At 29.8% G+C, this 57671-nt stretch carries 66 protein-coding genes (1 of these 66 running past the window's edge); 35 read left to right on the top strand and 31 right to left on the bottom strand.

The window, feature by feature from the left end; all coding sequences use genetic code 11:
- The 13 genes from CQA75_RS05680 to trxB form a co-directional block, all read left to right on the top strand.
- Window positions 1–246, top strand: partial view of a cytochrome c family protein gene (locus CQA75_RS05680; RefSeq protein WP_137624067.1) — the 3' portion only. 180 nt of this gene lie to the left of the window's left edge; only the last 246 of its 426 coding nucleotides appear in the window; its start codon lies off the left edge, out of view; it ends in the stop codon at window positions 244–246.
- A gap of 2 nt (window positions 247–248) precedes the next feature.
- Window positions 249–656: a hypothetical protein gene (locus CQA75_RS05675; RefSeq protein WP_137624066.1), complete on the top strand. Its 408-nt coding sequence runs from the start codon at window positions 249–251 to the stop codon at window positions 654–656.
- Between the two features lies 1 nt (window position 657).
- Window positions 658–1314 carry a 16S rRNA (uracil(1498)-N(3))-methyltransferase gene (locus CQA75_RS05670; protein WP_137624065.1) on the top strand — a complete coding sequence of 219 codons (657 nt, stop codon included), beginning with the start codon at window positions 658–660 and terminating at the stop codon, window positions 1312–1314.
- A gap of 78 nt (window positions 1315–1392) precedes the next feature.
- A complete protein-coding gene (gene rpmE / locus CQA75_RS05665; protein ID WP_137624064.1) occupies window positions 1393–1593 on the top strand; it encodes a 50S ribosomal protein L31 in 201 nt (66 codons plus the stop codon).
- Between the two features lie 2 nt (window positions 1594–1595).
- Complete coding sequence (rsmI, locus tag CQA75_RS05660) at window positions 1596–2420, top strand: 16S rRNA (cytidine(1402)-2'-O)-methyltransferase (RefSeq protein WP_137624063.1); 825 nt, start codon at window positions 1596–1598, stop codon at window positions 2418–2420.
- A gap of 14 nt (window positions 2421–2434) precedes the next feature.
- Entirely contained in the window at window positions 2435–3118 is a 684-nt protein-coding gene (rlmB, locus tag CQA75_RS05655; RefSeq protein ID WP_137624062.1) for a 23S rRNA (guanosine(2251)-2'-O)-methyltransferase RlmB, read from the top strand.
- Complete coding sequence (locus CQA75_RS05650) at window positions 3111–4061, top strand: hypothetical protein (protein WP_137624061.1); 951 nt, start codon at window positions 3111–3113, stop codon at window positions 4059–4061. The genes rlmB and CQA75_RS05650 overlap by 8 nt, the downstream gene beginning before the upstream one ends.
- A complete protein-coding gene (locus CQA75_RS05645) occupies window positions 4055–4861 on the top strand; it encodes a hypothetical protein (protein WP_137624060.1) in 807 nt (268 codons plus the stop codon). Before CQA75_RS05650 ends, CQA75_RS05645 begins: the two co-directional genes overlap by 7 nt.
- Before the next feature lie 9 nt (window positions 4862–4870).
- Entirely contained in the window at window positions 4871–6073 is a 1203-nt protein-coding gene (locus tag CQA75_RS05640; protein ID WP_137624059.1) for an LL-diaminopimelate aminotransferase, read from the top strand.
- Window positions 6074–6076: 3 nt separating this feature from the next.
- Complete coding sequence (locus CQA75_RS05635; RefSeq protein ID WP_137624058.1) at window positions 6077–7324, top strand: homoserine dehydrogenase; 1248 nt, start codon at window positions 6077–6079, stop codon at window positions 7322–7324.
- Complete coding sequence (locus CQA75_RS05630) at window positions 7325–7663, top strand: YraN family protein (RefSeq protein ID WP_137624057.1); 339 nt, start codon at window positions 7325–7327, stop codon at window positions 7661–7663.
- A gap of 53 nt (window positions 7664–7716) precedes the next feature.
- Entirely contained in the window at window positions 7717–8031 is a 315-nt protein-coding gene (gene trxA, locus CQA75_RS05625) for a thioredoxin (RefSeq protein ID WP_137624056.1), read from the top strand.
- Between the two features lie 130 nt (window positions 8032–8161).
- Window positions 8162–9100, top strand: coding sequence for a thioredoxin-disulfide reductase (gene trxB / locus CQA75_RS05620; protein ID WP_137624055.1), 939 nt, complete (start codon window positions 8162–8164; stop codon window positions 9098–9100).
- A 95-nt stretch (window positions 9101–9195) separates the two neighbouring features.
- Here trxB and CQA75_RS05615 read toward each other — a convergent pair whose 3' ends face one another.
- From CQA75_RS05615 to fmt, 25 genes are all read right to left on the bottom strand, one after another.
- A complete protein-coding gene (locus CQA75_RS05615; protein ID WP_137624054.1) occupies window positions 9196–10653 on the bottom strand; it encodes a DASS family sodium-coupled anion symporter in 1458 nt (485 codons plus the stop codon).
- A gap of 106 nt (window positions 10654–10759) precedes the next feature.
- Entirely contained in the window at window positions 10760–11164 is a 405-nt protein-coding gene (gene ybeY, locus CQA75_RS05610) for an rRNA maturation RNase YbeY (RefSeq protein ID WP_137624053.1), read from the bottom strand.
- Entirely contained in the window at window positions 11161–11775 is a 615-nt protein-coding gene (recO, locus tag CQA75_RS05605; RefSeq protein WP_137624052.1) for a recombination protein RecO, read from the bottom strand. The genes ybeY and recO overlap by 4 nt, the downstream gene beginning before the upstream one ends.
- Window positions 11776–11799: 24 nt before the next feature.
- Window positions 11800–12321: an isochorismatase family cysteine hydrolase gene (locus CQA75_RS05600; protein WP_137624051.1), complete on the bottom strand. Its 522-nt coding sequence runs from the start codon at window positions 12319–12321 to the stop codon at window positions 11800–11802.
- A 7-nt stretch (window positions 12322–12328) separates the two neighbouring features.
- Window positions 12329–13084 carry an ATP-binding protein gene (locus CQA75_RS05595; RefSeq protein ID WP_137624050.1) on the bottom strand — a complete coding sequence of 252 codons (756 nt, stop codon included), beginning with the start codon at window positions 13082–13084 and terminating at the stop codon, window positions 12329–12331.
- On the bottom strand, window positions 13081–13767 hold the full coding sequence (locus CQA75_RS05590; RefSeq protein WP_137624049.1) for a 5'-methylthioadenosine/adenosylhomocysteine nucleosidase: 687 nt from the start codon (window positions 13765–13767) through the stop codon (window positions 13081–13083). Before CQA75_RS05590 ends, CQA75_RS05595 begins: the two co-directional genes overlap by 4 nt.
- Window positions 13764–14687 carry an ACP S-malonyltransferase gene (gene fabD / locus CQA75_RS05585; protein ID WP_137624048.1) on the bottom strand — a complete coding sequence of 308 codons (924 nt, stop codon included), beginning with the start codon at window positions 14685–14687 and terminating at the stop codon, window positions 13764–13766. Before fabD ends, CQA75_RS05590 begins: the two co-directional genes overlap by 4 nt.
- On the bottom strand, window positions 14687–15247 hold the full coding sequence (locus CQA75_RS05580; RefSeq protein ID WP_137624047.1) for an FKBP-type peptidyl-prolyl cis-trans isomerase: 561 nt from the start codon (window positions 15245–15247) through the stop codon (window positions 14687–14689). The genes fabD and CQA75_RS05580 overlap by 1 nt, the downstream gene beginning before the upstream one ends.
- A 12-nt stretch (window positions 15248–15259) precedes the next feature.
- Window positions 15260–16219 carry a tetratricopeptide repeat protein gene (locus tag CQA75_RS05575; protein WP_137624046.1) on the bottom strand — a complete coding sequence of 320 codons (960 nt, stop codon included), beginning with the start codon at window positions 16217–16219 and terminating at the stop codon, window positions 15260–15262.
- Window positions 16220–16222: 3 nt separating this feature from the next.
- Window positions 16223–16720, bottom strand: coding sequence for a peptidoglycan-associated lipoprotein Pal (pal, locus tag CQA75_RS05570; RefSeq protein WP_137624045.1), 498 nt, complete (start codon window positions 16718–16720; stop codon window positions 16223–16225).
- Between the two features lie 78 nt (window positions 16721–16798).
- The gene (gene tolB, locus CQA75_RS05565; protein WP_137624044.1) at window positions 16799–18010 is read right to left on the bottom strand and encodes a Tol-Pal system protein TolB; all 1212 of its coding nucleotides are present in this window, start codon (window positions 18008–18010) and stop codon (window positions 16799–16801) included.
- A 13-nt stretch (window positions 18011–18023) separates the two neighbouring features.
- Window positions 18024–18800, bottom strand: coding sequence for a TonB C-terminal domain-containing protein (locus tag CQA75_RS05560; RefSeq protein ID WP_137624043.1), 777 nt, complete (start codon window positions 18798–18800; stop codon window positions 18024–18026).
- 4 nt (window positions 18801–18804) lie between these two features.
- On the bottom strand, window positions 18805–19194 hold the full coding sequence (locus CQA75_RS05555; RefSeq protein ID WP_137624042.1) for an ExbD/TolR family protein: 390 nt from the start codon (window positions 19192–19194) through the stop codon (window positions 18805–18807).
- 9 nt (window positions 19195–19203) lie between these two features.
- Window positions 19204–19758 carry a MotA/TolQ/ExbB proton channel family protein gene (locus tag CQA75_RS05550; protein ID WP_137624041.1) on the bottom strand — a complete coding sequence of 185 codons (555 nt, stop codon included), beginning with the start codon at window positions 19756–19758 and terminating at the stop codon, window positions 19204–19206.
- A 3-nt stretch (window positions 19759–19761) separates the two neighbouring features.
- Complete coding sequence (atpC, locus tag CQA75_RS05545; RefSeq protein WP_137624040.1) at window positions 19762–20148, bottom strand: ATP synthase F1 subunit epsilon; 387 nt, start codon at window positions 20146–20148, stop codon at window positions 19762–19764.
- Between the two features lie 2 nt (window positions 20149–20150).
- Window positions 20151–21548: a F0F1 ATP synthase subunit beta gene (gene atpD / locus CQA75_RS05540; protein WP_137624039.1), complete on the bottom strand. Its 1398-nt coding sequence runs from the start codon at window positions 21546–21548 to the stop codon at window positions 20151–20153.
- Window positions 21549–21573: 25 nt separating this feature from the next.
- Complete coding sequence (gene atpG / locus CQA75_RS05535; RefSeq protein WP_137624038.1) at window positions 21574–22458, bottom strand: ATP synthase F1 subunit gamma; 885 nt, start codon at window positions 22456–22458, stop codon at window positions 21574–21576.
- A gap of 8 nt (window positions 22459–22466) precedes the next feature.
- Window positions 22467–23972: a F0F1 ATP synthase subunit alpha gene (gene atpA / locus CQA75_RS05530; RefSeq protein ID WP_137624037.1), complete on the bottom strand. Its 1506-nt coding sequence runs from the start codon at window positions 23970–23972 to the stop codon at window positions 22467–22469.
- An 11-nt stretch (window positions 23973–23983) separates the two neighbouring features.
- Window positions 23984–24505 carry a F0F1 ATP synthase subunit delta gene (locus CQA75_RS05525; RefSeq protein WP_137624036.1) on the bottom strand — a complete coding sequence of 174 codons (522 nt, stop codon included), beginning with the start codon at window positions 24503–24505 and terminating at the stop codon, window positions 23984–23986.
- Between the two features lies 1 nt (window position 24506).
- Window positions 24507–25007 (bottom strand): F0F1 ATP synthase subunit B, encoded by a 501-nt coding sequence (locus tag CQA75_RS05520; protein WP_137624035.1) that lies wholly within the window; start codon window positions 25005–25007, stop codon window positions 24507–24509.
- Window positions 25004–25441 (bottom strand): FoF1 ATP synthase subunit B', encoded by a 438-nt coding sequence (locus CQA75_RS05515; RefSeq protein ID WP_137624034.1) that lies wholly within the window; start codon window positions 25439–25441, stop codon window positions 25004–25006. Before CQA75_RS05515 ends, CQA75_RS05520 begins: the two co-directional genes overlap by 4 nt.
- A gap of 76 nt (window positions 25442–25517) precedes the next feature.
- Complete coding sequence (locus CQA75_RS05510; RefSeq protein ID WP_137624033.1) at window positions 25518–26357, bottom strand: ParB/RepB/Spo0J family partition protein; 840 nt, start codon at window positions 26355–26357, stop codon at window positions 25518–25520.
- 3 nt (window positions 26358–26360) lie between these two features.
- On the bottom strand, window positions 26361–27146 hold the full coding sequence (locus CQA75_RS05505; protein ID WP_137624032.1) for a ParA family protein: 786 nt from the start codon (window positions 27144–27146) through the stop codon (window positions 26361–26363).
- Complete coding sequence (locus CQA75_RS05500; protein ID WP_137624031.1) at window positions 27143–27778, bottom strand: biotin--[acetyl-CoA-carboxylase] ligase; 636 nt, start codon at window positions 27776–27778, stop codon at window positions 27143–27145. Before CQA75_RS05500 ends, CQA75_RS05505 begins: the two co-directional genes overlap by 4 nt.
- Window positions 27759–28676 carry a methionyl-tRNA formyltransferase gene (fmt, locus tag CQA75_RS05495; RefSeq protein WP_137624030.1) on the bottom strand — a complete coding sequence of 306 codons (918 nt, stop codon included), beginning with the start codon at window positions 28674–28676 and terminating at the stop codon, window positions 27759–27761. Before fmt ends, CQA75_RS05500 begins: the two co-directional genes overlap by 20 nt.
- Window positions 28677–28803: 127 nt before the next feature.
- On the opposite strand from fmt, the gene CQA75_RS05490 reads away from it, so the two are divergent.
- Window positions 28804–30438, top strand: coding sequence for a multidrug ABC transporter permease/ATP-binding protein (locus CQA75_RS05490; protein WP_137624029.1), 1635 nt, complete (start codon window positions 28804–28806; stop codon window positions 30436–30438).
- Between the two features lie 273 nt (window positions 30439–30711).
- Here CQA75_RS05490 and cgb read toward each other — a convergent pair whose 3' ends face one another.
- The 6 genes from cgb to CQA75_RS09480 form a co-directional block, all read right to left on the bottom strand.
- Window positions 30712–31131: a single-domain globin Cgb gene (cgb, locus tag CQA75_RS05485; RefSeq protein ID WP_137624028.1), complete on the bottom strand. Its 420-nt coding sequence runs from the start codon at window positions 31129–31131 to the stop codon at window positions 30712–30714.
- A 72-nt stretch (window positions 31132–31203) separates the two neighbouring features.
- Window positions 31204–31755 carry a TorD/DmsD family molecular chaperone gene (locus CQA75_RS05480; RefSeq protein WP_137624027.1) on the bottom strand — a complete coding sequence of 184 codons (552 nt, stop codon included), beginning with the start codon at window positions 31753–31755 and terminating at the stop codon, window positions 31204–31206.
- The gene (locus CQA75_RS05475) at window positions 31755–32621 is read right to left on the bottom strand and encodes a dimethyl sulfoxide reductase anchor subunit family protein (RefSeq protein WP_137624026.1); all 867 of its coding nucleotides are present in this window, start codon (window positions 32619–32621) and stop codon (window positions 31755–31757) included. The genes CQA75_RS05480 and CQA75_RS05475 overlap by 1 nt, the downstream gene beginning before the upstream one ends.
- On the bottom strand, window positions 32608–33267 hold the full coding sequence (locus CQA75_RS05470; protein WP_137622435.1) for a DMSO/selenate family reductase complex B subunit: 660 nt from the start codon (window positions 33265–33267) through the stop codon (window positions 32608–32610). Before CQA75_RS05470 ends, CQA75_RS05475 begins: the two co-directional genes overlap by 14 nt.
- A gap of 10 nt (window positions 33268–33277) precedes the next feature.
- A complete protein-coding gene (locus CQA75_RS05465; protein WP_281276528.1) occupies window positions 33278–35191 on the bottom strand; it encodes a DMSO/selenate family reductase complex A subunit in 1914 nt (637 codons plus the stop codon).
- Window positions 35143–35685 carry a molybdopterin-dependent oxidoreductase gene (locus CQA75_RS09480; protein WP_281276527.1) on the bottom strand — a complete coding sequence of 181 codons (543 nt, stop codon included), beginning with the start codon at window positions 35683–35685 and terminating at the stop codon, window positions 35143–35145. The genes CQA75_RS05465 and CQA75_RS09480 overlap by 49 nt, the downstream gene beginning before the upstream one ends.
- Window positions 35686–35915: 230 nt before the next feature.
- Between CQA75_RS09480 and CQA75_RS05460 the strand changes: the two genes are divergently transcribed.
- The 21 genes from CQA75_RS05460 to CQA75_RS05360 form a co-directional block, all read left to right on the top strand.
- Window positions 35916–37454 (top strand): ABC transporter substrate-binding protein, encoded by a 1539-nt coding sequence (locus tag CQA75_RS05460; RefSeq protein ID WP_137624025.1) that lies wholly within the window; start codon window positions 35916–35918, stop codon window positions 37452–37454.
- Window positions 37454–38389 carry an ABC transporter permease gene (locus CQA75_RS05455; RefSeq protein WP_137624024.1) on the top strand — a complete coding sequence of 312 codons (936 nt, stop codon included), beginning with the start codon at window positions 37454–37456 and terminating at the stop codon, window positions 38387–38389. The genes CQA75_RS05460 and CQA75_RS05455 overlap by 1 nt, the downstream gene beginning before the upstream one ends.
- The gene (locus CQA75_RS05450; protein WP_137624023.1) at window positions 38382–39170 is read left to right on the top strand and encodes an ABC transporter permease; all 789 of its coding nucleotides are present in this window, start codon (window positions 38382–38384) and stop codon (window positions 39168–39170) included. The genes CQA75_RS05455 and CQA75_RS05450 overlap by 8 nt, the downstream gene beginning before the upstream one ends.
- Window positions 39167–39877 (top strand): ATP-binding cassette domain-containing protein, encoded by a 711-nt coding sequence (locus tag CQA75_RS05445; RefSeq protein WP_137624022.1) that lies wholly within the window; start codon window positions 39167–39169, stop codon window positions 39875–39877. Before CQA75_RS05450 ends, CQA75_RS05445 begins: the two co-directional genes overlap by 4 nt.
- Window positions 39870–40535: an ATP-binding cassette domain-containing protein gene (locus CQA75_RS05440; RefSeq protein ID WP_137624021.1), complete on the top strand. Its 666-nt coding sequence runs from the start codon at window positions 39870–39872 to the stop codon at window positions 40533–40535. The genes CQA75_RS05445 and CQA75_RS05440 overlap by 8 nt, the downstream gene beginning before the upstream one ends.
- A gap of 129 nt (window positions 40536–40664) precedes the next feature.
- Complete coding sequence (locus CQA75_RS05435) at window positions 40665–41054, top strand: NAD(P)H-quinone oxidoreductase subunit 3 (RefSeq protein ID WP_137624020.1); 390 nt, start codon at window positions 40665–40667, stop codon at window positions 41052–41054.
- Window positions 41036–41539 (top strand): NuoB/complex I 20 kDa subunit family protein, encoded by a 504-nt coding sequence (locus CQA75_RS05430; RefSeq protein WP_137624019.1) that lies wholly within the window; start codon window positions 41036–41038, stop codon window positions 41537–41539. Before CQA75_RS05435 ends, CQA75_RS05430 begins: the two co-directional genes overlap by 19 nt.
- 2 nt (window positions 41540–41541) lie before the next feature.
- Window positions 41542–42333 (top strand): NADH-quinone oxidoreductase subunit C, encoded by a 792-nt coding sequence (locus tag CQA75_RS05425; protein WP_137624018.1) that lies wholly within the window; start codon window positions 41542–41544, stop codon window positions 42331–42333.
- A 1-nt stretch (window position 42334) separates the two neighbouring features.
- Complete coding sequence (gene nuoD / locus CQA75_RS05420; RefSeq protein ID WP_137624017.1) at window positions 42335–43561, top strand: NADH dehydrogenase (quinone) subunit D; 1227 nt, start codon at window positions 42335–42337, stop codon at window positions 43559–43561.
- Complete coding sequence (locus CQA75_RS05415; protein WP_137624016.1) at window positions 43558–43785, top strand: NADH-ubiquinone oxidoreductase subunit E family protein; 228 nt, start codon at window positions 43558–43560, stop codon at window positions 43783–43785. Before nuoD ends, CQA75_RS05415 begins: the two co-directional genes overlap by 4 nt.
- Window positions 43782–44474, top strand: a complete 693-nt coding sequence (locus CQA75_RS05410) for a hypothetical protein (RefSeq protein ID WP_137624015.1) — start codon at window positions 43782–43784, stop codon at window positions 44472–44474. The genes CQA75_RS05415 and CQA75_RS05410 overlap by 4 nt, the downstream gene beginning before the upstream one ends.
- A complete protein-coding gene (locus tag CQA75_RS05405) occupies window positions 44471–46933 on the top strand; it encodes an NADH-quinone oxidoreductase subunit G (protein ID WP_137624014.1) in 2463 nt (820 codons plus the stop codon). Before CQA75_RS05410 ends, CQA75_RS05405 begins: the two co-directional genes overlap by 4 nt.
- Window positions 46926–47924 carry an NADH-quinone oxidoreductase subunit NuoH gene (gene nuoH, locus CQA75_RS05400; RefSeq protein ID WP_137624013.1) on the top strand — a complete coding sequence of 333 codons (999 nt, stop codon included), beginning with the start codon at window positions 46926–46928 and terminating at the stop codon, window positions 47922–47924. Before CQA75_RS05405 ends, nuoH begins: the two co-directional genes overlap by 8 nt.
- Window positions 47925–47932: 8 nt before the next feature.
- Complete coding sequence (gene nuoI, locus CQA75_RS05395; RefSeq protein ID WP_137624012.1) at window positions 47933–48574, top strand: NADH-quinone oxidoreductase subunit NuoI; 642 nt, start codon at window positions 47933–47935, stop codon at window positions 48572–48574.
- A complete protein-coding gene (locus tag CQA75_RS05390; RefSeq protein ID WP_137624011.1) occupies window positions 48571–49089 on the top strand; it encodes an NADH-quinone oxidoreductase subunit J in 519 nt (172 codons plus the stop codon). Before nuoI ends, CQA75_RS05390 begins: the two co-directional genes overlap by 4 nt.
- Complete coding sequence (gene nuoK, locus CQA75_RS05385; RefSeq protein ID WP_137624010.1) at window positions 49086–49379, top strand: NADH-quinone oxidoreductase subunit NuoK; 294 nt, start codon at window positions 49086–49088, stop codon at window positions 49377–49379. Before CQA75_RS05390 ends, nuoK begins: the two co-directional genes overlap by 4 nt.
- A gap of 1 nt (window position 49380) precedes the next feature.
- Complete coding sequence (gene nuoL / locus CQA75_RS05380; protein ID WP_137624009.1) at window positions 49381–51171, top strand: NADH-quinone oxidoreductase subunit L; 1791 nt, start codon at window positions 49381–49383, stop codon at window positions 51169–51171.
- 1 nt (window position 51172) lies between these two features.
- Window positions 51173–52669 carry an NADH-quinone oxidoreductase subunit M gene (locus tag CQA75_RS05375; protein ID WP_137624008.1) on the top strand — a complete coding sequence of 499 codons (1497 nt, stop codon included), beginning with the start codon at window positions 51173–51175 and terminating at the stop codon, window positions 52667–52669.
- Complete coding sequence (locus CQA75_RS05370) at window positions 52653–54029, top strand: NADH-quinone oxidoreductase subunit N (protein ID WP_137624007.1); 1377 nt, start codon at window positions 52653–52655, stop codon at window positions 54027–54029. The genes CQA75_RS05375 and CQA75_RS05370 overlap by 17 nt, the downstream gene beginning before the upstream one ends.
- A 12-nt stretch (window positions 54030–54041) precedes the next feature.
- Window positions 54042–56402, top strand: a complete 2361-nt coding sequence (locus CQA75_RS05365; RefSeq protein WP_137624006.1) for a DUF7494 domain-containing protein — start codon at window positions 54042–54044, stop codon at window positions 56400–56402.
- A 219-nt stretch (window positions 56403–56621) separates the two neighbouring features.
- Window positions 56622–57671: cache domain-containing protein (locus tag CQA75_RS05360; protein ID WP_171000084.1), on the top strand; the 1050-nt coding region annotated here is incomplete at its 3' end.

Raw genomic sequence — 57671 nt, 5'->3', positions numbered from 1 at the left:
GAATCAGATAATTTTAATACATCTTATAATGCAAATTCTAGTGTTATAGGTTCTTTGTATAAACAAAAATGTGCTAGTTGCCATGGAGAAAAAGGAGAATTAAGGCCTAAAAAAAGCGTAGCTATTAGAAATTTAAGTTTTGAGAATTGGACTTTGAAAATTCAAAAATTAAAAGATGATTCTCATGCTTTTTTAACAAAAGAACAAAGCGATAATTTAGCAAAATATATCATTAAGGTAAAATAATCATGGAACAGAGTTATCATTTTTTTCTAGCCTTACATCTTTATAGTCTATATGCGAGTGGTTTTTTGATGTTTTTTTACTTGATTTTAACTCAAGGCAATTTTAAAACAGAATTCATTTTTATCCGTAGAATTAGATTATTTTTACCTATATATAATACTTTTTTAGCTTTTATGCTTTTTACAGGCCTTTTGCTTTTAGCTATGAAAAAATTTCAAATGAATTTACATTTTTGGCTAATGATTGCATCTTGGATTTTAATTTTGGCTTTGGCAATTTTTCATTTTGTGCAGTTTAAAAAAGCTCGTAAAATAAGGCGTTATATTGCCTTTAGATGGGTAAGTTTTTTGATTTTATTTTGTGAAATGTTATTGTTATTTTTACCTTTTGTTTTAAAGAAATATTTATAAAATGCAATTTTTATATCATCAAAAAGCTGGTGAGGAAATTTTAAAATTAAAGGGCGAAGAATTTTCTCATCTGAAAGCAAGAAGGGTTAAAGAAAATGAAATATTAACTCTAAGAAATTTGGAGGATGAATTTGTATATGTTTATAAAATTTCTAATCTAGAGCGTCATTCTTGCGAGTTGCATTTTTTAAATAAGGAAAATAAAACAACGCACAAAAAATCCACTTTAAATTTAGCTTTAGCTGTGATAGATATTAAAATTTTAGAAAAAACCCTTCCTTTTTTAAATGAACTTGGGGTTGAAACTTTACATCTTGTTTTCACTGATTTTTCGCAAAGAAATTTTAAAATAGATTTAAGTCGTTTTGAAAAAATCATCGTTTCATCTTGTGAGCAATGCGGAAGAGAAAGTAAAATGAAAATACAAATTTATAATCATATAAAAGATTTTTATGAAAGATTTCCAGAAGCGGTTTTGGTTGATTTTGAAGGGGAAGTGAAGGAATTTGATTTGAATAAAATTTATTTTGTAGGCCCTGAAGGAGGATTTAGTCAAAGTGAAAAACAAATTTTTAAAGAAAAAATTGGATTAAAAGCTCCAAATATTCTTAAAAGTCAAACCGCCATTATATCAATTGCCTCAAAAATACTTCTTTAAAATTTACTTAAATTAATCTATTTTTTATATTATATTTACTATAATCACCGTTTATTGTTTTATTTTTAAGGAAAAGTTATGAAAAAAGAAATTCACCCAGAATATGTAGAATGTAAAGTTAGTTGTGCTTGTGGCAATACTTTTGTAACTAAGTCTAATAAAAATGAATTAAGAGTGGATATTTGTTCAAGTTGTCATCCTTTTTTTACAGGAAGTGAAAAAATAGTTGATGCTGCGGGTCGTGTAGAGAAATTTAAGAAAAAATACGCAATGCAATAATTATGCTCTATTTTATTCCTACCCCGATAGGAAATTTAGGCGATATATCTTTTCGTGCTTTAGAGCTTTTAAAGACTTGTGAAATTTTTTTCTGTGAAGATACAAGAGTAAGCAAGTCTTTACTTTTATCACTTTCTCATAAATTTCAAATTGATTTTAAAACTAAAAAAATGATCGCTTTTCATACTCACAATGAAAGGGAAATTTTAAAAAATCTAAATCCAGAAATTTTCTCCAAAAATGTAGCTTTTTTAAGTGATGCAGGTATGCCAGGTATTAGTGATCCAGGATATACTTTGGTTGATTTTGCTTTAAAAAATGGTATTGAATTCGAAGTTTTGCCAGGTGCAAATGCAGCTTTAGTCGCCCTTGTAAGTTCAGCTTTAAGCGAAAAAGAATTTGTTTTTATGGGTTTTTTGTCCAATAAAGGCAAAGAGCGTATAAAAGATATCCAAAGGGCTTTAAATCATCCTTATGCGAGCATCGTTTATGAATCGCCTAAGCGAATTTTATCTTTAGTGGAGCAAATTTCACTTATAGATGAAAATCGTGAAATTTTTGTAATAAAAGAAATTTCTAAAAAATTTGAAACTAAATTTAAAGGCAAGGCTAAAGAAGTTTTTGATAAATTAAAACAAGCAAATTTAAATGGAGAATGGGTGCTTGTCATCTCAAAAAATCATCAAAATTTAAATCATAATTCTTTATTGGAAAGTGATATTTTAGAACTTGATATTCCTTTAAAAGTCAAAAGCAAACTTCTAGCAAAAATTAATGGAAAAAATCCAAAAGAAATTTATGCAAAACTGCTTTTAAGTCAAAATTAGATAGAATCAAATTCATGATAGTTTATGGAAAACAAATATTTTTTTACATTTTAGAGCATCATAAGGATTTGATTAAAGAACTTTATTTGGCTAAAGAATGTGATAAAGAAATTTTTAAAAAGATTGCAAATTTTGGATTTAAAATTAAAAAACTTGATTTTAAAACAGCTCAAGCTTATGCTAGAGGCGGAAATCATCAAGGTTTTTTGCTTGATATCGAAGAATATCAATTTAAAGAATTAAATTCCTTAAAAAAAAGCGATTTTATAGCCATACTCTGTGGTATTAGCGATGTTGGAAATATAGGATCTATAGCAAGAACTGCATATGCTTTAGGTGTTGGTGGAATTGTTTTTATCGGAGAAAGATTAAATATGGAAGGAGTGATACGCACAAGCAGCGGTGCGGCTTTAGATCTTGATATCGCTTTAAATGGTGATATTTTATCGGTTATAAATGAGTTAAAGCAGGTGGGATTTAAAATTTTTGCCAGTGCAAATGGGGGAAAAGAAATTCATGACTTTAAATTTGAAAAAAACAAAAAAGCTCTCATTTTAGGAAGCGAGGGTTTAGGATTGAGTCAAAAAATAATAAATAAATGCGATGAATGCGTGGGTATAGAGATGAAACATGATTTTGATAGTCTTAATGTCAGTGCAGCTTTTGCAATACTTTGTGATAGGATGATAAATGCTTAATTGGAAAAAAATTGAAGATTTGAATTTAAAAGAAGTTGTGGATAAAACACAAATTGAACTTGATTTTTTAAATGCCTTAATTAAAAAAGATTTTTCAACTTTACATCGTTTTAATGTAAAAGGTTTTATAAAAATTTTGAGTCGAGAATATGATCTTGATTTTACTGATTTTAATGAAGAGTATGAAGCTTATTTAAATGAAAATAATTTAAATACGATTAAAAACAATAATATAAAAATTGCAACCCCAAAGCTTGATGCTTATCATCAAAAATCAACCAATTTTGGTGTTTTGATTGTGCTTTGCATTGTGGCTATTATTCTAGCTTTAGGGATTTATTATTTTGATGCGATTAAAGTTTTTTTTAAAAATGAACAAAATAATTCTAGTCCAGCAGTTGTAGATATCATAGGACAAGCACAAAACAATTTAAAATCTTTAGAAAGTAATGTCGTTGTAATCGATAACAAGGCTAAAGAAAAATCAGATGAAAACACAAGTTCTGAAATTGTATCTAATGAACAAGATATTCAAGAGCAAGAACAAAATATAACTCAAAATATAACTCAAGAAACAGATGAAAATACAACGATAGAAAATAATACAACTGTCGAGGATGTCAAACCTGAAGAACAAAATACCCCGATAGAAAGTGTTAATAAAAATGCTTATTTTAAAATTTCTACTAAAACTTGGATTGGTGTTATTGAGTTACAAAAATATAAAAAAACAAGTTTTGTAAAAAGTCAAGATTTTACTCTTCCTTTGGATACTGATCAGTTGATTTTAACAGGTCCTTCTGCTTTAAGTGTTATTGATGAAAATAATAAAGAACATCAATTCCCAATAGGTAATCCTAAGCGTTTTTTGATTAAAGATGGTAAAATCAAAAGTATTTCTTTGAGTGAATTTATGAAGCTTAACAAAGGTAGAGAATGGTAAGAATAGTTTTTCTTTTTTTATTTTTTATACAGACAGCTTTTGCGGTTTCAAGTTTGGAATTGGCTCAAAATTTAGTCAATGATGCCAGTAAAAATTCTCAACTTAAGCTTTTGTTTGCAAATTCTTCTTATTTAGATAATAAGGGAAATTTGGATATTGCCAAAATTTCAAGAGTTTTAAAAATTAACTCTTTGCTTAATTTAAATTTATCCAATTCTCAAACTTTAAAATTAAATTTTAGAGCTAAAGCTGATTCGGTTGTTTTTTTTAAAATTTTATCCGATGCTTTGATTGAAGGTGGATATGTTTATTTTATTCCTACGGAATTAATTTTACATGAGGGAAATATCGATTATACAGTGCAAGTTGATTCTCAATATATATTAGATCCAGGAACTTTGTACAGATTATTGAAAAAAAATTCAGTTTATATAGATAATATCAAACAAATAGGACCTTATTTTTATCAATATGATTTAAATTTTGATAATGCAAAATTAGACACTAATGTTAATATCGCTTTAAATTCTTTAACTGTTTTGGAAAGACCTCTTAAGGATTATATTTTCACAACCAAAAATGCTTCTAAACTAATTATAGATGCAAATGATGCTGATTTTTGGTTCCCTAAAGTATTATTTTTGGATAAAAATCTTAATTTGATTAAAAGCATAAAAAATAATGAACAAAATAACCATTTTGAAGAATTCATTCCAAGTGGATCGGTTTATGTTATAGTGAGTGATATGTATAGTTTAGATAATATCCGCAGAGGTTTAAAAGTACTTTTGAAAAAATAAAGGAAAAAAATGTTTGATGAAATTCGTTTTAACACTATAGAAAGATTACCTAATTATGTTTTTGCTGAAGTTAATGCGATAAAAATGAATGCAAGGCGTTTAGGGAAAGATATCATTGATTTTTCTATGGGAAACCCAGATGGAAAAACTCCGCAGCATATTATTGATAAATTATGCGAAAGTGCCAACAAAGATAAAACCTCAGGATATTCTGCTTCGATTGGAATTTTTAAATTAAGATTAGCAATTTGTGATTGGTATAAAAGAAAATATAATGTTAGTCTTGATCCTGAAAGTGAAGTTGTTGCTACTATGGGTTCTAAAGAAGGATTTGTTAATCTTGCTAGAGCGGTGATTAATCCAGGTGATGTGGCTATAGTCCCAACTCCTGCTTATCCTATACACACTCAAGCTTTTATAATAGCTGGGGGCAATATGGTTAAAATGCCTTTAGCTTATAATGATCAATTTGAATTAGATGAGGATAAATTCTTTCAAATTTTAAACACAACCTTGCAAGAAAGCGTTCCAAGACCTAAATATTTAGTTGTTAATTTTCCACATAATCCTACAACAGTTACTTGTGAAAAAAGTTTTTATGAAAGATTAGTTCAAATTGCAAAAAAAGAAAGATTTTATATTATTTCAGATATCGCCTATGCTGATTTAACATACAATTCCTACAAAACTCCTTCAATTTTAGAAATTGATGGTGCTAAGGATGTAGCTGTGGAAACTTATACTCTTTCAAAATCTTACAATATGGCCGGTTGGAGAGTTGGATTTGTTGTAGGAAATAAGCGTTTAATCAGTGCTTTGAAAAAAATTAAGTCTTGGTTTGATTATGGGATGTACACTCCTATACAAGTAGCAGCAACGGTTGCATTAAATTCCGATCAAAGCTGTGTTGAAAATATCAGATTAAATTATGAAAAAAGAATGCAGGTTTTAATCGAATCTTTTTCTAATATAGGTTGGAATTTATTTAAACCTAATGCAAGTATGTTTGTTTGGGCTAAACTTCCACCTCAAAAAGCTCATTTAAAAAGTTTAGAATTTTCAAAGCAACTTTTACAAGAAGCCAATGTGGCTGTTAGTCCAGGGGTTGGCTTTGGAGAAGCGGGTGATGATTATGTGCGTATCGCTTTAATTGAAAATGAAAATCGCATACGACAAGCTGCGAGAAATATAAAAAAATATCTTAAAGAATAATTAATGAAAGTAGCGATTTTAGGTTATGGAACTGTAGGCAGTGCAGTTGTTAAAACTTTATTGGAAAATCAAAAAATCATTAAGGCAAGATGTGGGCAGGATATTATTCCTGTAATTGCTTTGGCAAAAACTCCAAAAAATAATGTTTTAATTCCAGTAACAACGGATTTTAATGAAATTTTAAACCGAGATGATATCGATGTTTTTGTTGAAGTCATGGGCGGAATTGATAAACCTTTTGAACTTATAAGCGAAATTTTAAAAAAAGGAAAAAGCGTTGTAACGGCTAATAAAGCTTTATTAGCTTATCATCGTTACGAGCTTGAAAATTTGGCTAAAAATTTAGCTTTTGGATATGAAGCTAGTGTGGCTGGCGGTATTCCGATTATTAAAGTTTTAAAAGAGGGCTTGAGCGCTAATAATATAATAGGCATAAAAGGTATTTTAAATGGAACTTGCAATTATATTTTAACTTGTATGCAGCAAGGAATGGATTTTAACAATGCCTTAAAAAAAGCCCAAGAGTTAGGTTATGCTGAATCAGATCCAAGTTTTGATATACAAGGTAAAGATGCAGCCCATAAACTTTTAATCTTGGCCAGTATTGCTTATCATCTTGATGCTAAACCTGAAGATATTTTAATCGAGGGTATTGAAAATATAGGATCTGAAGATATGTATTTTGCTAAAGAGTTTGATTTTACAATTAAGCTTTTAGGCATTGCTAAGTTAAAAAATTCTTGCGTGGAATTAAGAATTCATCCTACCATGATCAGCAAAGATAAAATCCTTTCAAAAGTAGATGGAGTGATGAATGCGGTTTCTATCGAAGGAGATTTGCTAGGAGAGAGCTTGTATTATGGAGCTGGTGCCGGAGGAATGGCAACTGCAAGTGCGGTTATTTCAGATCTTATTGATATTGCAAAAGAAAATCTTAAATCACCTATGTTAGGTTTTAGAAAAAATATCGAATTTAAACTTTTAAAACAAGAGGAAATTTATACAAAATATTATTTAAGAATTAAAGTTGAAGATAGAATAGGTGTATTGTCTGAAATTACACAGCTTATGTCTAAAAATTTAATTTCAATAGATAGTTTTTTACAAAAATCTAAAAAAAATGAAAATCATGCTACTTTATTCTTTACTACGCATTTTACCTATGAAAAAAGTATCAAAGCTTTGCTTGAAATATTGGAAAAACAAGACTTCATTAAAGATAAACCTTTTATGATGCGTATAGAAGAATAAATGGGATTAAAAGCTTATCTTGATGGCATCAAAGGAGAAGATAAGGCTTGTATTTTTTTAAAAAAGCATAATTTTACTATTTTAGAAAGAAATTTTCACTCCAAATTTGGCGAAATTGATATTATTGCTATAAAAGATGATATATTGCATTTTATAGAAGTTAAATTCACTCAAAATAATTATGATGTTTATGAACGTTTTGATTATAATAAATATCAAAAAATCATCAAAACTATTGAAGTTTATCTTTTAAAAAAAAGATTAAATCATGATTTTCAAGTTGATCTAATTTGCATTAAGGATAATATAATAGAATTTATTCAAAATATTAGTTTTTAAGCTGATATTTAAAAAAATAAATTAAAATTAGATAAAACTACGAAAGGAAAAAAATGGGAAAGTATATAGAATTAACTTCTGAAAATTTTTCACAAGTAAAAGAAGGTGTTGCTTTAGTTGACTTTTGGGCTCCTTGGTGTGGGCCTTGCAGAATGCTTGCTCCTGTGATTGATGAACTTGCAAATGATTTTGATGGAAAGGCAAAAATTTGCAAAATCAATACAGATGAGCAAGGTGATTTAGCAGCAGAATACGGAGTAAGATCAATTCCTACTTTGATATTTTTTAAAAATGGAGAGGTTGTAGATCAACTTGTAGGCGCACAGTCAAAACAAGCTATTACTGATAAACTTAATTCTCTACTTTAATCTTAAAAAGCTGGCATATGCTAGCTTTTTTCAAATTTCAAATTTATACTAAATAATAATTTTTATTATCTACTATTAAGAATAATTTTTATATTATTACTGATAAAAAATAAAAATAAAAGGAAATTATATGTTAGATTTAGCAATTATAGGTGGAGGCCCTGCCGGTCTTAGTGCCGGTCTTTACGCGACTCGTGGCGGCTTAAAAAATGTAGTGATGTTTGAAAAAGGTATGCCAGGGGGGCAAATTACTTCAAGTTCCGAAATTGAAAATTATCCAGGTGTGGCACAAGTTATGGATGGGATTTCTTTTATGGCTCCTTGGAATGAACAATGTATGCGTTTTGGACTTAAACATGAAATGGTTGGTGTAGAACAAATTTTGCAAAATGATGATAAAACTTTTACGATTAAATTAGAAGGCGGAAAAACACAAACAGCAAAAGCTGTAATTGTTTGCACAGGATCAGCTCCTAAAAGAGCTGGTTTTAAGGGAGAAGATGAATTTTTTGGAAAAGGAGTGAGTACTTGTGCAACATGTGATGGATTTTTCTACAAAAATAAAGAAGTTGCAGTTTTAGGTGGCGGTGATACGGCATTAGAGGAATCTTTATATCTTGCTAATATCTGCTCTAAAGTCTATCTTATCCATCGTAGAGATGAATTTAGAGCTGCTCCTTCAACAGTTGAAAAAGTTAAGAAAAATGGGAAAATTGAATTGATTACTAGTGCAAGTATTGATGAGGTTTATGGCGATAAAATGGGAGTGAGTGGAGTAAAAGTAAAATTAAAAGATGGCAATATTAGAGATTTAAAAGTTCCAGGAATTTTTACTTTTGTTGGTTTAAATGTAAGAAATGAAATTTTAAAGCAAGACAACGGTCAATTTTTATGTGCTATGGAAGAAGGCGGTCAAGTAAGTGTTGATCTTAAAATGCAAACAAATATCTCAGGACTTTTTGCTGCAGGGGATTTGAGAAAAGATGCTCCTAAGCAAGTCATTTGTGCTGCAGGGGATGGTGCTATAGCTGCACTTAGTGCTATGGCTTATATAGAAAGCTTGCATTAATTTTTTAGGTTAGAAAATTTCTAACTTAATTTTGAAATCTTTAAAATATTTCTTAAGAGATCAATTTTTCTCCAACAAAGGAGAAAAATTAATTTTTAATGAAAGTTAAGATGAGGTATTATAAATCCGATCCAAGGAATTCCTACAAGAAAATAAATTGCCATGTAAATTACAGCAAATATTCCACCCAGTAAGAAAAATTGAGGTCCTTTGATGTAATTACTTCCAAACCATAAAGGAGAGGAGCCTGTTCCATAAGGAGTGATAATACCCATAAAGCCCATCGGTAATGTAAGTATTAGCATAACTTCTGCCGGATTTACACCTTTAATAGAGCTAGCTAAAGATACAAAAACAGCGATGATAGCTGTAACATAAGCAGTTCCTGAAGCGAAGAAATATCTAAGCCAAGAAAATAACATCAAAAGTAAAATAGTGGCAATGAACGGTTCAAAACCTGAAAGTCTATGTCCTAAAGAATTAGCCAAATAATCCAAAAATCCGACATTTTTAAGCCCACCTGCCATTGTAACAAGGGTTGCGAACCATACAAGAGTATTCCAAGCTGGTTTATTGCCTAAAAAATCTTGCCAAGTAATTATTTTACAAGCTATCATTAAAATGATCATGATTAAAGCTGTAGTTGTGGCATTGATTTTAAAAAAGCTTGATCCAACCCAAAGCACTAATCCAATAAGGGCAATAAGAAGCATAAAAATTTGAGAAGTTGGCATCTTTCCTAGAGCTTGATATTTTTCATTTGCCCAAATAGCTATTTCTTTTGATCCTTTAACTTCTGGTGGGTATATAAAATATCCCAAAATCGGAGTAATAACAAAAAGTATTAAACCTACTGGTAAAAAGGCTAAAAACCAACTAAGCCAATCTACAACCATAACTCCATTTTTAGAGATCAAAGAGAGGGCAAGTGGGTTTGGAGCTTGACCTGTAAGAAAAATAGAACTAGTAAGACAAGAACTTGCTAGACCCATCCATACAAGATAAGCACCGATTTTTCTAGGATTTTTATCCGCATAACTTTCAAACATAGGAGAGATATTGCTGACTATAGGATAAACTGTTCCTCCACTTCTTGCAGCATTACTAGGAATGAAAGGAGCTAAAATCAAATCCACTATAGCAATAGCATAACCTAAACCCAAGGTAGATTTTCCAAGTTTTGAAACGAGATAAAGGGCTAATCTCTCACCTAGCCCTGTTTTTGAAAAACCAAGTCCTATGGTAAAAGCAGCAAAAATAAGCCAAACTACAGAATCAGAAAATCCTGATAATCCCCATTTTATTGCAACAGAATCTTTAATAATGGTTTCTATGTTATTAGAACCAACAGGTCCAACTTTAAATAAAACAGCTAGAGTGACAGCTATAATTCCGATTAATGCTGGAGCAATCGGTTCTAAAATCAAACCAATAATAAGGCCTATAAAAATACTAAAATAAAGCCAAGCATTAGAATTTAAACCTTCTGGAATTGGAATAAAATAAATAATTAATCCAACTATAAAAGGTGTCAAAAGTTTTACATAAAACATAATTATCCTTTTTAGAATATAAAAGCTAAATTATACCTTAAAAATCTTATAATTAAATTTTAAATTAATAGAATATTTATAAATAATTAAATTAAAAAATAAATTTTCAATCCATAGTTCTAATAATCAAACTCTTAGGCAATTTAAAATATTTTATAAGTTCTTCTTCTTTTTTTCGCATTTCTCCATTATCTTTTTCATGATCAAAACCTAATAAATGAAGCATGGCGTGAATAAATAACAAACTTATTTCTTCTTCATAGCTGTGTCCAAATTCTTTTGCTTTTTCTTTAGCTAGTTCTGTATTGATGACTATGGAGCCTAGAGGGATATTTTCATCTATATTTTCAAGAGGGAAAGATAAAACATCAGTTGTTTTATTTTGATTTCTTTGACTTAGATTGATTTCTTGCATTTCCTGACTATCAACAAAAACAAGTTCAACATCTTTTGGGCTTAAAAAATTCGCTATTTTTTCTAAAAATTCATATTTTTCATCACTGAGTATCATAAACCTTCCTTGATTAAATTGTATAAATTTTGTATTTCCCTATCGTCAAAAATTCGACAATTTTTATTTTTATAAAAATATTTAATTTTTTCTTCTTTAAATTCATATCCTAGGGCACAATGACTATGTGAAGGCAAAAAAGCTCTTATAAGGGTGATTTGATCTTGAATTTTTTCTTCACAAGAAAAACAAATAAAATCTTGGCGCAGCCGACCTTCAAATTCTAAAATTTTAAGATAAGCATCCACTATGACTCTTTTAGGATTTTGCCTTTCAAAGCGCTTAACACATTCTTCCAAAAGTAAAAAATAAAACTCTTCAATCGTTTCTGTATCTTTTAAATGGTTAAATAAAAGACGAATAAATTCCTGCCAAATAAACATTTTTTCTCTGTCTAAAATCCAAGAAAAATTTAAATGCAATACATCTTTAAGTCTTGGCAAAAAACTTGGATGCTCATCTAAGGAAAAGTCGATTTTATATCCATTTAAAATGCTAGAATGTCTGAGTCCATAAAAACGATAAGTTTTTATGAATTTCTTTGGGCTTAAAATGGAAACAATCAAATCCTCATCTTTTACCTTTTGAGTATGAAGTATAAAACCTTGCATTTATCAACCAAATAAGAAATTAATTTATATTATTTTAACCCCATAGGCCTTAAGTAGGCAAAAGGCTGAATGTTCTAAATCATTATCAAAGCTGGCTGTAGAATTTTGATATAAGACAATCTTAGAATTAGGATTTGCACTAAAAGCTAAGATAATGTTAAAAAATACACAAATATGTGAAACAAGGCCGCAAAAATAAATTTCTTTATATGGATTTTGGTTGATAAAATTAGCAAATTCTAAACTACCAAAAGCATTTTTATAAAAAATTTTATGAGCTTTTTTTAAAAATGGATCAAATTCATCAGGCATTTTCCAACCAAAAGTATCTTTAATACAATGTTTTATAGGGAGGTTTAACCCTTCTTTGCTTTTTAAATAATTTTGATCATGTGTATCACAAGTGATGAGTAAATGTGTGGTATTAAAATCGATTTGATTTAGGTGATTAAGAATATTTTCTTTGATTTCTAAAGCTTTTTTAAAACCTAAGCTTCCGTTGATAAAATCATTTTGATAATCAACTATGACAAAAGCTTTTTCCATAGAGTTTTTATACTTGATTCATCCAAAAAGTTTCTGTATGTAAGTTAGAAAAGGCGGTTTTTAAGCTCGTAAAAAGTTTAGGATGTTCTTTTTCTAAATTTGCTAAAAGCTGTTTGGATTCTTCTCTTGCATGTGGAAATTTAACATTTTTTTCACTGAGTTTCATACCAGGACAAAACTCATTTCCTATAACCTGGAGTTCATTTTGTATTGCATTGTCTCTAAGTTGTCTTTCTCTAACAAAAATCAAAGGGCGTATCACTGTTATACCACGTTTGCTTTTATAGATTGGAGCTAGGGTTCTTAAGGATCCATTGTGGATGAAATTCATAAAAAAACTCTCCGCTGCATCATCTAAATGATGGCCAATAGCAAGTTTATTAAAACCTTTTTCAAGAGCATAAGTATATAAAGCTCCGCGTCGCATTCTTGAAAAATAGCTACAAAAACTAGAATTTTCCCTTATGGTGTCGCCAGATACCTCGTAGATATTAGAGTCAAGAATGCTATGTTTAATACCATGTTCTTCACAATGTGCATGTAATTGAGAATAATCTTCACCCATACCATAACTTAAAGTAACAGTTTCAAGATCAAATTTGAAAGGGGCGTGAGCTTGCATACGATTTAAAAGATGTGCTAAAGCTAAAGAATCTTTGCCCCCACTTAAGCCTAAAAGAACGCGATCACCATCCTTAATAAGCCCAAATTGAGCGTTTGCTTGAGCAACTTGTCGTATAAGCTTTTTGCTGAGGTTTATCATAATTTCTCACACATTTTAAGAACAAAATTAGCCGAAATCTTCGCAGAATTAATCACAAATTCATCAAAATCGAATTCAGCTTTTTCTCCAGCTTTATCACTCATAGCTCTTAAAATAAAACAAGGTATTTTTAAAGCATCACAAACTAAAGCAACACTAGCACCTTCCATTTCACAAGCATCGGCGTTAAAAATTTCTCTTATTTTTGCTTTTTTTGCTTCATCGCAGATAAATTCATCTCCAGTTGCAATGATTCCTGATTTTAGTTTGATATTTAATTCTTTTGCAACTTCTAAAGCAAGATTATTTAACTTCTCATCTGTTTTTATAAAAATTTCATTCCCAGGAACAAAACCAAGTGGATGTCCAAAAGCGGTTATATCAAGATCATATTGAGCTAATTGCGTAGCGTAGAGTAAGTCACCTATTTCTAATTCTGGATTAAAAGCACCTGCCACACCTGTAAAAAGTAAAATTTCAGCCCCAAATTTTTCAATCATTATGCTTGCACTTAAAGTTGAATTGACTTTTCCTATTTTAGAATAAGCTAAAATAAGTTCATGATTTTTATAATTTGCTAGATAATAAGTATTGTTTGCGTATTCAATACTTTTGTATTCTTTTAAAATTTCAAGTAAAGGGGTTATTTCCTCTGGCATTGCGCCTAAAATTGCTATTTTCATTTTATAACCTTTAAAAATTCATCAATATCGCTAAAATTAGTCAAAGAATAAGTTTCCTTAGAGCTTATTTTTTTGTTTAAACCTTTAAGAATGCTTGCACCAAATTCTATAAAGTAATCGATTTCATTTTCATAATTTTTAATACTTTGCTTATAAAGAACAGGAGAAATGAGTTGAGATTTGAGTAGTTTTAACGCTTGTTCTTTATCGGTATAAATTTTTGCATTTGCATTTGAAACTACAGCTTTAAAATTTGGTTTGAGTGTTTTTTCAAGCTCAATGCAAAGTTTTGATGAAGCATTTTCAAGTAAAGGACAATGACTTGCAACACTCATGTTTAAAAGCATTGCTCTTTTTGCCCCAGCTTTTTTAAATTCATTTTCGTAACTTATAAGATCAGGTTTTAAACCTGCTACAACAATTTGACCATCGCAGTTATAGTTTGCTGCAAATATTTTTTTATTTTCTTCTTGGGCTTTTTTGCAAATTTCTTCTACGATTTGATCATCCAATCCTAAAACAACCATCATTCCTGCTTCAATTTTAGAACAATCTTCTTGCATGAAAAATCCTCTTTTATTAACCAAAGTAAGAGTTTGCAAAAATTCTAAAGCTCCATTTACGGCCAAAGCTGAAAATTCTCCTAAAGAATGACCTAGAGAAAATACAGCTTGTAAGTCTGGTTTTTGTTCGATTAAGGCTGTATAAGCCATCAAAGAATTTAATACAATAGCAGGTTGGGTAAATTCGCTCTTATTTAACTGATCATTTTCTTCAAAAAGCAAATGTTTAAAATCAATCTTACAAAAATCACTTGCACTTTCAAGGAGTTCTTTTGCATTTTTAGAATTTTCGTAAAAGCTTTTTCCCATTCCAGCGACTTGAGATCCTTGTCCTGGAAATATAAAGGCAATATTCATTAGTGACAACCACAACCTCCGCCACCGCAGCAGCCACCACCTCCGTGATGATGATCGTGATCATGGTGTCCCCCGCCACATCCACAACTATGACTTCCTGCAATAATGCCTGTTAAAATTTCATCTTCGCTAGCTGGTCTAACATCTACAATGTTAAGTGAAAAGAGTAAATCTCTTCCAGCATAAGGATGATTATAATCAACAACAACATCGTTTTCATTAATTTCTTTAACACTTACGCGAACGGTTTCACCATTTTCACCTTCACCAAAAAGTTCCATACCTATTTTCAAATCAATTCCGGCAAATTGCTCTTTAGGTAATGTTTGAATAGCGTTAGCATCGTATTCACCCAAACCCTTTTCTTTTTTAATTAAAACATCACTATTGCTTGGACAATCAAGCTTCATAATTTCTTCTTCTAAGCTTTCTAAAATCTGTCCTTTTCCGACTATAAAAGAAATAGGTTGAGCGTATAAATTTGATTCTAAAACTTCTTGAGTATTGGCATCTTTGAGTTCATAAAACATTGAAACAACATTATTTTTTTCTATTGACATTTTTTTCCTTTTTTATTTTCTATTTGGCGAAGCTTTTGCTTCAGGTGTATTTGGATAATTTTTCTTTAAAGCCTTGTAAAATCCATTGGCTGTTTTTGTATTACCTACTTTATCTAGTGAAATTGCAGTGTGGTATAAAAGCTTTGGAAAATAATCCCCCTTAGAGCTGATAGCAGAACTTTTTTTGTAAAAAGCAATGGCATTGTTATAATTTTTTTGTTTATATTCTACCTCTCCTAGCCAAAAATTTGCTCTTGCCGGTTTATATTTTTGTGCTATAAGATGGTTTAATTTGGTTTTGCATTCTTCATATAAATCTTTATGGAGATCTTGTATCGCTAAATCTAAAATTTCATTATTTTTCTTCTTTTTCCATGAATCATCTATAGTTTTATTTGCATCCTGAATTTGTATATTAGTTGTGATATTATCATCTTTTTTTTCATTTAAAGTATTATCAGTGTTTTTATGTGAAGTGTTTGATGAAATGTTATTTATGCTTAAATTTATATCTTTAAGTTCTTCTTTTGATACATAATTTGCATTAATAGAATCGACTAAAGAACTAAGTTCTGTTAAGATTTTTTTAAATTGCTTATTATTAGCTTCTTGAATTTTTCTACTTTCTTCAACATATTTTTTTAAATTTTGAATTTCTATGGTTAAGTTATTTTCTAGACTATCATTATTTGCTTCCAATTGGGTTAATCTAGAATTAGATTTAGCATATTGAGAATTAATACCTTCCAAAGTGCTTTGCAAACCTTCAATTCTTTCTTGCATTTCGTCAATTCTTGCGTTTGCTTGAGAATTGCTATTGCTTAAAGAATCAAGCTTTTCTTTGAGTAATCTTTCGCTTGAGCTTAGACCATAGGCACTATTGCTAGTTATATCTCCTGCACCAAAAGCCGAGTTTTCAGCATGAAGTAAAGTAGCTCCCATAAGAAGAGCTACTGAAAGTATTTTTTTCATAGATTATTTTGATAGTTTAAATTCAGCACGTCTGTTTTGTGCGTCGCAAGCTTTTGTTTTTTCTGTACAAACTGGATTTGTTTCACCATAGCTTTTAATAGAAATTCTATCTGAATTTACTCCTTGAGCCACTAAAGCTTCTTTAACAGCTTTTGCTCTTTTTAAACCTAAAGCTTGATTATATTCATCAGTTCCCCATTCATCGCAATTACCTTCAACTGTGATATTAACTCCACTTACTTCGGTATTAAAGATATTTGCGTTGTTATTGATAACATTTTGCATATCTGGGCGAATATTAAATTTATCAAAATCAAAATATACTTTATTTAAAGTATCATTAAGTTGAGAAATTCTTGAATCAATATCCCAATTATCTCTTCCGTTTGAACCTCTGTTAGAATCTACACTAGTATCGCTACTTACGCTAGTGCTTTTTGTGCTACATCCACTAATGATCACTGCAAATGCGGCAATCGAACTAAAAAGAATTTTTTTCATTTCCGACCTTTCCAATATGAATAGATTTGAGCGTATTATATCTAAATTTTTTATTAATTGCAACTCATAATGCTAACTTCACCAATCAATAGATTGAATTTTTCCAAGCTTTAAAGGAAAATAAAAAGTTTTGTTTGCATTGACTCTTATAACACCTAAAGCACTTTGTGCACCGAGGTATTTAATAAAAACTATACTGCCTCCATCACTAGAAAATCTAGGGAATAAATTTTTTCCATTAGCTGTAAGCTGTCTTACGTCATTGCCATTAATTGATGTTAAATAAATATTAAAAACTCCATATTGATTAGCTTCCCTACTAGAATACACTAAGAAATCCTTATAAGTAGAAACCGCTGAGTTATTTTTTCCATGAAAAACAGCTTGTTCAGCACCACTAGAACTATCTAAATTTTGTAAGAATATATTTGGATAGCCTAAACGATCGCTAACAAAAACCATCTTATCATCATTACTTCCTATAAAATTACCATTAACATCGATACCAGAATAATTTGTAAGTTGGGTTAATTTTTTACTGTTTAGATCATATAGATAAATATCAGGTTGATCTTTTGGAGCCATGGTAATAAGTAGTTTATTTCCATCTGAACTTACATCGCTAGCCACAACCATACCACCACTGGATAGAATTTTATAGGCTTTATTGGAATTTAAATTGTAGCGATAAAGTGTAGGCATATTGTTATCATAAGCTGTGTAATAAAATATAGTTTGTTCTTTATTGCCCCATTTTGGAAATAAATTTAAACCACCATCAATAAGAACTTTTTGGTACGTTAAAGTATAATCAGCCATGATAATTTGACTTCTTTTAGAACTTGAATTTCTAGCTATTAAAATTTTATGATCCATCCATTCAACAGGAGGTAAGCCTAAAGCACTAACAGAAGCTTTGATACTCTTATGTGCTAGAAAAGGATATTGTTCAATACTATTTAAAGTATAAGTTTGATTTGATTTTTCAATTCCTCCGGCTTTAATTTTAACATTTAAATTTAAGCTATTTCCATTTTGACTTAGAGTATATTCAAAAACATAATTACTTTTTTCAGCAGCATCACTTACAACATCAAAATTTGAACTCACTTTTAAATCATTGACGATTATATTATAAAAACTACGTTTTAAAGCGATATCGCTTATATTAGAATTATCTTTAACGATAATTTTTGGTAAAACTACGCCTGAATTAACAACTGTAATCGTTGGATCTTCAGCCCAAAGGACACCCAAAAAGAGCAAGAAAATGGTAAAAATTTTTTTCATTTTTTCTCCTAAATTATTGTTGATTTTTTATTTCGTCTTTTAAATTCATAATTATACTTATGCTTTTATTTTGTGGAGGATAAGTTATAAATTTCCCTTTTTGACTTTCTAAAAATTCCGCCACTTTAGCATCGTATAAAGAATCACCACTTTTTTCCACTGAAGTATAACCAAATTTCCCATTTTCATCAATAAAGATTTTTACCTTTACACTGATTTCTTTATTATTAGGATAGTATTGTTTCCATCTTTGGGTAATAACACGCACAACTTTGCCTAAAAATTCATCATAAACACCCATTTTTTGAGTTTTAGTACTTTCACCTTGAGTGAGATTTTCTTCTTCTATCAAGCTATCATTAAGTTTTTTGATAAGTTCTGAAGCTTGAGGTTTAGGAGTTGTTGAACTTGCTGATTGAGCGTTCGCTTGTATTTTTGTTGTTTTTGCATCTTGTATTTCTTCTATATTGCCAAAAAGTTCATTAAAATTATTTGCTTGTTGATCTATATCTTCGGTTTTAACACTTTGGTTTGTTGTTTGTGCAAAAAGTTTATTGACATCAACTTGATCATTTGGTTTTTGTAAATTTTTTGGAGTATTTGGATTAACGGTTGTTTGTTTAGAAGGCTCTGAAAGTTCAATATCAATAAAACTATCTTTTAAATCTGTGTATTGTATGGCAGGGGCAACTTGAGTTACAAGTCTAAAAAAAACAAAAGCAATAACAATTAAATAAACCGCTAAAGCCAATAAGAAAGAATTTAAATTACTTAAGCCGTATTTTTTCATATTTTTATTCTGTTTGTAATGCAACTTTAGTAAAACCTAGGTTTTTAATACTTTTTAAGACATAAATAACATCATCATATTTTAAATTTTTATCAGCTCTGATAAAAACAGGTTCATCGGTATTAAATTGTGATTTTTTTTGTGCTAAATTATCAGCGAAACTTACAAAATTATATTTTTCTTGATTTAAGAAAATTTCTTTTTTAGAATTGATGCTTACAATTAAGCTTTTTACAGTCGGAGCACTTGTGGATTTTTGACTTCCTTGTGGAAGATTTATCTTTTCTTCATAGGTGATGCTTGGAGCTGTAACCATCAATATGGCAAGTAAAACAAGCATAATATCCACTAGAGGCGTAATATTAAGTTCTGGTTTGTGTTCTTCAAATAGCATTGTAAAGCCTTAGTGATTATTGGATAAAACTTTAATTTCACTATCAATAATGCTTAAAAGTTCAAAAGCTCTAGCTTTAATAATAAGATGAAAAGTATAAGCAGGAATAGCAACTAAAATTCCACAACCTGTTGCAACCAAAGCCTCGCTAATTTGTGGTGCAATAATGCTTAAAGAATTTTGATTTCCAAGACCTCCAAAGGTTTCTAATATAGAAATAACCGTCCCAAAAAGACCTATAAAAGGAGAAGTTGAAGCAACAATACTAAGCCAAGTCAAGCCACCTGAAGCGCGACGAGTGGCTAAATTTTTATAAATTTCTAAGTGATTAAGACTTGTGTCGGTGCATTTTCTTAAAATAGAATCTGTACGACTTAAATCTTTTTCTCCTAAAAGTAAAGTTTCTAAACTTTCTTTTTCTTTATTTTTCCAAGTTGCTATATAGCTGATTCTTGAAAAAAAAATAGAAAATGAAAGAATGAAATACAAAGAAAGCCAAATAAGAACTACATAGGTAATAATACTCGAATTACCAAAAAAATTAAATATTGCTTCAAAATTCATTTATTAACCTTTTAGATTATCTATTTTAGAAAAAGTGGCAGCTAAAGCAATGCTATCTGAACTCATTGATTTGATCAACTCTTTAGCTTTAGAAAGGTTTTTTTCTATTTCACTTTCATTAGATCCTGAAATCCAAACCGCCCCTTTTGCCAAAACACTAGTTTTATCTTCATCTACTTTAACATGCCCTGCATCAATTGCAATTAATTCATGGCTTAAATCTTCTTTTTCTATATCAATAATGCCTGATCTTAATGAAGAAACTAAAGCCGCATGATTTTTTAATACGCCAAATTCTCCTTCACTTCCTGGCAAAGTGACTGATTTTATATCACCTTCGTAAATTACACCCATAGGTGTGATAATTTCAATTTTAAATAAATTATCCATTATTAACCTTTGATTTTATCAGCCTTTGCAATTGCTTCTTCAATATTACCAACCATATAGAAAGCATTTTCTGGTAAATGATCATATTTACCTTCTAAAATTCCTTCAAAACCTGCTATGGTTTCTTCAAGAGAAATGTATTTTCCTGGGCTGCCAGTAAAGACTTCAGCAACGAAGAAAGGTTGAGATAAGAATTTTTCTATTTTTCTTGCTCTTTCAACGATAAGTTTATCTTCTTCACTAAGTTCATCCATGCCTAAAATAGCAATAATGTCTTGCAAATCTTTATATTTTTGAAGAACAGATTGTACTCCACGTGCTACTTTATAGTGTTTTTCTCCAATAATATTTGGATCAAGCATTCTTGAAGTAGAATCCAATGGATCAACCGCTGGATAAATTCCTTTTTCAGCAATAGCTCTATTTAAAACAGTTGTTGCATCTAAGTGAGCAAACACAGTAGCAGGAGCTGGATCGGTTAGGTCATCAGCTGGAACATATACAGCCTGTACTGAAGTAATAGAGCCTTTTTTGGTTGAAGTGATTCTTTCTTGAAATTTACCCATTTCACTTGCTAAGGTTGGTTGATAACCAACAGCTGAAGGAATTCTTCCTAAAAGAGCTGACATTTCAGAACCTGATTGAGAAAATCTAAAGATATTATCAATAAACATTAATACATCAAGTCCCATTTCATCTCTAAAATATTCTGCCATTGTAAGACCTGTTAAAGCGATACGATTTCTTGCCCCTGGTGGTTCATTCATTTGTCCGTAACACAAGGCAACTTTATCTAAAACGTTACTTTCTTTCATTTCGTTATAGAGATCGTTTCCTTCACGAGTTCTTTCACCAACACCAGCAAAAACTGAATATCCGCTATGTTTAAAGGCAACATTGTGGATAAGTTCCATAATAATAACTGTTTTACCAACACCAGCACCGCCAAAAAGTCCTACTTTACCACCTTTTGCATAAGGAGCTAATAAATCAACAACTTTAATACCCGTTTCAAAAATTTCACTTTTAGTGCTTTGATCTTCAAAAGCTGGTGGATCTCTGTGAATTGCCCATTTTTTATCAAAAGCAACTTCTTCACCTTCGTCTATCAAATCACCTGTAACATTGAAAATTCTTCCTAAAACTTTTTCACCAACAGGTACGCTAATAGGAGTTCCTAAAGCTTGAGCTTCCATTCCTCTAACTAAACCATCTGTCATATCCATAGCGATGGTTCTAACTCTGTTATCTCCTAAATGTGCAGCTACTTCTAAAACAAGTTTATGTTTTTTTCCTTCGCTTTCAAAATTAACGACAATGGCTTCATTGATTTGAGGTAAATAGTTATTAAAATCTACATCAACAACCGGACCTAATATCTGTGAAATAAATCCTTGCATTATTAATACTCTCCTTAAAAATTTACTATTTCATTGATTCAACACCACTGATAATTTCTATAAGTTCAGTGGTAATGGATTCTTGTCTTGCCTTGTTGTAAGCAAGATTAAGCTGTTTTACTCTAGCTTTGGCATTATTGGTTGCATTATCCATCGCTTGCATTCTAGCACTATGTTCAGCTGCTAAAGAATCAATTAATGCATAATATATATTATATTCTAAATAAGTTTTCATTAAATCTTCTAGCAAACCAACATTATCCGGTTCAAGTTCTAAAAGAGAACTTGGTTCTGTTTCAATTTTTTCAGGTTCAACTGGAATAAGATGAGAAACTTTTAACTCTTGAGTGATCATATTTTTATATCCATTATGGATTAAGATAACTTCATCTGTAATTCCATCAACATAATCATTAACAGAAGAATGGATAATCGAACAAGCTTTTTCATAATTTGGCGTAGAGCTTAATCCAATATGTTTTTCAAATAATTCTATTCTTTGGAAACTAAAATATTCAATACCTGTTTTACCTATGGCTTTTAGACGCACATTAATGTTTTTTGCTTTATAGTCTTTTAATAATTCATTGACAGCTTTTAAAGTTTTGATATTAAATCCGCCACATAATCCTTTATCCGCTGTAATAAAAATTAAATCAACATTTTGAATTTTATTTCTTTTATGAAATAAAGCAAATCTTGAATCATCTTCATTGTAAATGATTTTATTGATTTGAAATGAAATTTCACTTAGCATTTCATCAATTTTTTCAGCGTATATTTTTGATTTTCTAGCTGCTTCTTCAGCTTTTTTTAGTTTAGCTGTAGAAACAAGCTTCATAGCATTAGTCGTTTTTTGTGTGTTATAAACGCTTTTTATTTTTCTTTTAATTTCTTTTAAATTAGACATAAAAGACCTTATAGCTGATTTGATTTAAACTCATTAATGGCTTTAGTTAATTTTTCTTCTAATTCTGCATCTAGAGCTTTTTTGGAACGAATTTGTTCAAAAATATCTGGATATTTTGTTTCAATAAATGAATAAATTCCACTTTCAAATTCTTGAATTTTTGAAACAGGTATGTTGTCTAAATGTCCTTTAGCGCCAGCAAAAATTGAAACGATTTGTTTTTCTATGCTGATTGGTGCATAAGGAGGTTGTTTTAAAAGCTCTACCATTCTTTGACCGCGTTCAAGTTGTTTTCTACTTGCTTCATCAAGATCGCTAGCAAATTGGGCAAAAGCTTGGAGTTCTCTATATTGTGCAAGATCCAATCTTAGAGTTCCCGATACTTGTTTAGTTGCTTTAATTTGTGCAGCACCGCCAACCCTAGAAACTGATAAACCAACATTGATTGCAGGACGAATGCCAGAGTTAAATAAATCTGTTTCTAAGAAAATTTGTCCATCGGTAATGGAAATAACGTTGGTTGGAATATAAGCTGAAACGTCTCCCGCTTGTGTTTCTATAATCGGTAAAGCAGTAAGAGAGCCTGCGCCCAACTCATCACTTAATTTACTTGCTCTTTCTAAAAGTCTTGAGTGAAGATAAAATACATCACCAGGATAAGCTTCACGACCAGGAGGACGACGTAAAATCAAAGACATTTCACGATAAGCTACGGCATGTTTGCTTAGATCATCATAAACAATTAAAGCGTGTTTAGCATTGTCTCTAAAAAATTCTCCCATGGTAACACCGGTATAAGGTGCGATATATTGAAGAGATGCTGGATCACTTGCACCAGCATTAACTACTATAGTATAATCCATTGCCCCATGCTCCTCAAGTTTTTTTACAACTTGAGCAACTGTACTTTGTTTTTGTCCAATGGCAACATAAATACAAATAACATCTTGTCCTTTTTGAGCTATAATAGTATCAATAGCTACAGTAGTTTTTCCTGTTTGTCTATCACCGATAATAAGCTCTCTTTGACCGCGACCAATTGGAACAAGAGCGTCTATCGCTTTAATTCCGGTTTGTAAAGGTTCATGAACGCTTTTTCTTGCCATAATACCTTTAGCTTTTTCTTCTACGCAACGAAATTCATTGCTATCAATAGGACCTTTAGCGTCAATTGGTTCTCCTAGGGCATTAACGACTCTTCCAATTAAAGCATTACCTACTGGAACTTTAAGAAGTTTTTTTAAGCGTTTTACTGAAGAGCCTTCTTTTAAACCTTCACCTTTTCCAAGTATGATAATACCTACGCTACTTTCTTCAAGATTAAGAGCCATACCTTTATCGCCGTTTTCAAATTCGACCATTTCTCCGGCCATAATATTTTTCAATCCATAAGCTTTAGCAACTCCATCAGCTATGGAAATGATTTTTCCTGTTTCTTCAATTTCAAGATCTAAATCAAAATTTTCGATTTTTTCTTTTATAATAGAACTGATTTCATCAGCTTTAAAATTCATACATATTCTCCTTAAATAATTTTAAGTATATATTCACTTATTTTATTTTGAAAAGCTTTCATTGAAAAAGCAATTTCACAGCCTAATTCTTCTAAGTAAATTTTAACACCATCGTTTTGACCTATTTCATTTTTTAGTTTGATTTTTGTATTTAGTTTCAAATTAAGCTTATTTTCAAGTTCTTTTATTTTATCATCACTCAAGGCTTCTTTTGAATATACAACGCCTTGGCATATATTTTCTTTAAGAGCCTTTTGTCTTTGGAGTTCCTTGAAAATTTGCGGAATATAATCAAGTCTTGAATTTTTTAATAATATTTTTAAAAAATTGATGAAATTCGGATTTGCTTTTTCAAAAAAAGAATTCAATAAATCCAATTTTCTATCTTTTTGAATTTGGCTAGAATTGACAATATCCTTAAATTTAGGCATACAAAAAGCAGAATTTAAAACAGATAAACGATGGTAAAAATCTTCCATATCTGTTCTTTCAATGATAGCTTTTGCGTATTTTTTTGCAATTAAATTATCCATGTTAAGACACTTTCTTTGATATAATATCTATAATTTCATTTTGTTTTAAGCTTATATTTGGATCTTCAAAAATTTCTTGCAAGACAGATGAAACAACCTCTTTTTTCATTTTTCTTAATTCATATTTTTTCTGTTCTTCAAAATTTTGCTCAAGTAAAGCAATTTCACTTTGAGCTTCTTCTTTGATTTTTTGAGCATGAGCATCTGCTTCTTTTTTAGCCATAGATATAGCTGCTACAGAATTAGCCTTTGCCTCTTCGATTTTTTTCATTATATCGATTTTTTTCGCTTTACTTTCTAAGAGGTTTTTTTGAATTTCATCAATTTTAGAAGAAATTTTTATAATACGATTTTTATAAAAATTCTTAAAAAAATTTGCTGAAAAATAATATAAAATGGCTATAAAAATTAAAAAATTAATAGTTCTAGGAACAATATCATACTCAGTTGCAGCCATTGCATATATAGGGCTTAATAAAATGAGACTGTAAAAAATTTTCATTCTTTTATTCCTATTTTTTTAATATTGTTTTGCAAAGTTTGCTTTAAATCTGGCAAATATTGATCCAAATTTGCTTTAAATTCTTTTTTTTGATTTTCGAGTTCCAAATAAAAATTACTCATCCTTCGCTCTAATTCTTCTTTTTTGGCCTTAACAACTTGCTCCGCCTCTTCTTTAGCAGCATTGATAGCTTGCTGCTTGATCTTAAAAACTTCTTCTCTAGCATTAGCATAAATTGCTTCAACTTCATCATTTGCACTTGATATATCTTGAGAATATTGTTTTGCTTTATTTTCATCATTTTTAATAGAATCATTTCTTTCATCTATAGATTTTAAAAGAGGTTTATATAGCATAGTATTTAAAATGACTATCATAGCCAAAAAGATAGCCATAGTAGCAAACATTATAGATGGATGCATATCTTCAAACATAAAAATTTCCCTTTTTTGCTATAATTCCTAAAAAAACTTTTTATTCTAACATATAAAACATAAGAATTGCGTTAAATTAATTAAAAAATTTAATCAATTTATTAATTTCAGCGATATTTTCTAAATGAATAATAAAATTATTTTTCTTATGAGTGCAAGAGAAGCCAAATTTGCCTAGAGTTTGCTTTAAATTTTGCATGGAATTTTCAAATTCCACATCTTCTTTTTCTTCGATTTTTTCTTTATTTTTTAACTTTTGAACAATTTTTTCTGTTTCTCTTACATTGAGTTTTTGACCTATGATGCTATCAACGAGCATTTTTTCATCTTTTTCATTTAAGCCAACTAAAACTTTAGCATGGCCTTGAGAGATTTTACCTTCAATGATAAGTTTTTGAGTTCGGCTGTCTAAATTTAAAAGTCTTAGAGTGTTGGTGATTTGTGTTCTGCTTTTGTGAATGAGTTCGGCTAAATTTTCTTGAGTGATATTATGCACTTCGATTAAATCTCTATAAGAATGAGCAAGTTCTATAGGATTTAAATTCTCTCTTTGTATATTTTCTATAAGAGCAAGTTCTCTAAGTTTGATTTCATCTCTATCGGATACAAAAGCTAATATATTTTCTTCGCCTAAAATTTGAGTAGCCCTTAGTCTTCTTTCTCCTGCGACTAAAATAAATTTATCCTCTTTTTGTAATACAATAATAGGTTGTATTAATCCGTATTCTTTGATGGAATTTGCAAGTTCATTTAAAGCTGTTTCATCAAAAACTTTTCTTGGTTGGAAGGGATTTGGGATAATTTTTTCAATTTCGATAAGCTTGACCTGATTTTTATCAAGTCCAAGTTCTCTAGTATATACCTCTTCTACATTTCCCATAAGGCTTTTTAAGCCTCTGTCTTTATTTAATCCCATTTTTTATCCTAAAATTGAATAAGCTAAATTTTGATAAGCTAAAGATCCAGGCGATTTTATATCATAAAGTATGATAGGTTTGCCAAAACTAGGGCTTTCTGCCAATTTAACATTGCGTGGAATAACAATAAAATCATCTTCATTGCCATTGATTGTAAAAAGCTGTTTTTTGAAATTTTGCTTTAAATCTTCTACTACATCTTTAGAAAGATTGTTTTGAGAGCTATACATGGTTGGCAAGAAACCTCTTACTTTAAGTTTTGGATTGAGTGTTTTTTTGATGATTTTAATGGTGTTTAAAACCATGGCAACACCTTCAAGTGCGTAAAATTCACATTGTATAGGAATAATAACACTATCACTTGCCGCAAAGGCATTGATAGTGATACTTCCAAGTGCTGGAGGAGAATCTATAATGATAAAATCATATTCATCTAAAACTTCTTGAATTTGATTTTTTAATACGGTTTTCTTTTCATTATTTTCGCCCTTAGCAAGTTCTTGCTCTATACCTACAAGTCCAATATTTGATGGGGCTAAATGAAGTTGTGGTAATTCTGTTTTTAAAATAATATCAGAAAGTTTTTTCCTACCTATAAAAACATGATAAATATTATATTCATAATTATTGCGGTTAAAGCCAAGTCCTGTTGTAGCATTGGCTTGAGGATCGACATCAATCAAAAGCACTTTTTTTTCTGCTACCGCTAAAGAAGCTGCTAAATTTACAGCTGTTGTTGTTTTGCCTACGCCGCCTTTTTGATTTGCTATTGTGATAATCTCGCTCATCTTAAACTATATACCCTTTTATTGTCTAATAAAATTGATCCATCTTGATACAAACAAGCATCTTTAAGTGAAAAAATTTTGCCTTCATAATGGATGCTAAAATGTCTTGATTTTTCAAATTCTAACATATACTTGCTAAAAATATTCTTCCATAAAATTTTTTTTTCTAGCTTTTTTATAAACTCTTTAACTAAATTTTCAATGGAAATTTTAATATCGCATAAAGCTCTATTTTCTGGAGCAAAAGTGATATTTAATCCCACTCCTCCGATGATAAAATCAGAAATTTTTGTACTCATAACTCCACCCGCTTTTTTATCATCTAAATACAAATCATTTGGCCATTTAAGCCATATTTTAGAACCCTTATCTGCTAAAATTTCTTTGATCAAATAGGCAAAATAAATACTAACAGAAGCTAAAGGTAAATCTTTAGGTAAATTTTCTTCTTTTAAGCAAAAAGAAAGATGCAAATTTCCTTTCGAGCTTTGCCATGAATTTTCTCTACTTCCTATTCCTTGAGTTTGTTCTAGGGCATATAAAGCGGTATTTTTTGTTATTTTTCCACTGCGAATTTGCTCACATAAAAAAAGATGGGTTGAATTTATACTTTCAATGCAAATAATCTCCAACTTTTAACCTCTTTCCATTTAAATAAGTACGCCCATCAAGGATTTTTTTTCCACTTTCTTGTAATTTTTTTATACGCAAAATACCTTGCTTACAAGATAGTAAAAAACTTTCTTTGTCTAATTCTAGAATTTCTCCTTCTTGTTTAAATATTTTATTTTCATCTACAAGTTCTAATTCTAAAAATTTCAAACCATTAGCTAAAAAAATATTTGGCCAAGGGGTAAAAGCGAGATATTTTTGATAAATTTCTCTTGCGTTGTTTAATGTAATCATCCCATCTTCTTTTTTTATTTTTGCACATTGAGTTGCTAAATTTTCATCTTGTTTTTTAGGGACTAAATTTTTAAAATTTAAAAGAGTGGAAATGATAAGCTTTGCAGCTAAATTAGCCAATATTTCAAAAACTTCGCTTGAATTTTTATCTTTAATATCACATTCTAAACTTTCAAGTATAGCACCTGTATCAAGCCCTTCTTCCATAAGCATAGTGCAAACCCCACTTTTTTCATCGCCATTTAAAATCGCGCTTTGAATAGGGCTAGCACCGCGATATTTTGGCAATAAAGAAGCATGTAAATTTACACAAGGAGCTATATCTAAAATGGCTTTAGGTAAAATTTTTCCATAAGCAGCCACTACGATAAAATCGGGTTTTAAGTCGTTAATTTGCTTAATGGTTGCTTCATCTTTTAATGATTTAGGCGTAAAAATCGGAATACAAGAAGAATGACTGCTTAAAAAAGCTTTTGTATGGCTTGGAGTTAAAATTTGTTTTCTACCTACTGCTTTATCGGGTTGGGTAAAAAGTGCTACGATGTTAAAATTCTCATTTTCTAAAAGAGCTTTTAAAATGCAAGTTGCATAAGCTGGGGTTCCCATAAAAATTATTTTTTTCATTAGATCCATCTTGATATTTTTTTGAAATGGTATCTAATTTGAATTTAAAAATGCTTTATCTTTAATCATTACTTTATTTTTTATCATTTTAAAAATGTTATAATAAAAATTATTTGGAGTTGAAAAAATGTCTTTTATTGTTGAAATGCTTAAAAATAATAAGTTAAAATTTTTATCCTTTTTGTTTTTTTCTTTTATAACGAGTACTGTAGGGGTTTTTACTCTAATTTTTATCAATGATTATTTGCTTAAAAGTGCGCAAAATATACCTATTTTTTATTTTCTAATTTTACTTTTAGTTTTTTTTACAAGTTCGACTATAGTAGAACTTGGATTGAGTATTTTTGGACAAAATTTTATTTTTAAAATGCAAAAGCGTATTGTAAAGCAAATTTTAGACACTCCTTTGCTTCGAGTGGCTAAGGTAGGAAAAGCAAGAATTTTAGCATCTTTAGGATCTGATGTTAGAAATATATCTTTTGGGCTTTTGCGTTTGCCTGATTTTTTGCAATCAAGCATTTTGATTTTTTGCACGAGTGTTTATTTGTGTTATCTTTCTGTTGAAATTTTTATTTTTTGTGCGGTTTGGATCGCAATTGTTTTTATAACAAATCATTTTTTAATGATGAAAGTTTATTATTATTTTCGTAAGGCTAGAGAAAATGATGATACTTTGCAAAACAATTATCAAAATATACTTGATGGTCATAAAGAACTTTTAATCAATCAAGATAGAGCTAAGCTTTATTATGAGCTTGAATTTGAAAATAATGCAAAAGCAAAAAAGATAAATAGCACTTTAGGCAATCTTTTTAATAATTTATCAAACAATTGGACAAACGTAACACTTTTAGCTTTAGTGGGTATGGAGTTTTTTTTAGCTTTAAAATATAATCTAGCAAGTGTAAATGAGGCAACCACTATAGCTCTTTCTATTTTATTTTTAAGAACTCCTTTGGTTTCTATGATCTCTTCTTTTCCTACTTTGCTTTTAGCAAAAATTGCTTTAGATAAAATCGAAAAATTAGAATTAGATGAATATAAAGAAGGTTTTAAAAAGATAGATTATATTAAAGATTGGAAACAAATTTCTTTTAAAAATGTTTCTTTTTCTTATGAAGAGAATTTCAGCTTAAATCCTGTAAGTATTGATATAAAAAAAGGAGAACTTATATTTTTAATCGGCAAAAATGGAAGTGGAAAATCAACTTTTTGTATGCTTTTAGCAGGACTTTTTAAACCAAGTGATGGCGAAATTTATGTGGATAATATGCGAATTGATGATGAAAAAAGCTTAAAAAAATACAGATCGCTTATTTCTGCAGTTTTTAGCGATTTTCATCTTTTTAGCAAAACCTTAAGTAAAAATGGTTTTGCAAGCGAAGAAAAAATTGCTTTTTGGCTTAATTTTTTAGAGCTTGAAAATAAAACAAGTGTTGTGGATAATGAATTAACTTTTACCAAGCTTTCTACAGGGCAAAAAAAGCGTTTAGCTATGCTTATAGCTTTGCTAGAGCAAAGGGATGTTTTAATTCTTGATGAATGGGCTGCAGATCAAGATCCGGTATTTAGAAAATTTTTCTATAAAAAACTTTTACCTTTATTAAAAGAACAAGGTAAAACTATTTTTGCTATTACCCATGATGATGCTTATTTTGATAGCGCTGATCGAATTTTACTTGCACAAGAAGGCAATATAAGCGAGTTAAAAGGTGAAAATATCAAAGAAAAAGCTAAAAGTTTGATTGCTGAATTTGAGTGAAATTTTACGATAATTTTAAATTTAAATAACAAAATACTTTTTTGTAGAATTTAAAAATTGAAATTGTAAAACTAGTTAAGGTTTTGTATATAAAAATTTAATTGATTTGCTAATCTTTAAAAAAATTAATTTGACGATTTATTTTTCATAATTTGACTTTTTATTACATTTTTCAATTTCATTTGGCTTTTAATTTAGCAATATTGTTTAAATACAGTTTTGCCTATTTGCTTAAATTTTTAATATCTATAATTTAAGCAAATAATGATTTTATTATATAGAATTATTTTGTTCTATATCGATATAAAATTTAGCTATTTTATTATAAGCAACTTCCCAAGCTTTAAGAGTGGTTTCATCTGGATTTAAAAGATTTTTTATGGCTTTTAAAAGACAAGCACCAACTATAGGATAATGTTCTTCTTTAACTCCTAAATTTACATGAGTTATAGCGACTTTATCAACAAAAGACCTCATTTTTTCTAAATCATCTATATTTTTGGCCGCGATTAAAATTGCCATCGCTAAAGCTTTTGGCTGCTCTCCTGAAATTTGTTTTTCCATATTAAACATAGGCTTGACCTCAGGATAATCATTAAACATAATTTTATAAAATTCTTTTGTTAAATCCTCTCCATTTTTTTGTAAAATAGGGACACAATCTTTAATGATTTGAATTTGTTCTTGAGTCATATTTTTCCTTCGATATATTTTTGATAGCAAGGCAATTATATATAAAATCAAAGGATAAAAAAATAACCTATGTTAATTTTTCAAATCATTAAAAAAATCTCCCATAAGCATAGCTAAACCTCTATAAAAATCGCTTTTTGCTGCTTTTTCCAAGTCATCGTTCCAAGTATTAAACCAAGTGAAAAACTCTTTTTCTAAAAATTCTTTCAAGGTTTTTTTGTCATCATTTTTTAGCAATTCTTTGATAAATAAAAGTTCATTAATCAAGCTATCTTGAGGTTCATTTTCTAAAAAATTTAAAAAATTGTATTTTAAAAAGATATTTTTGACTTTTTCAGAATTACTTGAGTAAATTTCTTTATCTTTATCAAGATAAAAAGAAGCATAAGGCGGAGCTTCGACAAAATCAATATCGCTTAAAAAAAGACAAGTAAAATCATATCCTATTGCCTTTTCATCTTCTTTAGAATGACTTAGTAGCCTTAAAGCTTCTTTTTGTAAAGGATTTTCATTTTTTAAAAACCACCTTTGCCAGAGTTGTTCTTTTTGAATTTTCTCTAGCAAATCTTGTTTAGGTGGATTTTTTAAAAAAGTAATGAAAATATCTATTACTAGATGTTTCATTAAGAGTGTCCTAGCATAATTTGTGTGCTTATTAGACCATAAAATAGCATTCTAGTGATAAACACTCCTATAAAAGCACACAATAGAGCAAAATAGGTAAAAAATTTACTTTGGAATTTTTCATAAAGATAGTTATTTAAATACCAACAAGTGATGCTCAATCCCAAAAATGCAAAAGATGATCCTATAAACCAAATATAAGTTCCCCCTAAAAGCTCAAAAGGATTGACAAGTCCCATAATCCAAGTTTGTCCTACGTGCAAGGTTTGTAAAACAATAGCCGTACTTAATAATCCTATACCAATAAGCCCTGCAAAAAAAGACATTTTTCTTTCGTGTTCACCTTCTTCAAAGAAACAATAATAAAGAATAGAACCCAAAAAAATCGCACTAGCAAAAAAATAAAGCAAAGTGATTTTAAAATTCCAAGTCGGCACACTTTTTTGCATAGAACCATAAGCGCCACTCATAAAGAAAATTCCTAAAATTCCGCATAGCAATGTTAGAAAAAAGACCCATTTTTTATTTTTAAAATAAAGTAAAAAGCCAAAAACACAAACAAGAGAAGAGAATAAAATTTCATTATTCATCCAACCTACATACCATTGATTATTAGCATAAAAAAATCCAAGTCGGTTAAGAACATTAAAAATATGTGTTATGTCATTTAAGTGAAAAAAAGAAGGTATAAAAGCTACGATCATAGCTATACCTAAAAAAAGCCCAAAAGATTTTAAATGAGTAAAATTTTTATAGCCATTTAAAAAAGCAGGAGCATAGACAAAGCTAAGCCCGATAAAGGCTTGTGCGAGTATGGTAAAAAGCACTAAAGGCATTTCGCTAAAAATATGATTAAAGGATGTCATTTTTTACTCCTTGATAATTTTGTGGCAAATGAAAGATTGCGCTTTTATTTCCTGAAGGTAAGCTATGTTTTTCAGGCACTATACATAAATTTGGATGCGTGATACTTGCATCAGGCAAAGGAGTGATGGAAGCTAAATTTCCATGTTTTTCTCTTAATTTAGCGATATCTCCAGCCTTTAAGGCTCTAAAAGGACAAGAATCCACACAAATTGGATTTTTTCCTTCTTTGAGTCTATCATAGCAACCATCGCATTTACTCATGTGCCCACTTTCGTGATTAAATTGTGGAGCGCCATAAGGACAAGCCATAGCACAGGCTTTACATCCTATACACATACTATCTTCAACCTTCACTATACCCCATTTTACCTTCATAGTTGCACCTGTTGGACAAGCTTTAAGACAAGCTGGATCAGAGCAGTGATTGCAAGATATAGAAGTATAATAAGCAAAAACGTTTTGTTCTACACTCCCATCTTCTTCTTTGCAAGTCCAATTACCACCCTCTGTTTCAAAAACACGGCGAAAATTTACCCCAACGGGCATATTTTTATAATCTTTACAAGATAAAGAACAAGTTCTACAGCCTACGCATTTGCTTTGATCAAGCATAAAACCAAATTGTGAGTTTTCTTCTAAATTCATTTTACACTCCTTAAACTTTTGCAATTTCTACTAAAATAGAATGTTGTCCATTGCCTTTTGAAATAGCAGTTGGCACTATACTAGCTAAAGAATTAACGCAAGTTCCTACATCGATACCATTTTCATATTTAGCCCACGCTCCTTGAGGAGTGACTGCACAACCTGGTATGATTTTTGGTGTTACTTTGGCCATTCCTTGGATAATACCTAAGTCATTTCTAACTTGGATCACATCTCCTGTTTTAATACCTCTTGCTTGTGCATCAATAGGATTGATCCAAATTTCTTGAGGGTTTGTTTCTCTAATTTGTGGAATTTCCCAAAAACTAGAATGAGTCCTTCCTTTGTAGTGATATCCATAAAATTGTAAAGGATATTTTTCTTTTAAAGGATCAAGTATGCCTTCTCTTTGACTTTCAAACACAGGAATAGGAACGATTTGTTGTCCCTCTCTTAATTTCCAAGTTTTTTGCATTTTTGCAAGTTCATTACTATAAATTTCGATTTTACCGCTTGGGGTTTTTAAAGGATGATTGATAGGATCTTTTATAAAATCTTCAAGTGCGACAACAGGTTTAACCGGATCAAATTTTACAAGTCCTTTTTCGCACATTTCTTCAAAACTTGGCAAGAGTGGATTTTTTTTCATACTTTCTTCATAAAGATATTTTAACCAGTCTTTTTGAGTTTTTCCTTCACTAAATTCTTGTTCTATACCTAATCTTTTGGCAAGTTCGATACACATTTCATAAATAGGTTTTGCCTCACCCACGGGCTCTATGGCTTTTTGACAATAGATAATATAAGGCCTATTGCTATAATATCCTGCGCTAGGAAGAATAAAGTCTTCTTGTTCTAAAGTTGTAGCATCAGGTAAAATATAATCAGCATAATTATTAGAGGGTGTTCTTGTAACATTGATATCAACAATGCATTCACACAAACTTTCATCACTTAAAATGCGATCGACTTCTTTGGTGGTGCTGTGCTGATTGGTTAGACAATTGCCAGATATATTAAAAATAAATTTGATATTTTGTTTAAGCTGTTTTGTTCCACGCACCCCATCACTAAGATCAGTCATTTCTTTACCGCGATAAATAGCATCGGTATATAAGAAACAAGGTATAGAGTCTTTAATAGGATTTTCAGAAGGTATAGTCATCAAATCATAATAGACACTTGTTCCGGTGCGACAACCTGTATTACCTCCTTCTATGCCTATACTTCCTATCATGCAAGCTAAAGTTGCAATAGCTCTTGCATTTTGCTCCCCATTAGAATGTCTTTGCACTCCCCAGCCTTGTTCGATAAAACAAGGTTTGGTTAAAGCGATTTCTCTTGCAAGTTGAGTGATGCGACGAGATGGAATTTTTGTGATTTTGCTCGCCCACTCGGGAGTTTTTTCTATACCATCATAAGTTCCTAAAACATAACTTTCATAACTTGAATTTTTAGGCGCATCACTTGGTAGGGTATTTTCGCTAAAACCTATAGTGTAAGTATCAAGAAATTTCCTATCTAGTAAATTTTCTTTAATCATCACATAGGCTAAAGCTGCAATTAAAGCCGCGTCCGTTCCAGGAGCTATTGGAATCCATTCATCACAATGCCCTATACAAGAATCATTATATCTTGGATCAATATGGATAATCTTACAACCACTTTCTTCTAAAGCTTTATGATAAGCATAGCCTATGCCGCCTCCGCCCATTCTCGTTTCTACATGATTAGCACCAAAAAAGATAGCGAGTTTTGCAGAACGTAGAGTCGCGATATCGCTTGCAGGAGATCCTCCATAAAAATAATTCATTGCATTTGTAATTTGTGCTGTTGAGTAAGAATTATAATAATTTAGATAACCTCCATACAAACTTAAGAGTCTTGCAAAAGGAGATAAAGATCCGTAACAATTTCCAAGCAAGGAGCCGTAGGAGCCAGTAGAATAAGTGATAAAAATGCTTCATTTCCGTATTTTTCTTTTACCTCTTTCATTTTTGAAGCGATTTCATCGAAAGCTTGTTCCCAAGAAATAGGCATAAATTTACCTTCTCCTCTTTTACCTACTCTTTTTAAAGGCCTTTTAAGTCGATTGGCATTATAAACCTTATATCTTGAACTTCTTCCTCTAACACAAGCTCTAGCTTGACGTGTGTCAAACTCATCTTCTCCTTCATTGTCCGTGCTAACGTATTTTACAACCCCATCTTGAGTATGAACCTTAATAGGACATTTTGTTCCACAATTTACATTACATCCTGCCCATTTTGTTACTATGGGCGAGGTTTTTAATAAATTCGAACTTAACTGCATAGGGGTTAAAGCTAAACCACCAAATAAAGAACTCCATTTTAAAAAATCTCTACGATTTTGCTGCATGTATGCTCCTTTGTATTTTGTTACAAAATATTTAATCATTATATTCCAAAAAAATATAAAATTCAAGTAAAATTAAGACTAAAAATATCTTAAAATAGAGGTTTGCTTGTATAATTTTGATATTTAACCAATATTTATATTTATTTTAGTTTTTATAAATATTTAAATTTTGTAATGTAAAAATTTTATATTGATTTATCCCCTCTAGGGGCTTGTGGCTTGTTTGGTTTTATTTTATAATTAAATAAATACAATTTTTAAGGAAAAAGATGTTTAGATTTTGGATTTTTATCTTAGTTTTGTTTGTGAATTTACAAGCAAAGATTCCAAAAGATACTTTAATCATCGCAGTGGAAAATGAAATTTCAAGGATAAATCCTGCGTATAGTGAAGATCATGATGTGCTTATTAATCTTATTTTTTCAGGACTTGTTTATTTTGATCAGGATATGAATTTAAAGCCGGATTTAGCAAAGTCTTGGAAAATCAGTAAAAATGGTTTAGTTTATGATATTTTTTTAAGGGATGATGTTTTGTGGCATGATGGAGTAAAATTTAGCGCCCAAGATGTTAAATTCAGTATAGATGCTTTTAAAAATTCGAAAAATAATTCTCCATTGTATGTTAATTTTGACAATGTAAAAAAAATAGAAATAATCAATCCTTATCACATAAAAATTACGCTTTTTGAACCTTATCCGGCTTTTTTGGATGCTTTAAGTATAGGAATACTGCCAAAACATTTGCTTGAAAATAAAGATCTAAATACAGCTTCTTTTAATGAACATCCCATAGGAACAGGAGCTTATAAATTTGTTGAGTGGAAAAAAGGAGAATATGTAAAATTAGAAGCTAATGATAAATTTTATCGAGCTAAGGTTAAAACTCCAAAATTAATCATAAAGCATATTTTTGATCCTTTAATTGCGAGCATGGAACTTAAAAATGGCACTATAGATGCTGCTTTGATTGACAATTCTTTATTAAATATCTTTAAAAATAATCCAAAATTTAAGATTTTAAGAGAAAAATCGGTTGATTATAGAGCTTTAATGTTTAATTTAAATAATGAATTTTTAAAAGATGTAAGAGTAAGAAAAGCGTTAAATTATGCCGTAGATAGAGAAAGTATAGTGAAAAATCTCTTGCATGGATATGGCATGGTTGCTTTTCATCCTTTGCAAAATTCTTGGGCAAATCCTAAACATTTTAATTCTTTTAATTATGATGCGTTAAAGGCAGAAAAATTGCTTTTAGATGCTGGTTTTACTAAAAATAAAGATGGAATTTTTCAAAAAAATGGAAAAGAATTGAAATTTCAAATTTATGCTATGAGCAATGATCCTTTAAGGGTAAGTTTAGCAGGAATTTTGCAAAGTGAATTTAGAAAAATTGGGGTTTTAACGCAGATTGTAGCGAAGCCGGCTGGTAGTTTTGATTATTCTAAGGCTGATAGTTTTGTTATTGGCTGGGGGAGTCCTTTTGATCCTGACTTTCATACTTTTAGAGTTTTTGAAAGCTCTCAAGATAGTGATTTAAATGAACAAGGTTGGAATTTTGGGCATTATCATAATAAAAAAGTTGATGATTCTTTATTTAGGGCTAGAAATACTTTTGATCTAAATGAACGCAAAAAATATTATAAAGAATTTATTGATGCCTTATATGATGATCCTCCTTTTATTTTTCTTGTTTATTTAGATTTTGCTTTAGTTTATGATGCTAAGATTAAAGGCATTGAGTCTAGAATTTTGGGTCATCATGGTGTAGGCTTTACTTCAAATATTTATGAATGGGTTAAGCTCTAGTGCTTTCACGTTTATTTTTTGGTATTTTAGTAGCTTTTTTAAGTACCTTTTTATGCTTTATCATGTTACATTTTAGCAAAGCCAATATAAGCTATGCTAATGGTAGCAATACTCAAAGTAAAGAATTTGTTAAAAGAGTGGAAAAAAATTTAGGACTCGATAGGCCCTTATTGATTCAATATAGAAATTGGATTTTTAAGGCTTTAAAAGGGGATTTTGGTATATCTTTTTTAAGCGGAGAAAGGGTGTTAAAGATTATAAAAGAAAGGTTTTTAAATACTTTGATTTTAAGTTTTAGCGCCCTAGGTATTTTATTTTTTTTGAGTATTTTTTTGGCTTTTGTGGAGTATCATTTTAAAAATAGTTTTATAGAAAAAATCATTACTTTTGCAACATTAAATTTTTTCGCCCTGCCTCCTTTGGTGATCGCATTGATTTTTATATTTATTTTTAGCTTTTTTGGCCATTTTTTATCAATCGGTGATATAGAATTTGAAAATGACTTTTTTAGTCGTTTAAAGCATCTTATTTTTCCTATTTTGGTTCTTGTTTTATCTCATTTGGCTTTATATTTAAGAATAGCAAGAAATCTTATCCATGAGTGTTTTTCTCAAATTTTTATACAAAATCTTTATGCTAGAGCTTTAAAACAAAGTGATATTAATTGTTTGGTTTTAAAATATTGTTTAGGTTCGATTATCTCTTATTTTGGAGCTACTGCTTTAAATTTCATCATGGGAACTTATATTGTAGAAAATATTTTTAATTTTAGTGGGATTGGATTTTTATTGATTCAAAGCATTATTTATAAAGATTTTCCTGTGGTTTTGGCTTTATTGTTCTTAAGTGTTCTTTTTGCGACATTGCTAAGTTTTTTAAGTGATATAATTTCTCAAATTTTAAATCCAAAGTTAAGAAAGTTTTCTTTTGTTTAAGATTTTTATTTATCTTTCACCCTTAATCGCTTTATCTGTATTGGCTTTATTAGCGCCATTTTTAGCTTCGTTTGATATTTTATCAATACATTTGCAAAATGCTTATCAAGCTCCAAATCAAATTTATATTTTAGGTACGGATTTTTTAGGTAGAGACTTGTATTCTCGTTTGCTTTTTGCTTTGAGAAATTCTTTATTAATAGGAGTTTTTGGTTCATTTTTATCCATTTTTTTTGCGATTTTTTATCTTTTTTTGGCGCGTTTATTTTTTTATACTTTTTGGATGAGAATATTAGATCTTTTTTTAGCCTTTCCTGCTTTTTTATTATTGATGTTTTTTCAAAATTTTATGAGTGTAAATATGCTACTCATGAGTGTATTAATCGCTTTAATACATTGGTGCTTCGTCGCTAGGATGCTTGAGAGTGAATTAAAAAAATTAGAGAGTTTGGAATTTTATAAAGCAAGTATAGTTTTAGGAAGAACTCCTTTGAAAATTTTTTTAAAAGATCTTTTGCCGGCTTTAAAATCATTGATTTTTACACTTTTTGTTTTTAATATTATCCATGCTATTGCTACAGAATCTACTTTAAGTTTTTTTGGGCTTGGCATGGGGTTTGAAATTCCAACTTTGGGAATTTTGTTAAATGATTTTTCAAAAGCAGTTTTTGTAGGAGCTTGGTGGGTAATATTTTTTCCACTTTTAACTCTTATATTACTTTTTTTACCGCTTTTATGGTTGGGTAATTTTTTACAGGATCGCTGGGGAGTGAGATCTTGAGAGTTAAAAATTTAAATATAAGTTTTAAAAATAAAATTTTACTAAAAAATATTAGCTTTGAACTAAAAAAAGGTCAAGCTTTAGCGGTGCTAGGAGAAAGTGGAGTAGGAAAAAGTTTATTAAGTAAAGCTTTAGTGAGGCTTTTGGATTCTAAATTTAGTTTAACTGCTGATGAATTTAGCTTCAATGGAGTTGAAATTTTAAAGCTAAAGAAAAATCAACTTAGAGAATTTAGATCTAAAGTCGCATTGGTGTTACAAGATAGCGAGTTAAGTTTATATCCTTATATGGACATAGGAAAATTATGCTCTTTTATTTTAAAAACTCATACAAATTTAAATCAAAAAGAGTATAAAAAATATGTTTTTTCTTATTTTGAAAAATTGGGTTTTGAAAATTTGGATTTATTATGGCATTCTTATCCTCATGAGTTAAGTGTAGGGATGGCTAGGAGAGTGAGTTTAGCTTTAGCTTTATTGCACAAGCCAGAAATTTTAATTTGTGATGAGGTAAATGCTTCATTGGATGAAAAAAATAATCAAAAAATCATTCAAATTTTAAAAGAGCTAAAAAAAGATATTGCTTTAGTTTGTATCACTCATGATTTGCATTTAGTACATTTTTTGGCTGATGAAATTCTTCTCATAGAAAAAGATAAAACTAAACTTTATACTTTGGATCAATTTTTAGGAAATATGAATGCTTAAAGTTCATCATTTGAGTAAATTTTATGAGATAAAAAAACATTGGTATTTAAAGAAAGAAAGATATACAGTTTTTAAAAATATTAATTTTTCTCTAGAACAAGGTGAAAATTTAATGATTTTAGGGCAAAGTGGTTGTGGAAAAACGACTTTGGCAAAAATACTTTGTTTTTTGGAAAATCCAAACGAGGGTGAAGTTTTATATCAAAATCATAATGTACATAAGATCAACAAAGAAAAACAAAGACTTTTAAGAAAAGAAATACAATATTGCTTTCAAGATCAAAAAATGGCTTTAAATTCCTATAAAAAAATTAAGAATTTAATACAGGATGGTTTGGAAAATTTTAATTTAAAAAAGAATGATGAGGTGATTTTTGATTTTTTTGATCGTTTTGGTTTAAAGCGACAAATTTTAGAATGCAAACCTTATGAATTAAGCGGCGGAGAAGCTTCTCGTATAGGACTTATCCGTGCTTTAATTTTAAAACCTAAATTATTGATTTTAGATGAAATAACTTCAATGCTTGATACAAAAAATTCTAACGAAATTCTTTGTTTTTTAAATCAATACCAGCAAAAACGCAATATTTCTTATATTTTTATAACCCATCATAAAAATTTATTTGATAAATTCAAGTATAAAAAAATCCAATTTTAATATAAAATTAACACAAATTTTTTTATTCTAAGTTTTAATATAGAAATTTTAGAGTAAAATATTATCTTTGTGGGATAAAATTTTATTGCAAGACAATAAAAAATGTTTAAATTTAAAGAAGGAGAGCAAATGTCTCATATAGATGTGGCACACCCTTATTTTGGTATCTTTTTAATGATAGTGCTTGCTAGTGTAATCTTTTTTGGATTGGTTTTTCTAGCTTCAAAAATCGGCAATAATTTTGCCTCAAAAAATCGAAAAAGACTAGGACTTGGAATTTATGAATGTGGTCCTATACCTGTTAAACAAGCAAATAAAATTAATTCTCAATTTTTTATTGTCGCTTTGATATTTATTCTTTTAGATATTGAAGTCGTATTTTTATTTCCTTGGGCTTTGATTTTTAAAATCCTAGGATGGTTTGGACTTTTAGAAGTGTTAATTTTTATTTTACTTTTAGGAGTAGGTTTTTTATATGCATATAAAAAAGGAGCGTTTGCATGGCAGAGCATCAAATAAATTATGCTAGCGGTTTACCAGTAGTTTTAACTAGTGTTGATAAGCTTGTTCAATGGGGTAGAAGTAATTCTTTATGGGCTTTATCTTATGGTTTGGCGTGCTGTGCTATAGAAATGATGGCAGCAGGAGGTTCAAGATACGATTTTGACCGCTTTGGAACTATTTTTAGAGCTTCTCCTCGTCATAGCGAAGTGATGATTATCGCAGGAACTTTGAGTAAAAAACACGCTGAATTTACAAGAAGACTTTACGATATGATGCCTGAACCTAAGTGGGTTATTTCAATGGGAAGTTGTGCAAATACCGGAGGAATGTTTAATACTTATTCTACGGTACAAGGAGTGGATCGTATTATACCGGTAGATATTTATGTACCAGGTTGCTCTCCTCGTCCTGAAAGTTTTCAATTTGCTTTGATGATTTTACAAAAAAGAATTCGTAAAGAAAAAGCAAGTCGTAAAATTGCACCAAAAAGGTTGGTATAAAGATGAGAAAATATAGCGATAAAAAAGATGTTCAATTAAAAAATTATTATAAAGATAGATTTTATCATGCTCCACATACAGCTAAGATCAATGTTGATGAGAGTGAATTTAAACAAGATTATGAAATTTTAAAAGAGCAAATTGGAATTTTAGATTCTTTTATAGAGCTTGATTTTTGGGTGATTCAAATCAATAAAGAAGATAATATTAAAACCTTGCAAATTCTTAAAAATCTAGGCTATGTATCTTTCACTGAAGCTAGCGCTATTGATTTTGTTGCTTCTAGAAATGGTTTTGAGGTTTTTTATCAGCTTTTAAATATCGATAAAAAATTAAGAGTAAGGGTTAAAACTTTTGTAGGCGTTAAAGAAAGATTGCAAAGCGTTACTAGCGTTTTTAAAGGAGCCAATTGGAGCGAGAGAGAAATTTATGATATGTATGGAATATTTATCATCAATCATCCAAATTTAAAACGTATTTTGATGCCTGATGATTGGTATGGCCACCCTCTTTTAAAAACTTATCCTTTAAAAGGAGATGAGTTTGCACAATGGTATGAAATTGATAGAATTTTTGGAAAAGAATATCGTGAAGTTGTTGGACCTGAACAAAGAGATTCTGGCTTTGTGGATGATAAAGATACTCTTAATTTTGCAAGAATTTATCATGAAACCGCTAAAGGAGCTAATCCTAAAGAAATATCTTTCAAACAAGAATATCAAGAAGAAGAGGGCGTTGCTTTTGTGAAAAAAGTCAAACGCGATCAAGCAAAAATTTTAGAGAAAAGGCGTTAAAATGCAAATTCCTAGCAAGTTAAAACCTTATTATGAAAATATAGCTTTTGAACAAGAAGATTCAAAAATGATCATCAATTTAGGGCCTCAACACCCTTCAGCACACGGAAATTTACGTCTTATTTTAGAGCTTGATGGGGAACAGGTCGTGAAGGCACGTCCAACTATAGGTTACATGCATCGCGGTATGGAGAAAATGGCTGAAAATATGATCTATCAAGAATTTATTCCTACAACCGATAGAATGGATTATGTTGCAGCTTCTTCAAATAACTATGCTTATTGTGCTGCAGTTGAAAAATTATGTGGTTTGGAAATTCCACGCAGAGCCCAAGTGATTCGTATGATACTATTAGAACTTAATCGTATAGGATCGCATTTGCTTTGGCTTGCAACTCACGCACTTGATATTGGAGCTATGACTGTATTTTTATATTGTTTTAGAGAAAGAGAATATGTTTTAGATTTGATTGAAAAGTATTGTGGAGCGAGACTGACACATTCTTCAATGAGAATTGGAGGAGTAATGCTTGATTTGCCTGAAGGCTTTTTACAAGAACTTTTAGCTTTTTGCGATAAATTTCCTAAAGATATCGCTGATTATGAAGCTTTATTAGATGATAATCGAATTTGGCGCTTAAGAACTGAAAATGTTGGCGTGGTAACTAAAGAACAAGTTTTAAATTGGGGTTGTAGTGGAGTACTTTTAAGAGGAAGCGGAATTTGCTATGATATACGCAAAGAAGAACCTTATTTGCTATATAATGAAGTGGATTTTGGTGTGCCTTATGCAACTCAAGGTGATTCTTATGCAAGATATAAAGTTTATATGCAAGAATTTAGAGAAAGTCTTAAAATTTTAAGACAATGTGCAGCCCTTTATAAGGATACGCCGCCTGAAATTTTAGCTAACCATCCAGAATATGTTAGTGCTTCAAAAGAGCAAATTTTAACACAAAATTATTCACTCATGCAACATTTTGTTTTAGTTACTCAAGGCTTAAAGCCTCCAAAAGGTGAAGTTTATGTGCCTACTGAAAGTCCAAAAGGCGAGTTAGGATTTTTTATCCATAGTGATGGAAGCGGAAGACCTTATCGTTTAAAAGCTAGAACTCCTAGTTATTGGCATTGTTCTTTTTTTGAAGAAATGTTAGTGGGAACGTATTTAGCGGATGTGGTTGCGATCATGGGTAATGTAAATATAGTTTTAGGTGAGATTGATCGATGAGAAGGGTAGATTTAAGAAAGAGCAAAGCGCTCTTTGAGGATTTAGCACAGACTATTAAAGAGGCTAAGGTAGGGGAAGTATTGGTGATTCTTTTTGAAATCGGTGATTTTTCTGCTGTAGAAAAAAGTTTTTCTTTTGTAAAAGAAAATGGATGCGAACTCCTTAATTCTTTAAAATTTAATCAAGTCGATTGGACTATCGTTATCAAAAAGGAAAGTGTATGATTTATGAAAAGGCACTTTGTTTTTTAGATATGCCAAGCATTAAAAATAAAGATTTATGCACAAGAATTCAGGGTGAGAATGTTAATATTTCTTGTTTAGAGGATAAGTTTTTAAAAGCTAAATTTTATAAATGTGAAATTGCAAGTTTGAGTTTTGTTTTAGCCTTGCTTTGCAAAATGAGTGATGAAAATACTTTTAAAGATTTAGATGAAGGTTATTTAAGTGCTGAATCTTGTTTTGGGGAAGAAGAAGCAAGCGATACATTGAATTTTTTAACAACGGCAAAATATTTAATCATAGATAAAAATATTGATTTATACAAAGACAGTGAAAATATAAAATATTTTTTAAATTTTTTAAGCCAAAAGTATCAGCTTAAAATTTTAGACAGCAATGAAAAAGAATGCCATTTTGAAAATGCAAAATTTAATCCTTTAAAAGAATTGGATAATTACGATGGATTAGTGCTTTTTAAGGCTAATTTGGATGACAATAATTTACATTGCTCAAAGCAATTTTTACAAATTTCAAAATGCAAAGATCAAAGCGAAGTAGAAATTTTAGCCAAAGATTTCAATCTTAAAACCACACTTTGTTTAGATGAAAATTTACAAGGCACTATTGGTTTTTTAAATCATGAAAATTTTGGTTTTGATTTTACTCAAATTCGCATAAAGGAAGCAAAATGACAGTTAAAATAAATGGTATAGATTGCGCCTTTGAAGAAGGCGAATATATCCTTAATATAGCAAGAAGAAATGATATTTTTATTCCTGCAATTTGTTATTTGACCGGTTGTAGCCCTACTTTAGCGTGTCGTATGTGCATGGTAGAGGCTGATGGTAAAAAGGTTTATTCTTGCAATACCAAAGCAAAAGACGGTATGGTTGTAGAAAGTGATTTGCAAAATTTATGGGATGAGAGAAATGAGATCATGCAAGCTTATTGTATCAATCATCCATTAGAATGTGGAGTTTGTGATAAATCTGGTGAGTGTGAGCTCCAAAATTTCACACACAAATCAAGAGTGAATGTGCAAAGACATTGGATAAAAGACACTCATAAACCACATAAACATTGGGGGATGATCAATTATGATCCAGCTCTTTGTATAGTTTGCGAACGCTGTGTCACAGTTTGTAAGGATAAGATCGGCGAAAGTGCTTTAAAAACTGTTCCACGTGGAGGAGATGCTGTAGACGCTGGTTTTAAAGAAACAATGGGCAAAGATGCTTATGCAATTTGGACAAAATTCCAAAAAAGTTTAATCGGCCCATCCAATGGTGAAAGTCTAAATTGTTCCTTTTGTGGAGAATGTACAAGTGTATGTCCAACGGGAGCTTTGATCGGATCAAAATTTCAATACAGCTCTAATGCTTGGGAGCTTACAAGAATTCCAGCAGCAAATCCTCATTCTAGTGATTGTGAGCTTATGTATTATGATATCAAACAAAGTGGAATTAGCGATCAAAAGCCTAAAATTTATCGCGTGAGTAATGATTTTGCTTTTGCAACTTTAAATAAAGCAGCAAGATTTGGTTTTGATACGCAAAATGAGGCTACTAAAGATGAAAAAGCTTTTAATGAACTTGTAGCACTTTTTGAAAAAAATGAAATTAAAAATATTAAATTCAATAGCTTTATAACCAATGAAGAGGCTTTGATTTTGCAAAATTTAAAGCATAAGTTTAATCTCAATCTTATCAATGAAGAAGCTTTAAAATTTAAAGAATTTCTTAATGAATTTATAGAAAATTCAGGAGAAATGTATAATGCCGTAAGTGATGATATCACCAAGAGCGATTTTTTAGTAGTTTTAGGAACTTTATTAAGATATGATGCGCCAACTCTAAGCTACAAAGTTAATAATTCTTTAGTAATGAATAAAGGAGCAGGGCTTTATTTTCATCCTATAGGGGATTTGGGTGTTGAAAAATATTCTAAGAATTTTCTTTCATGTATTCATAAAAGTGGAGATGAAGAGCAAATTTTATATTTTTTACTTCAAAAATTTACAACAGATGAAAGCATTAAGGCTCATTTAGCTGAATTTTTTGTTAAAGAAAATAAAGAAATTGAAGAAACGATCAATGAAGAAGTGATTGAAAAAGTTGTAGAAAAAGACGAAGAAGGTAATGAGATCGAAAAAGAAGTGAAAAAACTTGTTCCAAAAAAAGTAAAAAAGAATATAGAAGTGCAACGTTCTGTTTTTGCTAAAAATTTAGGTTTGGATGAAGATAAGCTTGAGGATTTATTGCTTAAAAAGTCTAAATTTACTCTTGTGGTTGGTAGCGATTTTTACTTCCACCATGATGCTAAAAAACTTGCTAAGTTATTAGCACTAATACAAACAAGCACTCCTTTTAAAGTTTTTCTAAATCCTACACATACTAATACTTTGGGTGTAGCGATGATTTGTGATTTAAGCGCTGATAAAGCAGAAGGTAAAACTTTGGGTTATAATGAAAAAGGAGATTTTACATTTTCTTATGAAGAGCACGCTGATTTGGCGAGTTCTAGTTTAAATCAGCAAGAAGGAACATTTTTAAATTATGATAAAAGAGTAGTTCCAACAAATGCTGCTTTAGAATTTGGCGGATATTATTTAAATGATTTATCTAATGCTTTAGGATTTGATCAAGAATATACCATTGATTATACAAAGAGACTTCCTATGGATAAAGGTTTTTCTCCTATTGAATTTGATAATTTGGAAAATTATTACACCAATGGCGGAGAATGCAAAAGGGGTTATCAGCTTAATTTAGATTGTTTTAAGAAAAACGCTAAGAAAGAATTTTTAGCTCCAAATTCTAATACTTTAGAGCCAAAAGATAATGATATTTTGCTTTATAGTGCAAATCCTAGTTATCAATTTGGTAGATTTTCAAATCGTGCAAGTGCGATCAATGAAGCAATATTTATTGGAATCAGTGAAAATTTAGCCAATGAAAGAAATTTAAAAGATAAAGACTTAGTAAAAATTACAATCGATAATAAAGAAATAAGCTTAAGTGTGCGTGTGGATAAGGATCTAAAAAACGGAGCTTATTTGCCATATTTTGATGAAAAGATAGATACTTTGAGCTTTTTTGATCAAAGATTTGTTTTAGCACAAATACAAAAAATAGGAGCAAACAATGAGTGATTTTGCTTTTTTTGTTTTAGTAACTTTAATAAAATGCGTTATTGTGGTTGCATTTTTTGCTACTTTAGCAGGACTTGCAACCTATGCTGAAAGAAAAGTTTTGGCGTATTTTCAACGTCGTATAGGGCCTGATATGGTCGGTCCTTTTGGTTTGATTCAGCTTGTTGCTGATATGATCAAGCTTTTCACAAAAGAGGATATTATTCCTTATAATTCTCAAAAAATTATTTTTGCAATAGCACCTCTTTTGTCTGCTATTTGCGCCTTTGTTTCTTTAGCAGCTATTCCAATGTTGCCCGAATTTACACTCTTTGGGCATATTATCCAGCCTTTAATTTCTGATATTAATGTAGCTTTACTTTTTGTTATAGGAACTTCTGGACTTTGTTTTTATGCTGTATTTTTAGGTGGGCTTTCAAGTAATAACAAATGGTCTATTTTGGGTGCTGCAAGAGGGCTTGTAGCTATCATTTCTTATGAAAGCGTTGGAGCTTTGGCTTTAATGGCTATTGTGATGCTTGTGGGTTCTTTTTCTTTGGTGGATATTAATAATTATCAAAACGATGGAATTTTGTCTTGGCTTATTTTTAAACAACCTTTAGCTTTTATACTTTTTGTTATAGCTCTTTTTATCGAAACCAATAGAACTCCGCTTTGTCTAACAGAAAACGATGCTGAAATTGTTGCTGGTTATGGAACAGAATATTCCGGACTTCGTTGGGGTATGTTTTTCATCGGTGAATATGCTAGTATGATAGCGGGTGCTATTTTAATTTCTTTGCTATTTTTAGGAGGTTTTAATAGCTTTTGGATTATTCCTGGTTGGATTATGATGATATTAAAATCAGTATTTATTTTCTTTTGGTATTTTTGGGCTAGAGCCGCTTTTCCTCAATTGCGTCCTGATCAGGTAATGAGGATGTGTTATTTAATTTTAATTCCTTTGGCAGTTTTAAATCTTTTAATTACGGCCTTAGCAGTGCTTTTATAGGAGTTTAAATGAAAAATTATTATTTGGTTGATGAAAAAAGAAAAACGCCCGTTACGACGTGGCAAAAAATTTTACAAGCCTTAAAAAGAAGTATCAAACTTGAGCTTTTTGTGGGTTTATGGGTGGTGATGCGTGAAATGCTTAAAAGAAATAATAGTGCAACCATAAAATATCCTTTAGAAAAACTCCAACTTGATAATCGTTATCGTGCAGTGCATAGGCTTATGCGTTTTATAGAAAGTGAAAATGAAAGATGTATAGGTTGTGGGCTTTGTGAAAAAATTTGCATCAGTAATTGTATAAGAATGGAGACCTCCCTAGATAAAGATGGACGCAAAAAAGTAAATAATTATAGTATTAATTTGGGGCGTTGTATTTATTGTGGATTTTGTGCTGAAGTATGTCCAGAACTTGCTATAGTTCATGGTTTAGAATATGAAAATGCAGCAGAGCAAAGATCTTATTTTGGTTATAAGCAAGATTTTTTAACTCCTATTGACAAATTAAAACAGCAAGTAGAATTTGAAGGAGCTGGAAGTCTAAGAAAAGATGCTGATTTATTGGTTAAGAAAACTCCAAATTATTATGATGCAATGCAAAATAAAGCCTTAGAAACTCAAGATCAAAATTCACAAGGAGAAGTCAAATGATAGAAACTTTAGCCTTTGTATTTTTTAGCATATTTGTCTTAGGATTTTTTTTAATAGCGGTTTTAAGCAAAACTATGCTTTATTCTCTTTCAGCTTTAGCTGGAGGAATGGTATTTTTATCTGGATTTTATTTTTTATTAGATGCAGATTTTCTAGGTGCGATACAAATCATCGTTTATGGTGGAGCTGTGCTTGGAATTTATAGCTTTGCTATGATGTTTTTTGATGCTTCTAAAGAATTTAAAGAAAAGATTAAAGCTAAAAAAAGTTTTTTTGTTTTGATATTTTTAAGTGCCATTTTTCTTTTATTTGCTATCTTAGGTTTTAAATATCAAAATGTAAAAACAGATCTACCTTTGCAAGATTTAACTTTATTTAATAATAATCAACAACTTGCTTTACAGGTTTTCTCAAAATATCTTTTAGGCTTTGAATTTATAGCTATATTACTCTTGATTGCTCTTGTTTGTGCCATAGTACTTACTCACAAAGAGCTTTTAAAGGAAAAACAATGATAGAAAAATATTTTTTTATAGCCATTTTAATGTTTGTGATTGGACTTATTGGAATTTTAAAAAGACAAAATCTCATTATGTTATTTATTTCAAGTGAAATTTTGCTCAATGCTGCAAATTTAGCTTTAGTAGCTGCTTCAAAAATGCATCAAGATTTAAATGGTCAAGTTTTTGCACTTTTTATCATAGGTATTGCAGCTTGTGAAGTGGCTGTTGGAGTAGCTTTATGTGTGCTTTGGTATAGAAAAAATGGCACATTAGAATTAAAAAGTTTAAAAGAGGAGGCTTAGTATGCAAAATTTAGTTTTAGTTTCACTATTGAGTCCTTTTATATCCTTTTTATTTGCAAGTTGTTTTTCTTTAAGTCAAAGAAAGATTTTTGTAGGTTATATATGCGGGATACTTATAGCCATTGGAACTTTTTGTTCTTTGTACTTGCTTTTTAATAATTTTAGCGGCAATATAAGTTTTTTTGAATGGTTTATAGGGGTTAATTTTGGTTTTAATATAGACTCTATCTCACTTACAATGATGTGTGTTGTCGGTATTGTGGCTACTTGTGTGCATTTTTATAGCATTTTTTATATGGCACACGATGAGGGATTTAACAAATTTTTTGCCTACTTAGGACTTTTTGTTTTTTCCATGCTTTTTTTAATCACAAGTGATAACTTTTTAGGTCTTTTTGTAGGTTGGGAAGGTGTTGGACTTTGTTCTTGGCTTTTAATAGGCTTTTGGTATAAAAATAATACCTATTCTTTTGCGGCTAATGAAGCTTTTATTATGAATAGAATTGCTGATTTGGGTATGCTTTTAGGAATTTTTTGGCTTTATATCCAAGTGGGAACTTTAAATTATGATGAAGTTTTTTCCAAGGTGCAAAACCTTGATCATAATGCTTTGATTTTAATAGCAAGCTGTTTATTTATAGGTGCCATGGGAAAATCTGCACAATTTCCTTTTCATACTTGGCTTGCTGATGCGATGGCGGGACCTACTCCAGTTTCAGCTTTAATCCATGCTGCAACCATGGTTACAGCTGGGGTTTATTTGGTTATTAGAGCAGGAGAAATTTATTCTTTGGTTCCTGAAGTTTCTTATTTTATAGCTATTCTTGGAGCTTTTGTGGCTATATTTGCCGCTTCTATGGCTTTGGTGGCAAGGGATTTAAAACGTATCATAGCATATTCTACTTTATCTCAACTTGGATATATGTTTGTAGCGGCTGGACTTGGAGCTTATGGTATAGCTTTGTTTCATTTGGCAACCCATGCTTTTTTCAAATCTTTATTATTTTTAGGTGCTGGAAACGTAATGCATGCTATGAATGATAACTTAGATATTAAAAAAATGGGTGGATTATTTAAACCTTTAAAAATCACGGCTATTTTTATGACTATAGGATCTTTAGCTTTGGTAGGAATTTATCCTTTTGCAGGATTTTTCTCAAAAGATTTGATTTTAGGATATTCTTTTATAATTCATAATCATGGAATATTTTTAGTGCTTTTAATCGCAGCTTTTATGACAGCTTTTTATAGTTTTAGGCTTTTAATGCTTGTATTTTTTACCAATTCAAGACACGATGCACACCCACATGAAGCAAGTAAAATAGCACTTTTAGCCATGACTCCTTTGATGATTTTGGCAATTGTTTCAGGATTTTTTGAACACAGCTTTTTTAAATATATCAGCTCTAAGCTTGTATTTATAGATGCTCAAGATCATATCGTGATGATTTGTGCCAGTGCAGCAGGAATTTTAGGGATACTTTTGGCTATCATTGCGTATAAATTTTCTTGGTTTAAACCAAGCATAGAAGAAAACAAAATACACAAACTTTTAAGTAATGATTATTTTATACCACATTTTTATCATAAATTTATAGTAAATAAATACGAAAGTTTATGTGCAATTATGAAACATTGCGATGTTTTTATTTTTGATGCAATTGTTGAAAAAATTTCTTTTTATGCTAATTTAATTTCTAAAAAAATGATTATGCCAAATAGCTTAAATTTAATGCTTAGATTTTTGGTGGCTGGTTTTGTGATTTTACTTATTTTGGCAAGGATGGTGTAAAATGCTAAATTATTTAATTTTATTTCCTCTAGCCGCTGGTTTGATTACTCTTATTTTAAACCGTGGCGGAGTAAAGATTTTTAGCGTTTTGGCGAGTTTAATTATACTTGCTTTAAATGCTAAATTTTTCTTTGATGGAATTAATGGGGTTGATTTTGAATACAAACTCCCTTTTAAAATAGCTAATTTATTTGAATATCATGTTGGAGTAGATAGTATTTCTTTAGTCTTGATGCTTTTGAGCTCTTTAATGATATTTTTAAGTTTTTTATTTTTAAAAATTGAAAAAAAGGCAATTGTTTCTTGTATTTTCTTTTTAGAATTTGCCATTATGGGGCTATTTTCTTCACTTGATGGTTTATTGTTTTATGTATTTTGGGAATTTTCTCTTTTACCTTTGCTATATATCATGGGTGTTTATGGCAAGGATTATAGACCAGGTATTAAATTTTTCATTTATGCCTTTGCCGGTTCTATTTTAATGCTCTTAGCCTTAATTTATCAAGCGTATGCTACTTATAAACTTTTAAATGTTTTCACATTTGATTTAGAAATTTGGAAAAATAATGCCTCTGCATTTAGTTTCAATGAACAACTTTTACTTTTTGGAGCATTTTTCATTGCTTTTGCTATTAAAGCACCTCTTTTTCCATTGCATACATGGGCACCAAAAGTTTATGCAAATTCGCCAATTTTAGTTTCTATGATGCTAGTTGCTTTTAAAATGGCTCCTTTTGGTTTTTTACATTTTTGTTTGCCACTTTTTCCGGATGCGAGTGTTTATTTTATACCTTTAATTGCAGCTTTATGTATCGTAAGTATTATTTATAATGCTTTAATTGCCTATCGTGCTTCAAATTTAAAAGAATTGATCGCTTATAGTTCCATTTCTCATATTGGAGTTATGGTTTTAGGGATTTTTTCTTTAAATATTTTAGGAATTACTGGAGCTATATTTTATATGTTTGCGCATGGTTTAGTTACAGGAAGTTTATTTTTAATGGCTGAACTTTTATATAAAAAATATGGGACTTTAGAAATTTCACATTATCATTCCTTAGCACGCAAGGCGCCTTTATTTACTATCTTTTTTGCTTTGATTTTGCTAGCGAGTATTTCTTTACCTTTAACCATATCTTTTGTAGGAGAATTTTTAGCTCTTTTAGGTATCGCTAAAGTAAGTTTGCTTTATGCGTTTTTAGCGGGATTTGTGATCATACTTGGAGCGATTTATATGCTTGCTGTATTTAGAAAAATGTTTTTTATGCAACAAGATACAAATCTTGAAAGTTTTTCTTTACATACAAGAGAAATTATTACTCTTGTTATGGTAGCTTTTTTAATTTTTTCTTTGGGTTTAGCTCCAAAAATTTTCTTAAATCCACTAGAAAAAAATGTTAATTCTCTTGTTGAATTAATGAAAACAAGAGCCATAAATCAAGAAAATATAAATTTTTTAAATCATATTAAAGGAGAAAACAATGTTAGATTTAGATAATATCAGTAATTTAAATATCTCCTTATCTTATCCTTTTTTGTTTTTAATTGCTATTGCTATTATTCTTTTATTGTGCTCGGCTTTTGGAAAATTTCATAGGACATTTTATATAGGCACTTGTGCTTTATCTTTGATCGTTAGTACTTTTTTAATTTTAAGTAATGTATCTTCTTCTGGTTTAGGTGCATCAAAGGCATTTTTAGGAACTTTAAATAATGATATCTTTTCTTTTTATAGTTCTTTAATCATTTTATGTTTTTCATTTTTATATCTTTTAATGCAAAAAGATGAAAACAAAGGTGAATTTTATAGTTTGTTTATGTTTATGATTTCTAGTTTGTTGCTTATGGTATCGAGTTCAAATTTAGTTTTAATTTTCATAGGACTTGAATCATCATCTTTGGCTCTTTATACTCTTATAGCAATGCGTGGAACTCATAATGCTGTTTCGAGTGCTATCAAATATTTTAGTGTTGCTGCTGTAGGTTCTGGATTTTTCGTGATGGCTTCAGCTTTGATTTATATGAAAACAGGAACTTTAGACTTAGATGCAAAATTGGCATTAGAAAAAGATCCTATACTTTTAACCGCGGGAGTGATGATTTTTGTTTTATGTGCTGTAAAACTTTCTTTAGCCCCTTTTCATTTTTGGTTAAAAGATGTATATTTTGCAACTTATTCAAATTTGGCAGCTTTTATTTCAGTAGTGCCAAAAATAGCTATGTTTGTGGTAGTATTAAGACTTTTTGGATTTTTTGATCATATTGGAATTGAAAATATTATCAGTATATTGGCAGTGTTTTCTATGTTAGTCGCTGCAATTGCCGCATTAAGTCAAAAAGATGTGAAAAAAATGTTCGCTTATAGTTCTGTGGTACATTCTAGTTTTGTTTTGGCTGCTTGTATTCCTTTATTTGATACTAAAGAAGGGGTTTTAAATCCTATATTTATTTATTGGGTCTTGTTTAGTTTTTCTAATTATGGTGTGTTTTTAATTTTAAGTAATTTCCGTTTCACTTCATTTGAAAATCTCAATGCTTTATTGACCAAAAAACCTTTAATTGCTTTGTCACTTGCTTTTTGTGTGCTTTCACTTGCAGGAATTCCACCTTTTGGAGCTTTTTGGGGAAAAGTTATTGTTCTAAAAACCTTAATTATTGAAGATTATTGGTATTTGGCTGTATTTATGGCTTTAGCTTCAGTATTTATGCTTTATTCTTATTTAAAAGTAATTATTCACGCTCTTTTTGTTAAGAGTAGTTCTGAAGCTTCTTATGTGCAATTTAATTTTATACAAGGTTTTGTTTTAGCTATTTGTGTATTAATAAGCATTTTTGGTATTATTTTTATAAAAATATAATATAATTATTTTATGAGAATTATATTTTTACTTTTATTGAATGTTTATATTCTTTTTGCTTTTGAATTAACTTTAAATACTGGCCGCGAAAATAAGCAAAATTTCGCGGTTTTACATGTTCAAAATGATTTAGATTTTACTTGTCAAAAATTTGTAACTGAAAATAAAATACATTTTGAATGTATTATTCCAGGTATTGTCGATACTCCTTTAAATAATCAAAATTTTGCAACATTTGATTTGAAATTTTTCAAAGAAACTCAAAAAATTAAAATGGTTATATTGCCTAAAACAGACGCAAGAATGTTTGATTTATCTCAAAATATATATATTGATAAAGAATTAAGCAATTCCACTTCTCATAAAAGCAAGGGCTTTACTTTTGTCTTCACTGATAATTTAATCAGAAAAAGAGATTATGATGGGCTTAATTTTGGTATTAATTTTCCGTATGAAAGCTTACCTTATGTAGGAGCACTTGATTTAAATTCTAATCCCGTTGTTATTCCTCAAAGTGCGGATATTAATACTTATTTACGGATTAAAGATGAATATGATAAAGCAAATTATCAACAAGTAGCTATTGATGCTGATAATGCAATAAAGCGTTACGCAAAGAGTATTTTTATGAGCGAATTTATTCTTTATAAATTAAGAGCTGAAAATCAACTTTATACTCAAGATCCTAGCTTTAGGGACAGAAAAATTTTAGAAAAAATGATTGCAGATGCTAAAAATTGGACTCGAACTTTTACAAGTGATAGAAATTTTTTCGAAGTATCTTATATAATGCTAAGAGCTTACATTGCTTTATCTAAGAATTCTGATATTAATTATATGATGTCAATTTTAAATAATCAACCTAATAATTATTTTTCTCAATTAGCAAAGCTTGATTATGCCGATTATCTTTATAGCTTAAGAGAAAGAAGTAAAGCTATGGATATTTATGAAGATATTTATCTAAATACCAAGAATTTAAATTTAGCTGCTAGAGCGGCGATGGCTTTGGCTAAAGATAGCATTTTAAATAATAACATAAATAAAGCAATGGAGTACGCAAATACGATTTTAAAAGCTAATCCGCAGTATTTTGGAAAAGATAGATTTAGATCTTTGGATCTTGCCAAACTTTTTGATCAAAATAAGCAATACGGTATCAGCTCTAATATTTATCAAAATATTTTTAATAAAATGTCAAGAGTGAGTCAAAAATATGAGGAAGTTTTAAAAGACTTAGCTTTAAGTTTGTCTCGAGTAGGAAAAGTGAATGAAGCTAAAAAATATATTAATTTATATTTAAATGAGTATTTAGACGACGGTAAATATTTAGATGAGATTAGAAAAGCTAGAGATGAGTTGTTTTTTGCGATGGATGATGAAAATTCTACACTTTCACATAAACATTATGCCATGCTTATAAAAGAATATGCTCAAAAAGATGAAAATATAGTTAATAAAGCTTTAGATAAAGATATGCAGCTTTATTATAAAGAAGGAAATTTTAGTGCTATTTTGGGATATAAAAAACAAATAGAAGAAAGAAAACTTCCTAATTCTTTAAAATTATTACAGCAAGCTGCGGTTGATCTTTTAAATAGCAAATTAAAATCTGATAATTGTATCGAAGCAACGGCTATTTTTGCACAATTTAAATCTTATGAAATAGGGCAAAAAATAAATGATAAAAAACATATGTTAGATTGTTTTATCAGAACTTCTAAAGTTGAAGAAGCTATGGATTATGCGGATAAAAATTATAATGAAGATCCTATATTTTTTGGATTAAAAAAAGCATCAATGCTTTATGATAACAAGCAGTATAGGCAAGTTTTAAAAATTGCCAAAGAAATAGCCGAGTCAAAAATTTTAAAAAGTGATGAGGAGAATTTTAAAGCTTACTATTTGCAATTTTTGTCTTATTTAAAAATGGATGATTATAATAAGGCTATTAGTGTATTAAAAATTTTAGAGACTTTTCCAATGAATTTCAATATGGTAGAAGCCTATGATACTTTATTATCTTATGCAGATGATCATAAGATGCAAACAACGATTCTTACTTATGCTCCTAAGGCTATTGATTATCAAAATTTAAAAGGAATTAATCTTTATAGTCCAAATCTTGAATTTATTTATCTAGACACTTTAGCTAAAGTGAATGAAAATGAAAAGTCTTTAGCTGTTTTAACTGATTTATTAAAATTAAAACTTTCTGATGATGATAGAGCAAGGGCTTTGTATATACAAAGTTTAACCTATGAAAGAATGAAAAATACTCAAGCTGAAAAAGAAAGTTTGCAACAATGTTTAAAATTAAAACCTTCAAATTGGCAAAATTTATGCCGCGATAAAAATCAAATTTTAAAATAGTTTTTAATTATTTCGTATTTTATATTAAAGCTTTAAAGAGTTTTTTAAAGCTATATCTTTTTTGCTTAAACAATTTTTATTAATTTATTAACTTTATTTTCAAGCACATTTAGCTCACATTTCACATTCGCTTCATTTTATTCTTTTATTATTAGGTATTTCATATTTAGAATATTAAAACCAATTTTCTAAATGAATAAAAATATTTTAGGAGAAAAAATGAAAGAAAAAACAAAATCTTTTGGCGTATCGCTAAAATTAACTTTTTATATAGGTGTTTTGATAGTTATTATATTAGCTATCACAAGTGCTATTAGCTATTTTGAATCTAAAAATAACACTTTTGAATTACTTAAAAGCACTCAACTAAAAACCGTAGAAGATGTTGCAATGACATTTGATAATTATGGAAAAAGCAGACGAGTTGCAATGGAGGTTTTGGCTAAAGAAATTGAAAAAGTATTAGATAAAGGCAACGATGAGGAAATCTTTAGTTTGTTAGAATCTTTCAAAGAAGCTTTTGGTTTTAAACTTGTTTTTTTAGGTTTTGAAAATTCTGGAAGAATACTTTTATCAGATAGAAAAATATTGGATTCTAAATCTTTTACTCTCAAAAATTTAACATGGTATCAAGAAGCTAAAAAGACAACAAAATCAAGTGTATATGGTCCTTATCAATCTTTGATGAACAATAATCATATTTTAACCTACGCAATGCCTATTTATAAAGATGGGAAGCTTATAGGAGTTGTCGGAGGAGATTGTACTCTAGAGCAATTTTCCAAAGATGTTTTAGCTTATGGTCATTCTGAAAATACTTATGCTGCAGTTTATAGTCCAGATGGTGAGATTTATTTTCATCAATATCCAGAAAGAATTCTTACAAAAAATCCACTAAGTATAAATATAGCTAATACAATCAATACTAATCCAAATTATTATCTTAATCCAAAAGAAGAAAATGCTCTTTTTGGAGCAAAGGATGATAAAGGGAATTCTTATGAAGTACTATGTAGTGCAACAATCAATCCAAAATTTAGAGTATGTACGGTTACAGAAGATGAAACTTATACAGGAGTTGTTAAAGCCATTCTCTTTAAACAAATCCTCATAGGCATCATTGCCACTATCATCGCCCTCATCCTAATTAGAATCCTAATCACAAAAGGTCTCTCCCCACTCACCACCATCCAAAGTGGTCTTAATGCCTTCTTTGATTTTATCAATCATAAAACAAAGAATGTCTCTACTATTAATATAAAAACCAAT

The sequence above is a fragment of the Campylobacter taeniopygiae genome, from assembly GCF_005406225.1.
Taxonomy (GTDB): Bacteria; Campylobacterota; Campylobacteria; order Campylobacterales; family Campylobacteraceae; genus Campylobacter_D; species Campylobacter_D taeniopygiae.
This window is presented reverse-complemented; position numbering and strand designations above follow the sequence as displayed.

Coding starts and splice junctions, on each gene's coding strand:
- CQA75_RS05675 (WP_137624066.1), top strand. CDS start 249: ATGGAACAGAGTTATCATTTTTTTCTAGCCTTACATCTTTATAGTCTA.
- CQA75_RS05670 (WP_137624065.1), top strand. CDS start 658: ATGCAATTTTTATATCATCAAAAAGCTGGTGAGGAAATTTTAAAATTA.
- rpmE (WP_137624064.1), top strand. CDS start 1,393: ATGAAAAAAGAAATTCACCCAGAATATGTAGAATGTAAAGTTAGTTGT.
- rsmI (WP_137624063.1), top strand. CDS start 1,596: ATGCTCTATTTTATTCCTACCCCGATAGGAAATTTAGGCGATATATCT.
- rlmB (WP_137624062.1), top strand. CDS start 2,435: ATGATAGTTTATGGAAAACAAATATTTTTTTACATTTTAGAGCATCAT.
- CQA75_RS05650 (WP_137624061.1), top strand. CDS start 3,111: ATGCTTAATTGGAAAAAAATTGAAGATTTGAATTTAAAAGAAGTTGTG.
- CQA75_RS05645 (WP_137624060.1), top strand. CDS start 4,055: ATGGTAAGAATAGTTTTTCTTTTTTTATTTTTTATACAGACAGCTTTT.
- CQA75_RS05640 (WP_137624059.1), top strand. CDS start 4,871: ATGTTTGATGAAATTCGTTTTAACACTATAGAAAGATTACCTAATTAT.
- CQA75_RS05635 (WP_137624058.1), top strand. CDS start 6,077: ATGAAAGTAGCGATTTTAGGTTATGGAACTGTAGGCAGTGCAGTTGTT.
- CQA75_RS05630 (WP_137624057.1), top strand. CDS start 7,325: ATGGGATTAAAAGCTTATCTTGATGGCATCAAAGGAGAAGATAAGGCT.
- trxA (WP_137624056.1), top strand. CDS start 7,717: ATGGGAAAGTATATAGAATTAACTTCTGAAAATTTTTCACAAGTAAAA.
- trxB (WP_137624055.1), top strand. CDS start 8,162: ATGTTAGATTTAGCAATTATAGGTGGAGGCCCTGCCGGTCTTAGTGCC.
- CQA75_RS05615 (WP_137624054.1), bottom strand. CDS start 10,653: ATGTTTTATGTAAAACTTTTGACACCTTTTATAGTTGGATTAATTATT.
- ybeY (WP_137624053.1), bottom strand. CDS start 11,164: ATGATACTCAGTGATGAAAAATATGAATTTTTAGAAAAAATAGCGAAT.
- recO (WP_137624052.1), bottom strand. CDS start 11,775: ATGCAAGGTTTTATACTTCATACTCAAAAGGTAAAAGATGAGGATTTG.
- CQA75_RS05600 (WP_137624051.1), bottom strand. CDS start 12,321: ATGGAAAAAGCTTTTGTCATAGTTGATTATCAAAATGATTTTATCAAC.
- CQA75_RS05595 (WP_137624050.1), bottom strand. CDS start 13,084: ATGATAAACCTCAGCAAAAAGCTTATACGACAAGTTGCTCAAGCAAAC.
- CQA75_RS05590 (WP_137624049.1), bottom strand. CDS start 13,767: ATGAAAATAGCAATTTTAGGCGCAATGCCAGAGGAAATAACCCCTTTA.
- fabD (WP_137624048.1), bottom strand. CDS start 14,687: ATGAATATTGCCTTTATATTTCCAGGACAAGGATCTCAAGTCGCTGGA.
- CQA75_RS05580 (WP_137624047.1), bottom strand. CDS start 15,247: ATGTCAATAGAAAAAAATAATGTTGTTTCAATGTTTTATGAACTCAAA.
- CQA75_RS05575 (WP_137624046.1), bottom strand. CDS start 16,219: ATGAAAAAAATACTTTCAGTAGCTCTTCTTATGGGAGCTACTTTACTT.
- pal (WP_137624045.1), bottom strand. CDS start 16,720: ATGAAAAAAATTCTTTTTAGTTCGATTGCCGCATTTGCAGTGATCATT.
- tolB (WP_137624044.1), bottom strand. CDS start 18,010: ATGAAAAAAATTTTTACCATTTTCTTGCTCTTTTTGGGTGTCCTTTGG.
- CQA75_RS05560 (WP_137624043.1), bottom strand. CDS start 18,800: ATGAAAAAATACGGCTTAAGTAATTTAAATTCTTTCTTATTGGCTTTA.
- CQA75_RS05555 (WP_137624042.1), bottom strand. CDS start 19,194: ATGCTATTTGAAGAACACAAACCAGAACTTAATATTACGCCTCTAGTG.
- CQA75_RS05550 (WP_137624041.1), bottom strand. CDS start 19,758: ATGAATTTTGAAGCAATATTTAATTTTTTTGGTAATTCGAGTATTATT.
- atpC (WP_137624040.1), bottom strand. CDS start 20,148: ATGGATAATTTATTTAAAATTGAAATTATCACACCTATGGGTGTAATT.
- atpD (WP_137624039.1), bottom strand. CDS start 21,548: ATGCAAGGATTTATTTCACAGATATTAGGTCCGGTTGTTGATGTAGAT.
- atpG (WP_137624038.1), bottom strand. CDS start 22,458: ATGTCTAATTTAAAAGAAATTAAAAGAAAAATAAAAAGCGTTTATAAC.
- atpA (WP_137624037.1), bottom strand. CDS start 23,972: ATGAATTTTAAAGCTGATGAAATCAGTTCTATTATAAAAGAAAAAATC.
- CQA75_RS05525 (WP_137624036.1), bottom strand. CDS start 24,505: ATGGATAATTTAATTGCAAAAAAATACGCAAAAGCTATCATTGAAAGA.
- CQA75_RS05520 (WP_137624035.1), bottom strand. CDS start 25,007: ATGAAAATTTTTTACAGTCTCATTTTATTAAGCCCTATATATGCAATG.
- CQA75_RS05515 (WP_137624034.1), bottom strand. CDS start 25,441: ATGTTTGAAGATATGCATCCATCTATAATGTTTGCTACTATGGCTATC.
- CQA75_RS05510 (WP_137624033.1), bottom strand. CDS start 26,357: ATGGGATTAAATAAAGACAGAGGCTTAAAAAGCCTTATGGGAAATGTA.
- CQA75_RS05505 (WP_137624032.1), bottom strand. CDS start 27,146: ATGAGCGAGATTATCACAATAGCAAATCAAAAAGGCGGCGTAGGCAAA.
- fmt (WP_137624030.1), bottom strand. CDS start 28,676: ATGAAAAAAATAATTTTTATGGGAACCCCAGCTTATGCAACTTGCATT.
- CQA75_RS05490 (WP_137624029.1), top strand. CDS start 28,804: ATGTCTTTTATTGTTGAAATGCTTAAAAATAATAAGTTAAAATTTTTA.
- cgb (WP_137624028.1), bottom strand. CDS start 31,131: ATGACTCAAGAACAAATTCAAATCATTAAAGATTGTGTCCCTATTTTA.
- CQA75_RS05480 (WP_137624027.1), bottom strand. CDS start 31,755: ATGAAACATCTAGTAATAGATATTTTCATTACTTTTTTAAAAAATCCA.
- CQA75_RS05475 (WP_137624026.1), bottom strand. CDS start 32,621: ATGACATCCTTTAATCATATTTTTAGCGAAATGCCTTTAGTGCTTTTT.
- CQA75_RS05470 (WP_137622435.1), bottom strand. CDS start 33,267: ATGAATTTAGAAGAAAACTCACAATTTGGTTTTATGCTTGATCAAAGC.
- CQA75_RS09480 (WP_281276527.1), bottom strand. CDS start 35,685: ATGATTAAATATTTTGTAACAAAATACAAAGGAGCATACATGCAGCAA.
- CQA75_RS05460 (WP_137624025.1), top strand. CDS start 35,916: ATGTTTAGATTTTGGATTTTTATCTTAGTTTTGTTTGTGAATTTACAA.
- CQA75_RS05440 (WP_137624021.1), top strand. CDS start 39,870: ATGCTTAAAGTTCATCATTTGAGTAAATTTTATGAGATAAAAAAACAT.
- CQA75_RS05435 (WP_137624020.1), top strand. CDS start 40,665: ATGTCTCATATAGATGTGGCACACCCTTATTTTGGTATCTTTTTAATG.
- CQA75_RS05430 (WP_137624019.1), top strand. CDS start 41,036: ATGGCAGAGCATCAAATAAATTATGCTAGCGGTTTACCAGTAGTTTTA.
- CQA75_RS05425 (WP_137624018.1), top strand. CDS start 41,542: ATGAGAAAATATAGCGATAAAAAAGATGTTCAATTAAAAAATTATTAT.
- nuoD (WP_137624017.1), top strand. CDS start 42,335: ATGCAAATTCCTAGCAAGTTAAAACCTTATTATGAAAATATAGCTTTT.
- CQA75_RS05415 (WP_137624016.1), top strand. CDS start 43,558: ATGAGAAGGGTAGATTTAAGAAAGAGCAAAGCGCTCTTTGAGGATTTA.
- CQA75_RS05410 (WP_137624015.1), top strand. CDS start 43,782: ATGATTTATGAAAAGGCACTTTGTTTTTTAGATATGCCAAGCATTAAA.
- CQA75_RS05405 (WP_137624014.1), top strand. CDS start 44,471: ATGACAGTTAAAATAAATGGTATAGATTGCGCCTTTGAAGAAGGCGAA.
- nuoH (WP_137624013.1), top strand. CDS start 46,926: ATGAGTGATTTTGCTTTTTTTGTTTTAGTAACTTTAATAAAATGCGTT.
- nuoI (WP_137624012.1), top strand. CDS start 47,933: ATGAAAAATTATTATTTGGTTGATGAAAAAAGAAAAACGCCCGTTACG.
- CQA75_RS05390 (WP_137624011.1), top strand. CDS start 48,571: ATGATAGAAACTTTAGCCTTTGTATTTTTTAGCATATTTGTCTTAGGA.
- nuoK (WP_137624010.1), top strand. CDS start 49,086: ATGATAGAAAAATATTTTTTTATAGCCATTTTAATGTTTGTGATTGGA.
- nuoL (WP_137624009.1), top strand. CDS start 49,381: ATGCAAAATTTAGTTTTAGTTTCACTATTGAGTCCTTTTATATCCTTT.
- CQA75_RS05375 (WP_137624008.1), top strand. CDS start 51,173: ATGCTAAATTATTTAATTTTATTTCCTCTAGCCGCTGGTTTGATTACT.
- CQA75_RS05370 (WP_137624007.1), top strand. CDS start 52,653: ATGTTAGATTTAGATAATATCAGTAATTTAAATATCTCCTTATCTTAT.
- CQA75_RS05365 (WP_137624006.1), top strand. CDS start 54,042: ATGAGAATTATATTTTTACTTTTATTGAATGTTTATATTCTTTTTGCT.